We start from the raw sequence: 57,671 nt of genomic DNA on the forward strand, positions 1-57,671 counted from the left end.
GGAAGAGTCCGACTTCGAGTTTGCCGACTGGGACTTCCGTGGCACCTCGCAAGAGGAGTTCGACCACCTGATCGGCATCTTCCACGAGCTGGAGCAGCCGGTCTACATCGCCGACTATGAGCACCTGGGTGTCTACGCCTGCCGCATCCTGGTGCCCGGTATGTCCGACATCTATCCGGTGGAAGATCTGCTGCTGGCCAACAACACCATGGGGGCCCACCTGCGGGAAACCATCCTGGCGCTGCCGGCGCTCGAGTGGGACGCAGAGCAGTACATGGCCCTGTTCGACCAGTTGGATGAAGAGGGTCACGACGAGCGGACCCGGGTACGCGAGCTGCTCGGCATCGCCGCCGCCAAGGGCACTGCCCTGCACACCCTGCGCGTCGGTGAGCTCAAAGCCATGCTGGCGCTGGCCGCTGGTGACCTGGAGAGCGCCCTCGACCTCATCGACTGGACCATGGAGTTCAACCAGTCGGTGTTCCCGGCAGATCGCGCCGCTTACTACCGTGCCCTGCGCGCCTGCGTCGAGCTTTTCCTCGACGAGGACCGCGACCCCGAGCAGTACCGCCCGGTGTTCGCCCGCATGTTCGGGGAAGAGACCCTGGCGCAGGCGTGGGCCAACGCCCGCGGCGAGGCGCGCTTCCACGGTCTGGAAGCCGCCGATCTCTCCCTCTCCCAGTTCCCGCTGCACCAGAAACTGCTGGCCGCTTACGAGAAATTGCAAAAAGCCAAACGAATCCATACCTGGAACTGATATGCTAGCGTGACGAAGGGGCCTTATGGCCCCTTCTGTTTTATGGTCTACGCTTTGGCTGGCCGTGCCACAAAGATGAAATAAAAGACAAAAAATACCTCTTAGGGGGTTGTTAATTTGGCACTCATGGTGCAGTGCGGCTGCACAGGTGCCTTGCCGGTACTTTTTTAAGGGTGTCCTTTATAAGTTCTTAAAAATCATAAAATTAATAACAGACTCATTTCTGTTTCACCTGAAACCTGGTGTAAAGAAACGCTTCCGGATGGCGAAAAATCCTGTAGTAAAATTACATTCACAATCTGTAATTCTTGATCGGAGTCAATTTTGGGGATCAGCCCCTTTGTTATGATTTCCACAGGCAAAATATGCAGGTACTGAGAATTGAAAGCAGAATCTCCCTTTGATTGTCTGAAGCCCGAAGCCATCGCCGCCCTGGCCGAAGACATTACCTATGCCAAGGCCACCAAGCCCGCATACAAGGTCATTCCCCTGGCCATCACCGCTGGCGCCTTCATCGCCATCGCCTTCGTCTTCTATATCACCGTCACCACGGGCTCAAGCGGCATGGCCTGGGGCATGTCCAAGCTGGTGGGCGGCATCTGCTTCTCCCTCGGTCTCATCCTCTGCGTCCTGCTCGGCGCCGAACTGTTCACCTCCACTACCCTCACCCTGGTAGCCAAGGCGGCGAATCGCATCAGCTGGGCCCAGCTGCTCAAGAACTGGGGACTGGTCTACTTCGGCAACCTCATCGGCGGTCTCATCATCGTCGGCCTCATCATCATGTCGGCACAATACATGGCAGCGGATGGTCAGTGGGGGCTGAACGCCATGAAAGTGGCCCAGCACAAGATCCATCACACCTTCTTCGAGGCCGTGGCCCTTGGCATCCTCTGCAACCTCATGGTGTGTCTCGCCGTGTGGATGGCCTTCGGCGCCCGCAGCGCCACCGACAAGGTGATGGTGATGTTGCTCCCCGTCGCCATGTTCGTGGCCTCAGGTTTCGAGCACAGCATCGCAAACATGTTTATGATCCCGGTCGGTATCGCCATCCACAGCGTCGCGAGCCCGGAATTCTGGCAGGCCATCGGCCAGGATCCGGCAACCTTTGCCGACCTGACCGTATCCAACTTCGTCCTGCACAACCTCATTCCTGTCACCATAGGTAATATCATTGGTGGTGGCGTCATGGTTGGGCTGACTTACTGGTTTATCTTCCGTCGCCATCATTAAGGATGGCGGCAGACACATAAATACCTTGAGAGGTAATGAAAATGGCAGAACTTAACGAACAGTTCCAAAAAGCATGGGAAGGCTTCGCAGCCGGTGAATGGCAGACCTCTGTCAACACCCGTGACTTCATCCAGAAGAACTACACCCCGTATGAAGGTGACGAGTCCTTCCTGGCTGGCGCGACCGAAGCCACCACCAAGCTGTGGGACAAGGTCATGGAAGGCATCAAGATCGAGAACCGCACTCACGCGCCGGTCGATTTTGATACCGACCTGCCCTCCACCATTACCGCTCACGATGCCGGCTATATCGACCAGAGCCTGGAGCAAATCGTTGGTCTGCAGACCGACAAGCCGCTCAAGCGCGCCATCATCGCCAACGGCGGTATCAAGATGGTCAAGACCTCTTGCGAAGTGTACGGTCGTCAGCTTGACCCCATGGTCGAGAAGATCTTCACCGAGTACCGCAAGACTCACAACCAGGGCGTGTTCGACGTCTACACCAAAGACATCCTGAACTGCCGCAAGTCCGGCGTCATCACCGGTCTGCCGGATGCCTACGGCCGTGGCCGTATCATCGGTGACTACCGTCGTGTTGCCCTGTACGGTATCGACTTCCTGATGGCCGACAAACTGGCCCAGTTCAAGTCCCTGCAGGCTGACCTGGAAAACGGTGTCAACCTGGAAGCCACCATCCGTCTGCGCGAAGAGATCTCCGAGCAGCACCGTGCCCTGGCCCAGATGAAGGTGATGGCTGCCAAATATGGCTGCGACATCTCCGTACCGGCCAAGACCGCCAAAGAAGCCGTCCAGTGGACCTACTTCGCCTACCTGGCGGCGGTCAAGTCCCAGAACGGCGCGGCCATGTCCTTCGGTCGTACCTCCAGCTTCCTGGACATCTACATCGAGCGTGACCTGCAAAAAGGCCTGATCACCGAGCAAGAAGCCCAGGAGCTGATGGACCACATGGTCATGAAGCTGCGTATGGTTCGCTTCCTGCGTACCCCGGAATACGATTCACTGTTCTCCGGCGACCCGATGTGGGCCACCGAGACCCTGGCCGGTATGGGCGTTGATGGCCGTACCCTGGTCACCAAGAACAGCTTCCGTATGCTGAACACCCTGTACACCATGGGCCCGTCCCCTGAGCCGAACCTGACCATCCTGTGGTCCGAGAAGCTGCCGGTCGGTTTCAAGAAGTACTGCGCCAAGGTATCCATCGAGACCTCTTCCGTTCAGTACGAGAACGACGACCTGATGCGTCCGGACTTCAACAACGATGACTACGCCATCGCTTGCTGTGTGTCTCCGATGATCGTCGGCAAACAGATGCAGTTCTTCGGTGCCCGTGCCAACCTGGCCAAGACCATGCTGTATGCAATCAACGGCGGTATGGACGAGAAGCTCAAGATCCAGGTCGGTCCTAAGACCGAAATGGTCACCTCCGAGTACCTCGACTACAACGACGTGATGGACAGACTGGATCACTTCATGGACTGGCTGGCCAAGCAGTATGTCGCCGCCCTGAACATCATCCACTACATGCACGACAAGTACAGCTACGAAGCCTCCCTGATGGCGCTGCACGACCGTGACGTCTATCGCACCATGGCCTGTGGTATCGCCGGTCTGTCCGTAGCCGCTGACTCCCTGTCTGCCATCAAGTACGCCAAGGTCAAGCCGGTACGTGATGCCGATGGCGTCTCCATCGACTTCGAAATCGAAGGCGAGTACCCGCAGTTCGGCAACAACGACGCTCGCGTCGATGACATCGCCTGCGACCTGGTCGAGCGCTTCATGAAGAAGATTCAGAAGCTCAACACCTACCGCGGTGCCGTGGCTACCCAGTCCGTGCTGACCATCACCTCCAACGTGGTGTACGGCAAGAAGACCGGTAACACCCCGGATGGTCGTCGCGCCGGTGCGCCGTTCGGCCCGGGTGCCAACCCGATGCACGGTCGTGACCAGAAGGGTGCCGTTGCTTCCCTGACGTCCGTCGCCAAGCTGCCGTTCGCCTACGCCAAAGATGGTATCTCCTATACCTTCTCCATCGTGCCGAACGCGCTGGGCAAAGACATGGAAGCCCAGAAAGCCAACCTGGCCGGCCTGATGGATGGTTACTTCCACCATGAAGCCAACCTGGAAGGTGGTCAGCACCTGAACGTCAACGTGATGAACCGTGAAATGCTGCTGGACGCCATGGAAAACCCGGAGAAATATCCGCAGTTGACCATCCGCGTATCCGGTTATGCCGTTCGCTTCAACTCCTTGACCAAGGAGCAACAGCAAGACGTCATCACCCGTACCTTCACCGCTTCTCTGTAATAGCGTCTCGGTGAACAAAAACCGGCGCCCAGGCGCCGGTTTTTTTATGCCTGATAGTCAGGGGACATCGGCCTGAACCTGCCGGCAAGGCCGGCTCTCCCCTCCTCTCATCCCGCCTTGTTCAGGGCCGCCCACCCGCAGTCAGACGGCGATTGATATCGGCGATGACCGGGGCGATATCCGCCAGGGTGTCGATGATGTAGTGCGCCCCCGCCGCCCGCAGTTTGGCCTCGGCCGGTACGCGCCGGGCGGCGATCTCCGTCTCGCTCATGGCGGCAAACTCGTCCCAGGTGGCGCCAAACTCGTTGCCGGAGACCGACAATCCCACCGTCCACATGCCCGCGTTCAACCCTTCGCTGATACCCGGCACGGCGTCATCTACCTTGATGCAACGATGCACGGCGCTCACTCCCAGCGCAATCACGTTGGCCAGCGCCATCCAGGGGCCGGGGCGACCACCAGCCTTGAGATCGTCAGTGGCGACCCAGTGATCCGGGCGATAACCGTGATCGGCCGCAGCAGGTACCAGCGCTTCCATCACCGGACGGGGGTAACCGGAGCAGGAGCCGATGCGCAGCCCCTGGCCCCGCAGTGCCTCCAGCACCGGCAGTACCCCGGGAATGGGTGCGGCAAAGCGGGTCACGGCGGCAATCTGCAGCGGCATAAAGGTGTGATAGAGGTGGTCCACCTCGGCGTGGCTCATGGGGTGGCCGAAGCGGGCCTGCCAGCGCGCATCCACCGAGGGCAGACGGCCGAGCGCGGCGATATGATCCCACTTGCCCAACCCCATGGGCTGGCGCGCCTCATCCAGAGTCACTGCAAAGTCATAGGTGCGGGCGAAGGCCTCCACGAAGATGGAGGTGGGGGCGAAGGAGCCGAAATCGACGACGGTGCCAGCCCAGTCGAGGATCAGCGCCTCTACGTCGGTGGTCGGGTCTGCGGCAATCTGCAAGTCAGTCATGGTGATCTTCCTGTTTCGGTGAAAGGGCGATCTCGCCGAGGGCGCGATCGAGAATGGCGATGGCGCGCACCAGATCGGCGCGAGCGATATTGAGCGGCGGCGAGAGCTGGATGACATTGCCCTGGGAGACCTTGAAGCTGAGCCCCAGCTCAAGACAGCGGTAGAGCAGTCGCTCGGCGGCCTGGCTGTTGCGGGTGCGACTCTGGTGATCGACCACCAGATCGAGCGCCCAGAGCAAACCTATGCCGCGCACCTGCCCGATCAGCGGGTGGCGTTCGGCAAGCGCTGCCAGTTCGCGCTCCATAAAGCGACCATCCTCCCGCACCTTGGCTAGCAACCCCTCTTCTCGGATGGTAGCGATGGTGGCGAGGGCCGCCGCGCAGCCAATGGGGCTCTTCTCGTGGGTGTAGTGACCGAGCGAGATGGCTGCCGCCTGGTTGAAACGATCCCGGGTGATGAGCGCCGCAAACGGCACCATCCCGCCCCCCAACCCCTTGCCCAGACAGATGATGTCGGGCTCGATGCCGAATTCTTCAAAGCTGAACCAGTGGCCGGAGCGCCCCAAGGCATTCGGGATCTCGTCGACAATCAGCAGCACCTTGTGGCGATCGCAGATCTCCCGCACCCGCTGCCAGTAGGCCCTTGAGGGCACCTGCACATCGGTGTTGCGGATGGGCTCGGCGATAAAGGCGCCGATCCCTCCCTCCTTCTCGATGACGTACTCCAGATAATCGGCATAGTGCAGGTCATCCCCCTCCCCGCGATACCAGACACCGCGATAGCGGGTGGGCGGCGGAATGCGCTCCACACCGGCCATCAAGGGGCCCATGCCGGCGCGAAAACAGGCCTCGCCGCCGACCGAGATGGCATCGAGGGAGGCGCCGTGAAAGGCATCCCACAGGGATACCACCTTGCTGTTGCCGGTGATGAAACGGGCAAGCTTCAGGGCAATCCCCACTACCTCGCTGCCACCGGGGGCGAACAGCACCCGGTTGAGATCGCCGGGGGCCAGTTCGGCCAGGGTGCGGGCGCAGTCGATGGCGACCTGATGGGTGTAGCGGCGGGGCGCAAACGGCAGATCGGCGAGTTGCTGTTGCACCGCGGCCACCACGTTAGGATGACCGTGGCCCAGCTGATGGACGCTGTTGCCGTGGAAATCGAGATACTGTTTGCCCGATACACTGGTCAGCCAGCTCCCCTGCGCGCGCTCAATCAGATCCAAACAGGGGGTGGAGAGCGCCTGATGGAGAAAGTAGCGGCTATCCTCCGCCAATCCGGCCTGTACCTCTTCGCTCATCACCACGCTGGTGGTGACCATCGCCTTTGGCTACGCCTATGCCCTCACCCGCACCTGCATGCCGGGCAAGCCCCTGTTTCGCCTCATCGGTTTGATCCCGCTGTTGATGCCCTCCCTGCTGCCCGCCATCAGTCTGGTCTACTGGTTTGGCAATCAGGGGGTCGCCAAGGGGCTGCTCGGCGGCGAGAGCATCTACGGCCCCATCGGCATCGTCATCGGTCTGGGCTTCTGGTGCTTCCCTCACGCCCTGATGATCCTTATCACGGCGCTCGGTCAGAGCGACACCCGCCTCTATGAAGCCTCCCGGGTGCTCGGCAGCAGCGGCTGGCGCACCTTTGTCACCGTCACCCTGCCCACCGCCCGTTATGGCCTGCTCAGCGCAGCCATCGCGGTCTTCACCCTCACCATCTGCGACTTCGGGGTGGCCAAGGTGATTGGCGGCCAGTACAGCGTGCTGGCTACCGACATCTACCGGCAGGTGATCGGGATGCAGAACTTCTCGCTGGGCGCCGTTGCCAGCGTCACCCTGCTGCTGCCGGCACTGTTGAGCTTTGCCCTGGAGCACAGAGTGCGCAGCAAGATGCAGGAGCAGAGCAGCACCAAGGCGGTGCCCTATCAACCCAAGCCCCATCGGCTGCGGGATCTGCTGGCGCTCGGCTGGTGTACCCTCTGGGCCCTGCTGTTTCTGGCGCTGGTGGGGATGGCCGTTTACGGCTCCCTGGTGCAGTTCTGGCCCTACAACCTCGCTCTGACGCTGGATCACTACGCCTTTGACAGCAACAGCGTCTATGGCTGGCAGCCCTTTACCAACACCTTGCAGCTGGGCCTCTATACCGCGCTGATCGGCACCGTGCTGGTGATGGTGCTGGCCTGGGTGCAGGAGAAGGGACGCCACTTCGCGCCGCTGCGCCAGCTGCTGCATCTGCTCGCCATGCTGTCGCTGGCGGTACCCGGCATGGTGCTGGGGCTCGGCTACATCTTCTTTTTCAACGGCAATCCGCTCTTTGGCGGCCTCTACGGCACCCTGCCACTAATGGTGCTCTCCTGCGTCATCCACTACTACACCGTGGGCCATATGACAGCGCTGACCAGCCTCAAGCAGCTGCCCAAGGAGCTGGAGCTGGTGGCCATCTCATTGCGCATTCCGCTCTGGAAGGCGTTCTGGCGAGTGACGCTGCCCGCCTCCCTGCCCGCGCTGCTGGAGATCTTCATCTATCTGTTCGTCAACGCCATGACCACCACCTCGGCGGTGATCTTCCTCTATTCGAGCGACAGCGTGCTCGCCTCCATTGCCGTGCTCAATATGGAAGATTCCGGCGACACCGCCGCGGCCGCCGCCATGGCCACCCTGATCCTGCTGGCCGCCGCCACCGTCAAGCTGCTCCAGCTCTTTTTGAGCCGCGCCCTGCTGGATCGCACCCAGCGCTGGCGCCATCAATAACCTTATCGAGGAGTCATCATGTCCACTCTCCCCTTCTGGCTGGCCGAAGCGCTCGCCGCCGAACAGCCCGCGCCCCCCACGCCACTTCACGGCATCCACGAGGCCGATGTCTGCATCGTCGGCGGCGGCTTTACCGGGCTGTGGAGCGCCATCGCCCTTAAACAGGCCGAGCCACACTTGCGCATCATGGTGCTGGAGAAAGATCGCTGCGGCAGCGGCGCCTCCGGGCGCAACGGCGGCTGTTTGCTCACCTGGTCGGCCAAATACCTGACCTTAAAGCGCCTCTTTGGCGAAGAGCAGGCCGCCTGGCTGGTACAAAGATCCGAGCAGGCGGTGCACGAGATCGCCCGCTTCTGCGAAACGCACAACATTGAGGCGGAGCTGAGGGTCGAGGGCACCTGCTACACCGCCACCAGCGAGGCGCAGCGCGGCCTGATGGAGCCGGTATTACGGGAGCTACAGCGAGCCGACCTTAACCAGTGGCAGGCGATTGCAGAGGGTGAACTGGCGAGCCAGAGCGGCTCCCACGTTCATCTGGAGGGGCTCTACAGCCCCCACGCCGGTTCGGTGCAACCGGCGCTGTTGGTGCGCGGCCTGCTGCGGGTGGCGCGGGAGCTGGGGGTCGAGGTCTATGAGCACTCCCCCATGCAGCGCCTTGAGGCGTGCCAGCCTGCACGGGTGCAAACACCGCAAGGTGAGGTGTGTGCCCGCAAGGTGGTGCTGGCCCTCAACAGCGCCATGGTGCAGCACTTTCGCGAGTTTCGCCGCAGTATCGTACTGGTCTCCTCCGATATGGTGATAACCGACCCCGCGCCGGATGCACTGGCTGCCCAGCAGCTTGCGCACGGCCGCTCCGTGGTGGATGGCCGCACCTTTGTGCATTACTACCGCACCACCGCGCAAGGGCGGCTGATGCTGGGCAAGGGGGGCAACACCTTCGCCTTTGCCAACCGCCATCTGGCCGAGTTTGATGCGCCGAGCCGTTATCTTGCCCCCCTTACCCGCACCCTGCGCCGCTTCTTTCCGGCGCTCAAAGAGGTGCCCATCGCTGCCAGCTGGTGCGGCGCCTCCGACCGCTCGGTGGATGGCCTCCCCTTCTTCGGCCACTGGCGAGGGCAGCCCAATATCGTCTATGGCCTCGGCTACTCCGGCAACGGGGTGGCGCAGAGCTGGATGGGCGGTCAAGTACTGGCGGCTTTGGTACGCGATGAGGTGCGGGAAGCGGACAAGCCGTGGCGCGACTGCGCGCTGGTCAGCGGCCCGCGCGGCTATTTTCCGCCCGAGCCGTTTCGCTGGCTTGGCGCCATGGCGGTACGCAATGCCATCCGGCGCAAGGAGCGGGCGGAAGATGAAAACCGTCCGGTGGCCTGGTATGACAAACAGCTGGCCAAACTTGCCGATGCGGCGGGCAAGGCGGACAAATAGACGCCTTCACAGCGCTTCGGAAAATCCAGAAAGCCGAAGGGGCAGGAGAGTGATGACTCCCCTGCCCCTTCGCGGTTGGTACGGCTCGCGGCTGGCCCGATAGACAGGCCTGGCGTTAGCTGGCCCAGGTAATGATGTGATCGATCCAGTCGCCGGCATCCACCTCGTGCACCACCTTGCCGCGCACCGACTGACCGGCCTGGTGCATGGCGCTGCGGCTACCGGTGATCAGCGGATGCCACTCTGGCAGGCCCTGCCCCTCCGCCAGCAGGCGGTAGGCACAGGTCGAGGGCAGCCAGTCATATTCGGCAATCTTGTCGTGAGTGATCTGCAGGCAGTCCGGCTCTTTCTTAAAGCGGTTGCCGTAGTCGGAGCACTGGCAGGTCTTGGTATTGAGCAGGTTGCAGGCCACGTTGGTGAACACCAGCTCCTCGGTGTCCTCGTCGATCAGCTTGTTCAGGCAGCACTTGCCGCAGCCGTCGCACAGGGACTCCCACTCCGTCATGGTCATCTGTTGCAGGCTTTTTACCTGCCAAAAGGGGGCGTTCTGCACGGGTTCACTCTGCTGCATAAAAGGTGGCTCACTCAATACACTGACAAGCGCGTGGTTATACGCGCTATGGCCCGATTTTTCAAGGTTTGCGACTGAGGTTAATGTGAGCCTTGCTGGCTCAGCATTAACCTGCCACATCTGTAAGTTATGGGAGATACTCAGAAGTCCAACATAAGAAACTCTATTAAATCACCAAGTCCTTATTGGCGACACCAAACGGGATATGTACAGATGGTAAAATAGATGATGACTGTAGATGTAATTTTTGATCATCGAAAAATATGTGCGGCCTTAATATATTTAACACTTTTGACTTTTCAACCCCTCCCATAAAGAATGCCTCATTTACAGAAATCCCCCAAGAACGCATTGTATTGATAACACGCTTATGCGAGGGTGCATTTCTAGCTGTCACGATTGATACCTTAAGCATGGGCAAGTAACTTGAGTCTTCTTTTTTCTTGTCAGATTCAATTTTTTGTATATCCGATATACGCTGTAGAAAATTTTTAAGTGGACCTGGGTTATGTGGCACATCAACAAGTTCAGATTCATGAGAGTGAAAATCAGCTAGGGAAGGTGCTAACAAGTCACTTGGCACAAAAACACACCATTCTAAATTATTGATATTAAATGGCTAAACTTTTTAGTTTTGGCGCATAGGGTACTTATTCGCACCTTCCCAAGGGGTTGCTGAAAAACGATAACCAACTGGCGATGTTATTCACGCTGGCCAACCTGTTTCGGGCGGACCAAATGATACGTCAGTGGGAGAGATCTCACTAAAAACTGGGGATAACGCCTTAAATGGCGAAGAAACGGTCTAAATAGGCTGATTCAAGGCATTTACGGGAGAAAAAATCGGCTCAAACATGAAGAAATGAAATGACTGAGTCAGCCGAGAAGAATTTCCCCGCTTATTCGCACCTTCCCTAGAAGAAAGGCCAACAACTAATCTCTTAGTTAAATCATATGGCACGTAGCACCTTCCTGTTTTTCGATAGATTTCACTTTAATCTAGTTCATGCATCTTGCATTGATAGTTGACTTGAATCAAACCATAGGCAATTGCTTTTACTAGATGGCGCTCAGTAATCTGTTGCCATAAAAAAGCCGCCCATCGGGCGGCATTTTTATCAGAGATAACGGACCGAAAGAACTTACCAGCCGGTTACTTCACGCAGGGCCTTGCCGATATCGGCCAGGGACCGCACGGTTTTCACGCCGGCATCTTCCAGGGCGGCAAATTTCTCGGCCGCGGTGCCTTTACCACCGGCGATGATGGCGCCCGCATGACCCATGCGCTTGCCAGCCGGGGCAGTCACACCCGCGATGTAGGAGACCACCGGCTTGGTTACGTGAGCCTTGATGTAGGCCGCCGCGTCTTCCTCGGCGTTGCCGCCGATCTCGCCGATCATCACGATGGCTTCGGTCTGCGGGTCGTTCTGGAACATCTCCAGAATGTCGATGAAGTTGGAACCCGGGATGGGGTCGCCACCGATTCCGACGCAGGTGGACTGGCCGAAGCCCTCGTCTGTGGTCTGCTTGACCGCTTCATAGGTCAGGGTGCCGGAGCGGGAGACGATGCCCACCTTGCCCGGCTTGTGGATGTGGCCCGGCATGATGCCGATCTTGCACTCACCCGGGGTGATGACACCCGGGCAGTTGGGGCCGATCATGCGCACGCCGGTTTCCTGCAGCTTCACCTTGACGTCCAGCATGTCCAGGGTCGGGATGCCTTCGGTGATGGTGACGATGAGCTTGATACCGGCATCAATGGCTTCCAGGATGGCGTCCTTGCAGAACGGGGCCGGTACATAGATGACGGAGGCGGTGGCGCCGGTGGCTTCCACGGCGTCACGGACGGTGTTGAACACCGGCAGGCCCAGGTGGGTGGTGCCACCCTTGCCCGGGGACACGCCACCAACCATCTGGGTACCGTAGGCAATGGCCTGTTCGGAGTGGAAGGTACCCTGACCGCCGGTAAAGCCCTGGCAGATCACCTTGGTGTCTTTGTTGATCAGAACGCTCATTATTTGGCCTCCGCTGCTTTTACCACTTGCTGAGCTGCGTCAGTCAGACTCGTTGCGGCGATGATATTGAGGCCGCTGTCGGCCAGTTTACGGGCACCCAGTTCGGCGTTGTTGCCTTCCAGACGCACCACCACGGGCACTTTCACACCCACTTCCTTGACGGCGCCGATGATGCCTTCCGCGATCATGTCGCAGCGCACGATGCCACCGAAGATGTTGACCAGCACGGCTTGTACCTTGCTGTCGGAGAGGATGATCTTGAAGGCCTCGGTCACGCGCTCCTTGGTGGCGCCGCCGCCGACGTCCAGGAAGTTGGCCGGGGAACCGCCGTGCAGGTTGACGATGTCCATGGTACCCATGGCCAGGCCCGCGCCGTTGACCATGCAGCCGATGTTGCCATCGAGGGCCACATAGTTCAGCTCCCACTGGGCGGCGTGCGCTTCGCGGGGGTCATCTTGGGACGGATCGTGCATCTCGCGCAGTTTGGGCTGACGGTACAGGGCGTTGGCGTCGATGTTGATCTTGCCGTCCAGGCAGTGCAGGTTGCCCTTGTCGGTGATGACCAGGGGGTTGATCTCCAGCAGGGCGAAGTCGCAGTCCAGGAACATCTGGCCCAGGCCCATGAAGATCTTGGTGAACTGCTTGATCTGATCGCCGACCAGACCCAGCTTGAAGGCCAGCTCGCGGGCCTGATAAGGCTGCGGGCCTACCAGGGGATCGATGGCAGCCTTGTGAATGAGTTCCGGGGTTTCGTGGGCGACTTTCTCAATCTCCACACCACCTTCGGTGGAAGCCATGAAGACCACGCGGCGAGAGCCACGGTCGACCACGGCGCCCAGGTACAGTTCCTTGGCGATGTCGGTGCAGGACTCCACCAGGATCTTGGTAACCGGCTGACCGTTGGCGTCAGTCTGATAGGTCACCAGGTTCTTGCCGAGCCAGTTCTGGGCGAAGGCGCGGATCTCGTCCTTGCTCTTGGCCAGCTTGACGCCGCCCGCCTTGCCGCGGCCACCGGCGTGGACCTGGCACTTGACGACCCAGGTGTTGCCGCCAATCTTGTCGGCCGCTTCGGCCGCTTCCTGCGGGGTGGCACAGGCATAACCTTCGGAGACCGGCAGGCCATACTCGGCAAACAGCTGTTTTGCCTGATATTCATGCAGATTCATAGATGCTCTATCCGTGTTGTAGGTATTTCCGTCCGGGGCTCGTGTTTCTCAATCCCCTGTGAATGGGGGCCTGGGCGGCCCCTCGTTATCTTTCAGTCACGCTTGCTCAGACGTCCAGCAGCAGACGGGTCGGGTCTTCCAGAAGCTCCTTGATGGAGACCAGGAAGCCCACGGACTCGCGGCCGTCAATGATGCGGTGATCGTAGGAGAGCGCCAGGTACATCATCGGCAGGATCTCGACCTTGCCGTCGACGGCCATGGGGCGGTCCTGGATCTTGTGCATGCCCAGAATGGCGCTCTGGGGCGGGTTGATGATGGGGGTGGACATCAGGGAGCCGAACACGCCACCGTTGGTGATGGTGAAGTTGCCGCCGGTCAGTTCATCCACGATCAGCTTGCCGTCACGGCCCTTGCCCGCCAGATCCTTGATGGCCTTCTCGATGTCCGCCAGGCTCATGTTGTCGCAGTCACGCAGCACCGGGGTCACCAGACCACGGGGGGTGGAGACGGCGATGCTGACATCGAAGTAGTTGTGGTAGACGATGTCGTCACCGTCCAGCGCCGCGTTCACTTCCGGGTAGCGCTTGAGGGATTCGACCACGGCCTTCACATAGAAGGACATGAAGCCGAGCTTGATGCCGTGCTTCTTCTCGAAGATCTCGCCGTACTGCTTGCGCAGCTTCATGATGGGCGCCATGTTGATCTCGTTGAAAGTAGTCAGCATGGCGGTGGTGTTCTTGGCCTCCAGCAGACGCTCGGCGATGCGCTTGCGCAGACGGGTCATGGGCACACGCTTCTCGGTGCGACCGGCCAGCGGCGCGACCGGTGCGGCAGCCACGGGAGCGGCAGCAGTCGGTGCAGCCACAGAAGCCTTGCCCAGATTCTTGATAAAGGCTTCCACGTCTTCCTTGGTGACACGACCACCCTTGCCGGTGCCGGTCAGCTTGGCGACGTCGATGTCGTGTTCGGCCACCATGCGGCGCACGGAAGGGCTCAGGCCATCGGCAGCGTCATCGGCCACGGCTTCCATCGGCTTTTCGCTGGTCGCTTCACCAGCAACGGGGGCCGGCTTGAGCATGGCGATCAGCTGGCGGGAGAGCACGGTGGCCCCTTCGCTCTGCAGGATGTCGCCCAGTACGCCGGCTTCCGGCGCGGGCACTTCCAGCACGACTTTATCGGTTTCGATGTCAACCAGCACTTCGTCACGGGCAACCAGATCACCCGGTTTCTTGTGCCAGGTCGCGATGGTGGCATCCGCCACTGATTCCGGCAGGTCCGGTACCTTGATCTCGATAGTCATGTAATCAGTTCCTTGTTACTTCTTGGCCAGCAGGCTTGTTCCAGGTCAGAGAGGGTCCCGACACGGGCCCTCTCATCCACAACTCGTTATTCCAGGGTAAGGGCGTCTTCCACCAGGGCTTTTTGCTGCTTGGCGTGGACGGACATGTAACCGACAGCCGGTGAGGCCGAGGCCGGGCGACCGGCATAACGCAGACGGGCATGGCTTGGCAGCACGCTGTCGTAGTGATGACGGGTGCTGTACCAGGCGCCCTGGTTCTGCGGCTCTTCCTGACACCAGACGAAGTCGGTGACATGGCTGTAATCGGCCAGGATGGCGCGCACTTCCTCTTCCGGGAAGGGGTAGAGCTGCTCGATCCGTACCAGGGCCACGTCCTGCTGCTCGGCCTTGCGACGGGCATCGAGCAGGTCGTAGTAAACCTTGCCGGAGCAGAAGACCACGCGCTTGACGCCTTTGGGATCCAGCGCATCGATTTCGCCGATGGCGTTCTGGAAGGTGCCCTCTGCCAGCTCTTCGAGCTTGCTCACCGCCAGCGGGTGGCGCAGCAGGGATTTGGGCGTCATCACGATGAGCGGACGGCGCATGGGGCGCACCACCTGGCGACGCAGCATGTGGAACACCTGCGCCGGGGTGGAGGGCACGCACACCTGCATGTTGTGCTGGGCGCACATCTGCAGGTAACGCTCCAGACGGGCAGAGGAGTGCTCCGGGCCCTGGCCCTCGTAACCGTGGGGCAGCAGCATGGTCAGGCCGCACATCCGGCCCCACTTCTGCTCGCCGGAGGAGAGGAACTGGTCCACCACCACCTGGGCGCAGTTGGCGAAGTCACCGAACTGGGCTTCCCAGATGGTGAGACCGGCCGGCTCCGCGCTGGCGTAGCCATATTCAAACGCCAGTACCGCGTTCTCGGTCAGCACGGAGTCGTACACCTCGAACGGGCCCTGCTCGTCGTGCAGGTTGCACAGCGGGGTGTAGGTGCTGGCATCGGTCTGGCTGTGCAGCACGGCGTGGCGATGGAAGAAGGTACCGCGGCCGGAGTCTTCCCCGGTAAAGCGAATGCGGGATCCCTTGTCCACCAGGGTGGCGTAGGCCAGAGTCTCGGCAAAGCCCCAGTCCACCAGCTTCTCACCGGCGGCCATCAGGCGACGGTCTTCGTAGATCTTCTCGACCTGACGTTGCAGCACATGGGTCGCCGGGTATTGGCTGATGCGCTCACCCAGGGCCTTCAGATGATCCATGGGCACAGTGCTGTCATAGGCCATGGCCCAGTCGTGACCCAGATACGGCGTCCAGTCCACGGAGTGCAGCTCCATGGGGCGCCACTCCTTGCTCACCCGCTCGCCCCGATCCAGGGTATCGCGATAGTCGTTGACTAGCGTGGTGGCCAGCTCAGGCGCGATGGCTCCTTCGGCGATCAGCTGATCGGCGTAGATCTTGCGCGGGGTCGGGTGCTGCTTGATCTTCTGGTACATCAGGGGCTGGGTCGCGCTCGGCTCGTCAGCCTCGTTGTGGCCGTGACGACGGTAGCAGACCAGCTCGATCACCACATCGCGCTTGAAGGTGTTGCGGTAATCCAGGGCAATCTGGGTCACCAGCACCACGGCTTCCGGGTCATCCCCGTTGACGTGCAGCACAGGGGCCTGCACCGCCTTGGCGATGTCGGTGCAATATTCGGTGGAGCGCAGGTCACGGATATAGGAGGTGGTGAAGCCCACCTGGTTGTTGATGACGATGCGCACCGTGCCGCCCACGCCATAGGCACGGGTCTGGGACATGTTGAAGGTCTCGGCAACGACCCCCTGCCCCGCGATGGCGGAGTCACCGTGGATGGTGATGGGCAGGACGCTGGAGCCGTCCTTGTCACCACGGCGGTCCATACGGGCACGCACGGAGCCGATGACCACGGGGTTGACGATCTCGAGGTGCGACGGGTTGAAGGCGAGCGCCAGGTGGACGTTGCCACCCGGGGTGGCGAAGTCGGAGGAGAAGCCCATGTGGTACTTCACATCCCCTGTGCCCCAGGATTCGCCGTGCTTGCCGGCAAACTCGTCGAACAGGTCCTGGGCGCGCTTGCCCAGCACGTTGATGAGCACGTTGAGGCGACCACGGTGGGCCATGCCGATGACGGCTTCCTTGCAACCCTGCTCACCGGCGCGGCGAATAAGCTCTTTGAGCATGGGCACCATGGCATCGCCCCCTTCCAGGGAGAAACGCTTGGCCCCCGGGAACTTGGCACCCAGGTATTTTTCCAGCCCTTCGGCGGCGGTCAGGCTCTCGAGGAAGCGGGTCTTCTCTTCGAGGGTATAGTTGCCCGTCCCTTCGATGGATTCCAGCCTGTCTTGCAGCCAGCGCTTCTCCTCGGTGGAGGTGAGGTGCATGTAGTCGGCGCCGATGCTGCCGCAATAGGTTTTCTTCAGCGAGGCATACAGATCGGAGAGGACCATGGTCTCGCGACCGATGGCGTAGGAGCCCACATTGAAGGTGGCCTCCATGTCTGCACCTTGCAGGTTGTGGAAGGCCGGGTCCAGCTCGGCGACCGGCTCGCGCTGCCACAGACCCAGGGGGTCCAGGTTGGCGTTCTGGTGACCGCGGAAGCGGAAGGCGTTGATCAGTTGCAGTACGCGAACCTGCTTGGCATCCACCTGGGGATCGGAGACGGGAGCGCTGTAACGGGAGGAGTCCTTGGCCAGGCGGCGGAAATAGTCGCGAACCTGGGAGTGGGGTTGTTCTACTGCATGTCCGTTGACCTGGGGCAGCGACTGGAACAGGCTGCGCCATTCGTCGGCAACGGAGTCGGGGTTTTCCAGGAAGGATTCGTACAAATCCTCAATGTAGCTTGCATTCGCACCAGCCAGGTGAGATGACTCCAACCAGGCCTTCATCACGCCGTTATGCATTTCTATCCCTTGTACATCTTGTTCGCTGCACTGCAGCTTGTAGGGTCATAGCCATCCCGGGGCGGGATGGCTATCCAGAGGTCGGGCCCGGCGCAAGGCGCCCTGGCCCCGATACTACACGGCTCGGTTGAGCAACATCGACTTGATCTGACCGATGGCCTTGGTCGGGTTCAAGCCCTTGGGACAGACGTTCACGCAGTTCATGATGCCGTGGCAGCGGAACACGCTGAAGGCGTCATCCAGGTTGCCCAGTCGCTCACTGGCCGCAGTATCGCGGCTGTCCGCCAGCCAGCGATAGGCGGCGAGCAGGCCGGCCGGACCGATGAACTTGTCCGGGTTCCACCAGAAGGAGGGGCAAGAGGTGGAGCAGCAGGCACAGAGTATGCACTCGTACAGGCCATCCAGCTTGGCGCGCTCTTCGGGGGATTGCAGGTGCTCACGCACGGGCGGCAGTTTTTCGTCGTTGATGAGGAAGGGTTTGACCTTCTCCCACTGGGTGTAGAACTGGGTCATGTCGATCACCAGATCCCGGATCACCGGCAGACCGGGCAAGGGCCGAATGACGACCTTGCTGCCCTTCTTCAAGAGATCGGAGAGCGGCGTGATGCAGGCCAGACCGTTCTTGCCATTCATGTTGAGACCGTCAGATCCACATACCCCTTCGCGGCAGGAGCGGCGGAAGGCGAGCGTGGGATCCAGCTCCTTGAGCTGGATCAGTGCGTCGAGCACCATCATGTCGGAACCTTCAGGAATATCAAGACGATAATCCTTCATATACGGGACGTTATCAACGTCCGGATTGTATCTGTAGACAGAGAATGTGACGTTCATTGTGCTTGGCTCCGCAATCAGTAAGTCCGGACCTTGGGCGGGAACGCCTCACGGGTCTTGGGTGACATGTTGACAGCGCGACGGGTCATGGACTCGGTGTCCGGATGATAGAGGCTGTGGCACAGCCAGCTCTCATCGTCACGCTCCGGGAAGTCGAAGCGGCTGTGGGCGCCACGACTCTCGGTACGGAAGTTCGCCGCCACCGCGGTGGCATAGGCGGTCTCCATCAGGTTGTCCAGCTCCAGGCACTCGATGCGCTGGGTATTGAACTCCTTGGAGGTGTCGTCCAGACGGGCGTTCTTGAGACGCTCGCGGATGAGTTTCAGCTCGGCCAGCCCTTCTGCCATGGCATCCCCTTCCCGGAACACGGAGAAGTTGTTCTGCATGCAGCGCTGCAGGTCCTTGCGGATCTGGGCCGGGTCTTCCCCGTCACGGTTGTTTTCCCAGCGGTTGAAGCGCTCCAGTGCCTTGGCGATGTCGGCGTCGGTGGCTTCCACGCCGTGCTCCATCGAGCCAAGGGTCTCCACCAGGTGCATGCCGGCAGCACGACCGAACACCACCAGATCCAGCAGGGAGTTGCCGCCCAGACGGTTGGCACCGTGCACGGAGACGCAGGCGATCTCGCCCACCGCGAACAGACCGACCACCGGCACGTCATTGCCATCCTTGTCCTGGGTCAGGCACTGGCCGTTCACGCTGGTCGGCACGCCGCCCATCATGTAGTGGCAGGTCGGGATGATGGGGATGGGCTCTTTGACCGGATCCACGTGGGCGAAGGTGCGAGAGAGCTCGCAGATGCCCGGCAGGCGGGATTCCAACACCTCTTTGCCCAGATGATCCAGCTTGAGCTTGATGTGCGGGCCCCAGGGACCGTCACAGCCACGGCCTTCGCGGATCTCGATCATGATGGAACGGGCCACCACGTCGCGACCGGCCAGATCCTTGGCGTTTGGCGCATAACGCTCCATGAAGCGCTCGCCGTCCTTGTTCAGCAGGTAGCCGCCTTCACCACGGCAACCCTCGGTCACCAGTACCCCTGCCCCGGCAATACCGGTGGGGTGGAACTGCCAGAACTCCATGTCCTGCACGCCGACCCCGGCGCGCAGCGCCATGCCGACGCCGTCACCGGTGTTGATGTGGGCGTTGGTGGTGGACTGATAGATGCGACCAGCGCCGCCGGTGGCGAGCACGGTGGCCTTGGCCTTGAAGTAGACGACTTCGCCGCTCTCCATGTCGATGGCGGTACAGCCGACGATATGGCCATCCTGGTTCTTCACCAGATCCAGGGCATACCACTCGGAGAAGACGGTGGTCTTGTTCTTGACGTTTTGTTGATACAGGGTGTGCAGCAGGGCGTGACCGGTACGGTCGGCTGCCGCCGCAGTGCGGGCAGCCTGCTCGCCGCCGAAGTTCTTGGACTGACCGCCGAACGGACGCTGGTAGACGGTACCGTTGTCAAAGCGGGAGAAAGGCAAGCCCATGTTCTCCAGCTCATAGATGGCCTCGGGGCCGGTCTTGCACATGTATTCGATGGCTTCCTGATCACCGATATAATCGGAGCCCTTGACGGTGTCATACATGTGCCACTGCCAGTTGTCGTCGTGGGCATTGCCCAGGGCGACCGTGATCCCGCCCTGGGCGGAGACCGTGTGGGAACGGGTCGGGAAAACCTTGGATAACAGGGCGCAGCTCTTGCCGGACTGGGCAATCTGCAGCGCGGCGCGCATGCCGGCACCACCGGCACCGATCACGACCGCATCAAATTCACGAGTTGGAATAGTCACCTTACACACCCCACAGCACGACGAAACCAGTCATCACATAGACAAACAGCACCACCACCAGCACAAACTGCAGCGCACCGCGCAGTCCGACCGGCTTGATATAGTCGGTCAGCACCTGCCACAGACCGATCCAGGCGTGGATCAAGACGCATACGAGCGTCAGCAGGGTGAAGACCTTGGTGAAGGTGTTGGAGAAGAAGCCGGTCCACACCTCGTAGGTGATGTCGTTGAACGCGACAAAGCCAACCAGATAGAGGACGTAGCATGTCATGATGAGGGCGGTGGCGCGGATCAGGATGTAATCATGAACACCGCTGCGCCCGAAAGTTGCAGAATTGGTTACCATAACAGTACCCCCGCCAATACCGCCAAAACCGCGGTGATCACGAAGGCCACACGGGCACTCTGATTACCGGATTCCAGCTCTTCCCAATAGCCCATGTCCATGACCAGGTGCCGCAGACCGCCCACGATGTGGTAAGCCAGCGCGGTCAGGATCCCCCACAGCACGAACTTGACCAGGAAGTTGTCCATGATGGCAACGACCGATTCAAATCCTTCGGGAGAGGCGAGTGAAGTACCAAGCATCCACAGCAAGATGGCCAATGCCACAAAGGTGATGACCCCTGAGACACGATGCAAGATGGAAGCGATGGCGGTGACAGGAAAGCTGATCGTCTGTAGGTCGAGGTTTACAGGTCTCTGTTTGTTTTTCACGGCTTTGCCCACTCAGCTCCATTGAGCACGTTAGTTATTGTTTTCACACGCTTTGAGGGCGAGGAGTGGCATTTGTTAGGTTTTTGTTACCAAAACAACTCAGGAAAGCCAAAAATAACATTTTCGATATCACATCTGGCTTTGCGAAAGCGTTTCAAACACCGACGACCATCACCCACGTGGCGCAGTATATCGGCGGCCTTAACCAATGACAATCAAATAGCTACACAGAAAATCCAAAACCGTAAACCAGATCTCACAACAGCTTTAACAAGTCATTAATGAACATCCAGCAAAATTGACAAAGACATGGTTCTCTGGTTCAAATAAGGCGCTCCAGCCGCCGTGGTACGGGTAAGAACCTTTGCCAGCGTCATAACAGTCGTAATAAAGTAGGGCTGGAACCAAATTATAAAAGAGCAAAGGAGACGTGCTATGGCTGATAAGATAGCCACCCTACATCTGCCCGGAAAAGAGCCGGTTGAACTGCCGATCCTCTCCGGTACCGTTGGACCCGATGTGATCGATGTCAGAAAGCTGGGCACGCAAGGATATTTCACCTTCGACCCCGGCTTCATGGCCACCGGTTCTTGCAAATCTTCCATCACCTACATCGATGGCGACCAGGGTGTCTTGCTGCACCGCGGTTACCCCATCGCCCAGTTGGCCACCCAGGCCAGCTACCTCGAAGTCTGCTACATCCTGCTGTACGGCGAGGCCCCCACCAAGACCCAATATGCGGAATTTGAACGTCTGGTCACCCGCCACACCATGGTGCACGAGCAGATCGCCTTCTTCTTCCGCGGCTTCCGCCGCGACGCCCACCCCATGGCCGTCATGTGCGGCGTGGTCAGCGCGCTGTCCGCCTTCTATCACGACGCCCTCGACATCAACAACGAGGAGCATCGCGAGATCTGTGCCTTCCGTCTGCTCTCCAAGATGCCGACCCTGGCCGCCATGTGTTACAAGTACTCCATCGGCCAGCCCTTCATGCAACCGCGCAACGCCCTCTCCTATGCAGGCAACTTCCTGCACATGATGTTTGGCGTGCCGACCGAAGAGTACAAGGTCAACCCCATCGTCGAGCGCGCCATGGACCGCATCTTCACCCTGCATGCGGATCATGAGCAAAACGCCTCCACCTCCACCGTGCGTCTGGCCGGTTCTTCCGGTGCCAACCCGTTTGCCTGTATCGCCGCGGGGATCGCCTCACTGTGGGGCCCGGCCCACGGCGGTGCCAACGAAGCCTGCCTCAAGATGCTCGAAGAGATTGGCTCCGTGGATCGCATTCCCGAGTACATCGGCCGCGCCAAGGACAAGAACGATCCGTTCCGTCTGATGGGCTTCGGCCACCGGGTCTACAAGAACCACGATCCCCGTGCCACCGTGATGCGCGAAACCTGCCACGAGGTGCTTACCGAGCTGCAGATCAAAGATCCGCTGCTGGACGTGGCCATGGAGCTGGAGCGCATCGCGCTGTCCGACCCCTACTTCATCGAGAAGAAGCTCTACCCGAACGTGGACTTCTACTCCGGCATCATCATGAAGGCCATCGGCATCCCCATGTCCATGTTCACCGTGATCTTCGCCATTTCCCGTACCATCGGCTGGATTGCCCACTGGAACGAGATGCACTCGGACCCGGATCAGAAGATCGGCCGTCCCCGTCAGCTCTACACCGGTCAGCCCCTGCGCGAGTTCGTGCCCCTCGATCAGCGCTGAGCCCGATCTGTCATGGTTTGTTACAAAGGCGGTCATTGACCGCCTTTTCTTTTGCAGGTTTAATCGCGCCCTTTTACGCCAAGGACACTCATCATGAAATCTCCCCTGCTCCTCAGCTCCGCCCTCCTGCTCAGCGCCTGCCAGAGCGCCCCGACTACCGAAACCCTCTATATCCAGGACAAGTTGGCAGACTGCGTCGGTGTCGCCCCCATGAAGTGCATGCAGGTACGCAGTCAGCCGGGCGAGAACTGGAGCCTCTTCTATCAGCAGATCGAGGGCTTCACCTTCGAGCCGGGCTACCGCTACCAGCTGGAAGTGACCAAGGAGCAACTTACCGATGTGCCGGCCGATGCCCCTTCCTTGCGCTACCAGCTGATCAAGGTCGTGAGCAAGGAGCCGGTTCGCTGACGAGTCGCTGACAGGTGACCCGGTTTCGTTTGTGTGTTCTCTGGGGTATGCTGTCACCCCTTTTTGCCACGGTTTGAGTACGGACCCGACCCGCATCATGATCACGATCCGCACCATCCGCACGCCAGACTGGCCCGCCATCATGGCCATCCAGCACGAGTGTTATCACCAGTTCCAACCCGAGCCCCTCGAAGTGATGCAAAACAAAACCGAGCTGGCCCCCGCCTCCTGCTGGGTGGCCGAGCGTCAGGGCAAAGTGCTGGGTTACCTGCTCTGCCACCCCTGGCGTGCCCACCAGCCCCCGCCCCTCTCGGTGCCGATGAAGGCGCTGGCCGGTCACGACGAGTTCTATCTGCACGATCTCGCTGTCTCGAGCAAGGCACGCGGCCTGGGTGTCGGACAGCGGCTGCTGGCAAGGGCGCTCGCTTTCGCGAGCCATGCTGGATATCGCCATGCAGGCCTGGTGGCGGTTCAGGATGCCCCCGCCTTCTGGCGCAAGCAGGGGTTTGTGCCCGCCGACACCGGCAAATCGCTGGTGGAGTATGGTGACGGGGCGGTCTATATGCGGTTGCCCCTGGCAGACAACGGTCCAGAACCGAGAACCATCAGCAGAGTTCAATAAAAAGAGTTCAATAAAAAAGGCGCCTTTCGGCGCCTTTTTCTATGTCGTCAATCCGGTGAGCATCAAGCCTTGAACTTGCTGAACACCAGAGAGGCGTTGGTACCGCCAAAGCCGAAGCTGTTGGACATGACGGTATTGAGGTCGGCCGCTTCGTATTCACGCACGATGGGCAGGCCCACGGCTTTCTCGTCCAGATTCTCGATGTTGATGCTGGGGGCGATGAAGCCGTGTTCCATCATCAGCAGGGAGTAGACGGCCTCGTGCACGCCGGCGGCGCCCAGAGCATGGCCGGTCATCGCCTTGGTGGCGGAGAGCTTGGGTGCATTGCTGCCAAACAGGGTCTGAATGGCTTCCAGCTCCTTGGTGTCACCGACCGGAGTGGAGGTACCGTGGGTGTTGATGTAATCCACCTTGCCGACCCCCTGCATCGCCATCTTCATGCAACGCACGGCGCCTTCACCGCTCGGGGCCACCATGTCGTAGCCGTCGGAGGTCGCACCGTAACCGGTGATTTCGGCGTAGATGTGGGCACCACGGGCCAGGGCGTGTTCCAGCTCCTCGACCACCAGGATGCCGCCGCCACCGGAGATGACGAAGCCGTCGCGGTCCGCATCATAGGTGCGGGACGCTTTTTCCGGGTTGTCGTTGTACTTGGTGGAGAGCGCGCCCATGGCGTCGAACTGGATGGTGGAAGACCAGTCCAGCTCCTCGCCGCCACCGGCAAAGATGATGTCCTGCTTGCCAAGCTGGATCAGTTCCAAGGCATGACCGATGCAGTGGGCAGAGGTCGCACAGGCGGAGCTGATGGTGTAGTTGACACCCTTGATCTTGAATGGGGTAGCAAGACAGGCGGAGGTGGTGGAGGACATGGTACGCGGCACCATGTAGGGACCCACCCGCTTGACGCCCTTTTCACGGGCGATATCGGCAGACTCGGAGGTGTTCTTGCCGGAGGCGCCGCCGGAACCGGTCACGATGCCGGTACGCTCGTTGGAGACCATCTCTTCCGGCAGGCCGGCATCTTCGATGGCCTGCTGCATGGAGAGGTAGGCGTAGGCCGCGGCGTCACCCATGAAACGCATGACTTTACGGTCGATCAGTTCAGACGGATCGAGTTTGATGTTACCCCAGACACGGCTGCGCAGGTTGTACTGCTCGAACTGCTCGGAATAGGTGATGCCGGATTTACCTGCTTTCAGGGAGGCCAGCACCTCTTCCTTGTTGTTGCCGATACTGGAGATGACGCCGATACCGGTGATCACTGCTCTTCTCATTAATTCATCTCGTCTGGAAAAACTGGCACCGAGTCTACCCGCTTTCGGCTGCCAAACTGGTCTGCTTTCACGTAGAATGCCCGCGATTTTGTGACGCGAGCCGAGGAAAACGTGAGTCAAACATCCTTACATCATGCCCGATTGGACTGGAACGAAGCGGGAACTCCAGTCTCCAGTGAGTTCGGGGATGTGTACTTTTCCAATGATAACGGTCTAAGTGAAACCCGCTACGTCTTTTTGCAGCAAAATCGACTGCCAGAGCGATTTTCGCATCACGATAGTGACAGTTTCGTGATTGGTGAAACAGGTTTCGGTACAGGACTTAACTTTCTGGCCACAATGGCCGCCTTTCTGGAACAGGCCCCCCTGTCCGGCAACGGATCCCGGCTGCACTTCATCAGCGTCGAGAAATACCCCCTTACCCAGGCCGATCTGCGCAAGGCCCTGGCCGCCTGGCCCGAGCTCGCCCCCTTGAGCCAGCCTCTCATCGACCAGTGGCCGTTGCCGGTCTCCGGCTGCCATCGCCTGCTCTTTGCCGATGGCCGCATCCGCCTCGATCTCTGGTTTGGCGACATCAAGGAGATGCTGCCTCACGTGCCCCATCCGGCAACCGGTCTGGTGGACGCTTGGTATCTGGACGGTTTCTCCCCTGCCAAGAACCCAGAGATGTGGACCCAGGAGCTCTTCGACAATCTCGCTCGCCTCGCCCGCCCCGATGCCACCCTCTCGACCTTTACCTGCGCCGGTTTCGTGCGACGGGGGCTGATTGCCGCCGGCTTTGCCATGAAGAAGGTGAAGGGCCATGGCAGCAAGCGGGAGATGCTGGCGGGTGTTCGGGAAGGCAAAGTGCCGCAGCAGAGCATCGCCCCCTGGTATGCCCGCCCCGCAGGGCGGGAGGGAGAGGTGCTCATCATCGGTGGCGGCATCGCTTCCGCCATGACGGCGCTCTCTCTGGTGGAGCGGGGTCGGCACGTCACCTTGCTGTGCGAAAATGGCGAACCGGCCAGCGGCGCCTCCGGCAATCGACAAGGAGCCCTCTACCCCCTGCTCAACGGCGAGCACGATGCCCTGTCGCGCTTCTATTCGCTGGCCTTTGGCTTTGCCAGAAACCGGCTGCTGGCCCTGGCAAAGCACCACCCCGTCGCCTTCTCGCTGTGTGGCGTCACCCAACTCGGCTACGACGACAAATCCGCCGCCAAGCTTGCCAAGATGAGCCAGGGCCTCTTCCCCCCCGAGCTGATGCACCCACTCTCGGCAGCGGAGGTTGAGCAGGTGGTCGGCCTGCCCTGCGATGCGGATGGTGTGAGCTATCCCCTGGGGGGCTGGCTCTGTCCGGCGGATCTCACCCGCGCCGCCATCAGGGAGGCGCAGGCCAGCAGGCGGCTGGAAGTGGTGTTCAATGCCGCTGTAACCCGCATTGCCGAAGAGGACGGTGGCTGGCACCTGGAGAGCCGGGATGGCCGCCAGTGGCACGCCCCCAATCTGGTGGTGGCGGCCGGGCATCAGTTGCCAACCCTTCTCCCCTTTGCCGAGCTTCCCCTCTATCCGGTGCGCGGCCAGGTGAGCCATGTGCCGACCACGGCGAGCTTGAGCCAGCTCAAGACCGTGCTCTGCTACGATGGCTACCTCACCCCGGCCCACAACGGTGCGCACTGTATCGGGGCCAGCTATGGCCGCAACCAGACCGACCTTGCCTACCGCGCCGACGAGCAGGACCAGAACAGGGCGCGGCTGCAAGCCTGTGTGCCCCAGCAGCGCTGGCCCGCCGAGGTGGATGTGAGCGGCGCTCAGGCCCGCATCGGGGTGCGCTGCGCCAGCCGGGATCACCTGCCGGTCGCCGGGCCCGTCGCCCGGTTGGCGGCGCTGGCGGATCATGACGTCCACGCCCCCGCGGATCAGCAGAGCGCACTACCCCTGCACGCCGGCCTCTACGTGCTGGGGGCGCTCGGCTCCCGGGGTCTGTGCTCGGCGCCCCTGTGCGGCGAACTGGTCGCCAGCGAGATCTGCGGCGATCCCCTGCCGCTGGCCGCCGATCTGCTGGAGGCGCTCCATCCCGCCCGCTACTGGGTGCGAAGGCTGCGCAGGGGCAAGCCACTGCGCGACTAACTCCCCAGGAGCCGGGGCTGCCCGCCTCCACACCATTGGGCGCACCAATAAAAAACGGGCTCAATCAGCCCGTTTTTTATGTTTTCCATGAGCGTCCATGGGCCTGTACACGTGTCATCAGCCAGCCCTGGGCCAGACGACCCCCAGCTTGCGCCCCTGATCGGTCTGGCTGGCCAGGGTGTCGAACCGCGCCCGGGTGGCCTCCAGCACCGCCTGCCCTGCCTGCCAGCCCTGATGCTCCAGGGTTGGGCAATCCCGGGTCACCGGCAACTGGGCGAGGCGCGTGCCAAGCTGGCTCACGCTCTCCAGCAGGATGTCCTTGTGACGGCTCTCGTAGTCAAACATGGCGGCCACCAGCTTGTCCCACTTCTGGCGCTCCTTCGCGGGCGCACGGGCCTTGTCCATCCAGTTGGGCACCCTGACCTGGATGCGGGCACGGACGCTGGCCTGCTCCAGCTCGCAGCGCGCCGCCGTCGCCTTCGTCTGCAACTGCCAGGAGAGCTGATAACTGGCCTTGCCGATGTGCCCGTCCGCCTGGGTGGGCGACAAGGCGGTGATCTGGCGCATCACGGCCCCCACATCGGCCCCGGAGACCCGATAGAACTGGAAGTCGACCTTGATATCGGGGGCGACCTTCACACCGGCATAGTGGGAAGGTACAGCACCGATTGAGGCGGCATAAATGAGGGCCACCGTCACCCCTGTCTTGCTGAAGAGTCCCATCTGTCCGCGGCTTTGCTCCTTGTGAGTCCCGGCTTAATTTCAATTAATAATCAATGAATTAATAACCCGATTGGGAGATTACCCCTGATCCAGCCCCCTGTCATCCGCTCTTGGCACCCGGTTGCTGCAAACGTGCGAGTCATCACCCCGGCTCAGGCGGGGATTTGCAGTCGAGATCACAAGCTGCCATCGAATGGATGGTGAAATACTCCTTAGTGGGTAATATCCGCAGTGTTTTTGTTGGCCGATACCGGATAGTCCAGCGCAACCCTCTGGTGAGCCCTGGCAGGCCACCCCCTCACTTCAACTCTTGGGAAGGTTTTATGATAGAACTCCTGATCGGCACCCTGGTCACCCTGGCCGTGGGTCGCTACATCTTCAAGGGCTACTCCGCCACCGGGGTACTGCTCAGCGGCGGCCTGCTGCTGCTGGCGATCACCGCCCTGATGGGCAAGGCGGTGCTGCCGGCGAGCGTCCCCTCCACCGGCCACATGGCCACCGACATCTTCGAATACGTGCGCTTCCTGCTGGTCGACAGGGGGGGTGGCCTCGGCATGCTCATCATGGTGCTGTGCGGCTTTGCTGGCTACATGAGCCACATCGGTGCCAACACCATACTGGTGAAGCTCGCGAGCAAGCCCCTCGGTGTCATCAAGTCCCCCTACATCCTGCTGGTGGCCGCCTATCTGGTCGCCTGCGCCATGTCGCTGGCGGTGAGCTCCGCAACCGGCCTCGGGGTTCTGCTGATGGCCACCCTCTTCCCGCTGATGGTCAACATGGGGATCTCACGTGGCGCGGCGGCGGCGGTGTGCGCCTCGCCGGCCGCCATCATCCTCTCCCCCACCTCGGGGGACGTGGTGATGGCCGCCCAGGCCGCGAACATGGAGCTCATCGAGTTTGCCTTCAAGCTGACCCTGCCTATTTCCCTGGTGGCCATCGCCGCCATGGCGGTGACCCACTTCTTCTGGCAGCGTTATCTGGATCAGAAGGCCGGGGAGCACAACGCCGCGGTCGCCCCGAGCGATCTCGTCACCGACGCCCCCGGTTTCTACGCCATCCTGCCCTTCACCCCCATCATCGGTGTGCTGCTGTTTGACGGCAAACTGGGGCCCAAGCTCGACATCGTCACCATCATCGTCATCTGCCTGGTGCTGGCCGCCCTGCTGGAGCTGGTGCGCAAGCGCAACGGCCGCGAGCTGCTGGACGGACTGCAGGTGTGCTGGCGCAACATGGCCGACGCCTTCGCCGGCGTGGTGATGCTGCTGGTGGGTGCCGGGGTCTTTGCCCAGGGTCTGATGGGGCTTGGTTTCATCGCCAACCTCCTTGATCTGGCCCAGAGCTTCGGTACCGGCGGCATCGTCATCATGCTGGTGCTGGTGGTCATCACCACCCTGGCGGCCTTCACCACGGGTTCCGGCAACGCCCCCTTCTACGCCTTCGTTGAGCTCATCCCCCATTTGGCCACCAGCCTCGGCGTCAACCCGGCCTATCTGGTGATCCCCATGCTGCAGGCATCCAACCTCGGCCGCACCATCTCGCCGGTCTCCGGGGTGGTGGTCGCCTGTGCGGGGATGGGCAATCTCTCTCCGTTCGAGGTGGTCAAACGTACCTCGCTGCCGGTGGCCGTCGGCCTGCTGGTAGTGATCCTCGCCACCCAGATCATGGTTCCCGCCTGACTCTTTACCGGCCCGGCTGCCGCCGGGCTGGTATCCCCCCCACCCCATGCAGTAGACTCGGTGCTCTTTTTTCCTAAGGAGGACCGAGCCTTGAGTATGACGGTTCAACTTGCCCACTTCAGCGACTGCCACTCCCATTTCGATGGCGCCCCCATGCGCTTCTCCCCCGATGGCGAGTCCGAATGGCGCACCCAGTGCGGCGGCTATGGCCGCATCCTGACCCGGCTCACCGCCCTGCGCCAACAGGCCGAGGCAGCCGGCCAGACCTGCCTGCTGCTGCATGGCGGCGATACCTTCCAGGGGTCACTTTACTTCAACCGCTTCAAAGGGCGGGCCAATGCGGACCTGCTGGCCCTCTTGCGACCGGATGCCATGGTGATCGGCAACCACGAATTCGATCTGGGCAACGGGCCGCTGGTGGAGTTTTTGCGCCAGCTCGATTTCCCGGTGCTCGCCGCCAACATCGACAACCGTCAGGAGCCCGCCGATGCCCCGCTGCGGCTGCAGGGACTGCCGCAGCTGTTTGACGCAAGCCGCCCCTGGCACAAGCGCGTCATCGACGACGTGCCCTTCGCCCTGCTCGGCATCACGCTGCCGCAGATGGCCGCCATCGCGAGCCCCGATCCCCACACCCGTTTCCACGGTATCGAAGAGACCTTAAGCCGTGCCCTCGGCGAGATCAAGGCCGCCGGCATCCAGCACATTATCCTGCTCAGCCACCTGGGTCTGGCGCAGGACAAGCGACTGGCGACCCGCTTCCCCGAGCTCAGCCTCATCGTCGGCGGACACACCCACAGCCTGCTGGGGGATCTGGCGCCGCTCGGGCTCGACAGCGAAGGCAGCTATCCCCTCATGGTGAACGGGGTGGCCATCCTGCACGCCGCCCACAGCGCCCTCTGTCTCGGGGTGTGCGAACTCACCTTCGACGAGCAGGGACGCGTGTGCCAAAGCCGCGGCCAGCTGGAGTGGTTACCCTGGGATCCCTGGCCCTTTGCTTCCCAGCCTCCTGCGGGGCTGCACTTCTGCGAACCGGCCCCCGAGCTCGAGCAGCATCTGGCCAGACGCTATCGCCCCGAGCTCGAAACCATGACCCGGCGCGTGGTGACCCGGCTCGCTGATCCGCTCCATCATCAGCGCCTGCCCGATGACAGCCTGCCCGCCGGCAGCCAGGTCGCCCCCCTGGTAGCGAGTGCCATGCTGGCCAGTGCCCGCGAACAGGTGGGTCAGGTGGACTTTGCCCTGCACAATGCCGGGGGCGTACGCTGCTCCCTCGAGCCCGGCCCCCTGACCGAAGCAGACGTTGCCGGACGCCTGCTGCCCTTTGCCATTCCCCTCACCCTCTACCGGGTGCACGGCCATGAACTGGCCGAAGCGCTGGAGGGGGCCATCGACAACGCCACCAACAACGGGGTGACGGGCAATGGCAGCGGCAGCTTCCCCTATACCGCCGGGGTGCGCTTCTGCTATCAGGCCGACAGACCCAAAGGGGAGAGGATCACTCGCCTGGAATGGGAAGCCAGCCCGGGTCAGTGGCAGCACGTCGAGCCGGATGCCATCTATCGCGGGGTCTCCAGTGCCTATACCGCCTCCGGCAAGGAGGGCTACACGGCCCTTGCCCGCACCCTGACCCAGCACAATCAGGAGCTCGGCATTACCCTGGCGGATGCCTTCCTGCGCTGGGCACGCCACCTGCCGGAACTCAGCCCCCTGCCGGCCTTGGTGGAGTATCACGGCCAGTGAATCTGGCACCGGCCCATCCCGGGTCGGTGCCGCCTTTCCCCCGCATAGGGAAATCCTGATCCGCTCCCAGGCGCAGGCCCCCTACCATGCAACCTCAGGCTGTGACGCCCGACTGCGCCAGCCCTGTCTTGTGATGGGGCCTGCCAGTGCAGCCAGAGGCGTGAAAACGATACTTTTACGAATTATTTCAGGTGCCTACACTTCTTCCATTGCATCGTGCAGCCCGGCTCGGCAAGATAAGCCCGCTTTTTCAGTCTTTCCCGCAGGAACAGGTCACCCATGAATCATGCCATCCGCTTTACCCCGCACCGCCACAATCCCGGGATCAGGCCGTCGGTCATCTTGCTCACCGCCCTGATGGCTCTGCTGTTCTGTCTGCGCAATCCGCTGTTCCACGGCATGGCCCCGGGATTTGATGCCTCCCTGTTTGCGGTGATGGGCAAGATGTGGAGCGAGGGGGGCGTACTCTATCGGGACATGATCGACATCAAGGGTCCCATGATCTTCGCCCTCGATGCACTGGGCTATGGCCTTGGTGGCTTCTTCGGGATCTGGCTGCTGGAGTGGGTGCTCTGCTGGCTGGGCCTCATGGCGAGCTGGCAGGCTTTTGCGCAGCTCGGGCTCTCGGTGCGGGCGCGACTTGGCAGCATGCTGGCCCTGCTGGCGCTCTACAGCACTCGCTACTACTACGGCAACATGACAGAGGACTGGACATTCCATCTGGCCCTCATCGCCCAGTGGGCTTTCATCACCATGCTGCTGGACAAGCGATTCAGCTGGGGACCGGCCCTGGTCGCCGCACTCACCTTCGCCATCGTGGCCTGGATGCGCACCAACAACGGCGCCTTCTGGGGGGCCTGGTATCTGGTGCTCTTCTGTCACTGGTGCCTGCGCGAGCAGTGGCGCTGCGCCTTTGCCCTGCTCTTTTCCAGCCTGCTTGGACTGGCTCTCGTCGGCGGTCCGCTCTATGCCTACTTCCAGCACCACGACGTGCTGGCCGAGTTCAAATACTACGCCTTCGGCATCTTCTTTGAAGGGAGCTACGGCAACGGTTTCTCTCCTGAGGTCGGCGCCGTCGGTCTGCTGCGCACCGGCCTCATCATGCTGCTGCCCGCCTTCCTCGTCCTGATGCTCGGGCGCCGCCAGGAGTGGTATCTCCCCGCGCTGTGCGCCACCCTCCTGGGGGTGCTGTTCACCCTGATCGCCAACTCGGTCTCCGGCCATGTGTTCGATCACTATGACGTGCTCTATCTGCAACTTGGCCTGCTGCCGCTCGCCTGCCTGCTGGACAGAAGCGAGCAGCGATCCGATGCACTGGGGCTGCTCTGCATCTCCCTGGTGGTGCTGACCGCCAGCTGGCTGCTGGCCCAGCAGCTTGGTTACGGGTGGAGCACCAAGGAGTGGTCTCTGGAGCGGGTGCGCGAGGTGCTCGGCAACAGCCTGCTGTGGGCCTTGCCCGTGCTCATTCTGGTCCCGCTCTGGCGCGCCTGGGACGTGCGAAGCGCCACCCCCTGGCTCGCCTCGCTGGCCATGCTGGCGCTGCTGGTCAACAACGCCTGGGAAGGCAATCTCAAGGGCAGGCCGTTCAATCCCCCCGCCCAGGTCAGGGTTGACCGTATCCTCGCCGAGACGGCGCCTACCGACAAGATCTGGGTCGATGGCATCCAGCCGCAATACTACCTCTGGACCGATCGCCAGCCGGCCTCCGCCTATCTGTTTTTTGCCAACGTCAACCCGCCCTACGATGTGCGCGAGCGGGTGCTGGCTGACATCCAGCGCCAACAACCCAAATTCATCATCGCCAAACCGGAACGGGTGGCACAGGAGCTCAAGACTCCGACCTCCCCCTCCCACCTTGCCTTCTACCAGTATCTGGCAGGTCAGTATGAAGAGGTGGACCCGGGCCTGTACCGGCGCCGCTAATCAGGCACACAGAAGGGGCCATCCTGGTGATGGCCCCTTTTCGTTGTCGTCATAAAGAGGGGGCCGACCATGTTCAAGGCGCCCCATCCTGACTACAATGGCGCTCTTTTTTGCGGCAGAGGGAAGAATCATGGCGGAGCTGACTTATCTGGGGGGCTATCCGGAGCCACTCAAGGCTCAGGTGCAGCAGTTGATTGCGACGGGCAAACTCGGCGAGATGCTGGCCAAACGCTACCCGCAAACCCACCTCGTCCAGAGTGACAAGGCGCTGCTCGCCTATACCATGGAGTTGAAGAACCGCTACCTGAAAAGCTCGGCGCCACTTTCCAAGGTGATCTTCGACGGCAAGATCAACGTGATCAAGGATGCCCTGGGACTGCACACCTATGTCAGCCGGGTGCAAGGCAGCAAGCTCAAGGCCAAGAACGAGATCCGCATCGCCGCCCTGTTCAAGGAGGCCCATCCCGCCTTTCTCAAGATGATAGTGGTGCACGAGCTGGCCCACCTGAAGGAGAAGGATCACAACAAGGCTTTCTACCAGCTCTGCCAGCACATGGAACCGGACTATCATCAACTGGAGTTCGATCTCAGGCTCTGGCTCACCTGGCGTGATATCGAGCGTACCACCCGCTGATCCCCTTGCAAGGAGGCAAGATGCGCCCATGGCACACACCTCTCCAGTCCGTTCGCCATGGGCACTGGTTGCTCCCGGGGCTGATGCTCTGGCTCTTCTCACTGCCGCTGTCGGCCACCGAACGCTGGCAGCGTGATGACTACCTTGTCCAGAGCTTCATGGAAATCGCCATGAAACGGGAGTATGGCCATGAACAACAGGAGCACTTCTCCCGCTGGCCGGGCCCCGTGCGTCTCAAGCTCGTCAACGAATTCGGCGACAAGCCGCTGCAGGCCGAGGTCGTCAAGGTACAGACCCGTCACCTGAGCAGGATCACCGGTCACCCCATCGAGATTGTCAGCGATAACCCCAATCTCACCCTCATCATGACCCGGCACAAACAGATGGCGAGCTGGGCTGCGCGCACCATGCGCCAGGACGAATCGGTGCGCATCGCCCTCAAGGAGGGGATTTGCCTGGCCAATTTCGCCACCAACGCTCGCTACGAGATCACCCGTGCCACCATCATCATTCCGGTGGATTACAGCCGGGCAAAGGGCCGTTTTCTGGATTGCGTAGTGGAAGAGTTGAGCCAGGTGATGGGACTGCCCAACGACTCGGACAAGGTGTTCCCCTCCATCTTCAATGACAACAGCATCGACAGCTTTCTGACCGGGCTCGACTACGTGTTGCTCAGGCTTGCCTACCACCCGGCATTGCAACCGGGGATGACGGCGGACGAGGTGCGCGCGGCGCTCCCCGTGGCCCTCAAGGCACTGCGCGTCAATGGCGACATCGCACAGGCCACCCAACGGGTGCAGGTCGACAGCCTCAAGCGCTGGGCGGGACTCTGAGCGCAGCCAGAGACATTACTCTTGCGCCTTTCGCCTTTCGCCTTTCGCCTTTCGCCTTTCGCCTTTCGCCTTTCGCCTTTCGCCTTTCGCCTTTCGCCTTTCGCCTTTCGCCTTCATGGTCATGCGCTTACCCCATCAACGCAACACGCAGCCCATGGCTGCGTGTTTTGAAGAGCGGTTCGGCAAAGCCGGTACAGGGATCATCATCCGGCTGGAGGTTCCTCCTCGCGCCCTGGCGGATCACGACGATGTTTGCCGCTGAGAGCTTATCTTCAGGCCTCCAGAGCCTCTTCTTCCGGCATCCAGCTATCAGCGTTTTCCCACACCTCCTGCACCATGGCTTCGGCCAGCTCCTTGTCTTCCTTGCTGGCGCGACTGACCGTCAGAGCCATGGCACTACCCGGTGCCACCCGCACATGCAGATCGGGAAAGCGCTCACCCAGTTGCTTGAGCAGCTCCTGGCGCAAGGCCTCCATGGTCGAGGTGGGGATCTGGTGTTTTCTGTCGATGATGATTTCCAGGCGCATAGGGTACGTCTCCATGATAATTAACTGTATTTTTATACAGTAATCTTGAAAAGTAAAGATGGTGGCTGCACATAGGCCCTCACCGTCCATGCCTGCTCGCTGACGATGTGCAGCCGAACGACCCCGATTTTCCCCCATCGCTGTCATCATGGAAAAAACAGTTGATATTGATTCTCATCCATCGCATCATCCACCTCATGTTATAACATAACAAAAGAGGCAATCATGCGCCCCCATATTCACCCTGAATACCGTAAGGTTCTGTTCCACGATCTCGCCAGCAATACCTACTTTCTGATCGGCTCCACGCTGGCCACCGATCGCACCAGAGAGTGGGAAGATGGCAACACCTACCCCTATGTGACGCTGGATGTCTCCAGCGCGTCCCACCCCTTCTATACCGGCAAACAGAAGCAGGTCGGCAAGGAAGGTCAGGTCGCTCGCTTCGGCCAGCGATTCGGTCAGTTCTTCAGCAAAGGAAATGAGAAACAATGAAAGTCCTCGCCTCCCTGAAATCCGCCAAGTCGCGTCACCCGGACTGCCAGATCGTGCGTCGGCGCGGCAAGTTGTTCGTCATCTGCAAGAGCAATCCCAGGTTCAAGGCTCGTCAGGGCTGATTGCGCATCCGCCCCTCATGGATAACAAAAGCCCTCGTCATGAGGGCTTTGTCATCTCTGGGCTCTGCTCACAGCGGGGTGGCGCACTTGCGGTACTCGGTGGGGCTGACCCCTACCCGCTTTCGGAACACCCGCGAGAAGTAGAGCTGATCGTCATAGCCCACCTGCTGGCCTATGGTGGCGACCGACAGCGGCGTGGTCTGCAGCAGCAGCTTGGCCCGCATGATGCGCTGATCCTCACGCCAGCGCACTATGCTCACCCCCACCTGCTCGCGAAACAGGTGCGCGAGGCGCGAGGGGGACAAGAACACCTGCTCCGCCAGCGCCTCCACCGAGATCTCGGCCGAGAGGGACTCGCTCAGGATCTGGCACGCCTCGTGGACACGGTGATCGATGGCGGGATAGGCATTCTGGGACGATGCCTCGTAGCAGCGGATGAGCAACCGCTCCAAGAGGTTCATGGCCAGTTGCTCCGACATGGGCCGCAGCTGCTTGTGGGTCTCCTCGATGTCGAGGAAGAGGGCGTCGAATTCGGTGAGCAGCTGGTTGTCCGCCAGTTGCAGTCGCCCCACCTGCTCCGTCACCTGGGGCCACTTGAGCCAGTCAGTCCAATAGGCCCGCGGCCGGAAATAGACCCAGCGGTGATACCACTCCCGGGCATCCGGCGCCCGGCCGTAATGGTGCACCGCCGCTGGTGGAAAGAGCAGCAGGTCGCCGGGTTCCACGGTGAAGGCCTTGTCCCCCTGAAAGATCTGCCCCTTGCCCTTGATGGTCAGATTGACGATGAACCCCTTCATGCCGTGGGGCCTGTCGATGGTGAAATCCAGCGCGCTCCCCTGCTCGATGGGAGTCATCCCCGAGACCAGGAAGACGTCGAAGGCGTAGCCAGGCAGCAGGGGATTGAGTTGTTTCGGCTTCTCTTTTTGCATCGAGGACATGGCGGAAAACAGGGTTTCGGTAAAAAAGTCGACATGGGCCATTGTAGAGATCCGGCGTAGGAACCCCCTATGTTCGCAAGCTGTTCGTTGTGAAATTGTTGAACTGGCTCACAGCTTGCCGGGGAAAACACCGGGCCGGCGCGAGGCCGGCCCGGTGACGAGGAAAGACATCGCTCAGATACGGGCTTTGCGCACCTGCTTGTAGCGGTCGAACAGCACGGCGGCGAGCAGGATGAGGCCACGCACCACGTACTGGGCAAACGGGGAGATGTTGAGCAGGTTCATGGCGTTCTCCATCAGCCCCAGGATCAGCACCCCGGCGATGATATAGGATATCTTGCCGATCCCCCCCTTCATGGAGACCCCACCCAGCACGCAGGCGGAGATCACCACCAGCTCGAAGCCGATGGAGGTCATGGGCTGGCCCGAGGTCATGCGGGATGCGAGGATGATGCCGGCGAGCGAGGCGATGAGCCCGGTCATGGTGAAGATGATGATCTTGGTGCGCACCACGTTGACCCCGGCCAGACGCGCCGCCTCCTCGTTGCCCCCCATGGCCAGGGTATTGCGCCCGAAGGTGGTCTTGTTGAGCAGCAGACCGAACAATACGAAGCAGACAGCCGTCAGCCAGATGGGCGTCGGGATGCCAAGCAGGGCGGAGTTGCCAAGCTCGAAGAAGCCCTCCTCCACGATGCCCACCGCCTTGCCGTCGGAGATGATGTAGCCCACCCCGCGCGCCATCTGCATGGTGGCAAGGGTGGTGATGAGGGCGTTGATCTTGAATTTGGCCACGACGATGCCGTTGATGAGGCCAAAGACAAGGCCCACCGAGAGACCGGCCAGAATGCCGAGGGGGATACTCTCGGTGGCGTTGATGCCCACCGCGCAGGCAACCCCGGAGCAGGCCACCACGGAGCCCACCGACATGTCGAACTCGCCGGAGGCGAGGCAGAACAGCATGCCGCAGGCCACCATGCCCGACATGGAGACGGCAAGCCCGAGCCCCCGCATGTTGATCAGGCTGGCGAAGTTGGGGACCAGCACGCAGGCGAGCAGGAACAGGATGGCGAAGATCACCAGCATGCCGTACTGATCCCAGATGCGGGTCAGTTGCAGGCAGGTACCGCTCGCCGCGGTGTCGTTGGCGGCTTGGCCGACCGAGGTCGTTGTTGTCATGGTATTTCTCCTGAAAATTCCGGGTGCTATCTCGTTGCGGTCAGCAGATCAACGGGCCGGCATGGCCAGATTGAGCGCCTTGACCTCGTTGGCCTCGTCGTGGGAAAGCTCGCCGGCGATCTCCCCCTCCCGCATGACCAGGATCCGATCCGCGATGCCCAGCACCTCCGGCAGCTCGCTCGAGACCACCACCACGGCAATGCCCACCTTGGCCAGATCGTAAATCACGTTGTAAATCTCGTTCTTTGCCCCGACGTCGATGCCTCGGGTCGGCTCGTCGAGCAGGATCACTTTCATGTCTTCCGACAGCCAGCGTCCCAGAATGGCCTTCTGCTGGTTGCCGCCGGAGAGGTTCATGATGGCCTGCTGGGGAGACGGGGTCTTGACCCGCATGTCGCGGATCCGCAGCCTCGCGTTCTCGTCCTCCCACTTCTGGTTGATCCAGAAGCCTCCCCACGCGTGGTGGCGGCGGGCGCTGATGTTGATGTTCTCCTGCACCGAATGGATGGGGATGATGCCGAGCGCCTTCCTGTCTTCGGTGCAGAGCATGATGCCGCTGCGAATGGCATCGATGGGGCTCTGAATGACCACCTGTTTGCCAAACACCGATATCTCGCCCCCCCGAGGTGTCTCGGCGCCGAAGATAAGCTTCATCAGCTCGCTGCGCCCGGCCCCCACCAGCCCGAAGATGCCGAGGATCTCCCCTCTCTTTACCTCGAGCGACACCGGCGCCTTGAGGCCGGGTCCCATCAGGTGCTCCACCTTGAGGCCCGCCTCGCCAAGCGGCCTTGGGCTGTAACCATAGATGTCGGTCAGTTCGCGCCCCACCATGGTCTTGACCAGCAGATCCCGGTCCACCTCGGCCATGGAAGCGAAGGTGCGCACGAACTGGCCATCCTTGAACACCGTGATGGCATCGCACAGGGCGAAGATCTCGTCCATGCGGTGGGAGACGTAGAGAATGACCTTGCCCTCGTCCCGCAACTGGCGGATGACCCGAAACAGCTGCTCAATCTCGCGGGACGAGAGGCTGCTGGTCGGCTCGTCGAAGGCGATGACGCTGGCGTCCCGGGTCAGGGCCTTGGCGATCTCCACCATCTGCCACTGACCCAGGGACAGGTACTTGAGCGGCGTCTCGGGGGAGACATCCATCCCGAGGCGTGCCAGCTGCCTGGCTGCATCCTGATAGAGCTTCTCCCGATCGATGACGCCGCGCCGGGTCGGCAACTGCCCCAGGTAGATGTTCTCCGCCACGCTCATTTCAGGGACCAGGTGCAGCTCCTGATAGATGATGGCAATCCCGCTCTCAAGGGCATCGACCGTGTTTTGGAACACTTTCTCCTGACCCGCCAGCTTCACCACCCCGCGGGTGGGCGCCTGAAAACCGCTCAGGATCTTGAGCAGGGTGGACTTGCCGGCCCCGTTCTCTCCCATCAGCGCGTGTACCGTGCCCTGCTGGCAGGCGAAGGAGACGTTCTGCAGCGCCTTGACGCCGGGAAACTCCTTGCTGATGCCGCAAAACTCCAGATATGGAACTTGATTCATGAGATGACTCCAGCCAGCCGGCACGGCGCACTCCGCCATGCCGGCATGGGTATCAAGGGATGGGGATCACAGCCCTTTCTTTTGCAGCTCGGCCTTGAAGTTGTCGCGGGTGATGAGCACCACGTCGGTCACCTCGGTGAACTTGGCAGGCTCGGCGCCGTTGACGACCCAGTCATGGAGCATCTGGATGCTCTTGTAGCCGTGTACGTCCGGGCTGGGCAGCAGGGAGCCGAGGAAGCCGGTGGCGCTGGACTTGGAGAGCTCGTTCACCGCATCCACCCCGTTGATACCGATGCCGATGACGTTCTCCGCCTTGAAGCCCTGCCCTTCGGTGGCGCGCACGCCGCCGAGCACGGTGTTGTCATTCATGCCGACGATGAGCCAGTTCTTGACCTCGGGGTGTTGCACCAGCATGGAGTTGGCGGCATCCAGCGCCCCCGGGATGTCGTTGCTCTTGGTGGGCGCGCGGAAGATCTGGCCCTCGGGGAAACCGGCGGCCTTGAGCGCGCCCAGGGAGCCCTCGACCCGGCGACGGGCGGTGTCGAGCTCGTCGGCGGTGATGGCGAGCACCCCGGTCGCCTTTACGTCCCACTGGCGCTTTTGCATCTCCTTGTAGAGCTCCTGCCCCTGACGCTCGCCAATCTTGGTGGCGGCCATCATCACCAGCGGCACCTGCTCCATGGGCTGGCCCTTGGCGTTGACGAACTGGTCATCCACCGTGATGACCTTCAGATCCATGCTGTTGGCCTTAGCCATGATGGCGGCACCGAGTTTGGGATCCGGGGTACAGATGACGAAACCCTTGGCGCCATTCGCCGCCAGACTGTCGATGGCATTGAGGGTCTTCTCCCCGTCGGGGACGGCTATCTTGATCACCTCGAAGCCCAGATCCTTGCCCGCCTTGTCGGCGAAGTTCCACTCGGTCTGGAACCAGGGCTCCTCGGGCTGCTTGACCAGGTAGCCCAGCTTCAGCGCTTCGGCCGAGAAAGCAGAATTTGCCATACCAAGGGCGAACCCCATTGCGATCATGCCTTTAACGATTTTGTTCATGCGAATGTCTCCAACGGTTCTATCAATCCATGTATCCACGCAGTGCTACTCGTTGAGTCAATCAAGTCGCAGCCATATAAAAACATGCTTAAACAGGACGTTATTGTTGTTGCTGGTTGAGCGAACCAAGTTGTAATCGTTTTCACAATTAAAAATGGAGAGCAGGATCACGCCATGAGATTGCAGCCATTTCGTCTATATAATTAGCAATTTCGTCACATATTGAATTTTAGAGAGCCGTCACCCTGTCGCACTGACAGCGTTAAAATCCATATTTCCAGCAGCCAATGGCTAACCGCCCCTCCTGCCCATCTCCTATGGTTCCCCCCAGTCACCCCTCATTGATGGTCAGGAGCACTTATGTCTGAACACATCGTCATCGGACTCGATTTCGGCAGCGACTCGGTCAGGGCACTCGCCGTGCGCTGCCAGGACGGCGCCGAGCTGGCGACCCATGTCGTCTATTACCCGCGCTGGCAGGCAGGCCACTACTGCCAACCGGTCAACAACCAGTTCCGCCACCACCCCCTCGACTATCTGGAGTCCATGGAGCAGGCGGTGGTGGCGGTGGTGAGCCAGCTCACGCCGAGTCAGCGCACCGCCGTGCGCGGCATCGGGGTGGACAGCACCGGCTCCACCCCCGCCCCCATCGACAGAGAGGGGCGCGTGCTGGCCCTGCGTCCGGAGTTTGCCGACAACCCCAACGCCATGTTCGTGCTGTGGAAGGATCACACAGCCATTGAGGAGGCGGAGGCCATCACCGCCCTGTGCCACGGCGGCCAGTTCCCCGACTACAGCCGCTACATCGGCGGCATTTACTCCTCCGAGTGGTTCTGGGCCAAGATCCTGCACGTCTCCCGCGCCGATGCCGCCGTGCGCGCCGCCGCCTGCAACTGGGTCGAGCTGTGTGACTGGGTCCCCGCCGTCCTGAGCGGCACCCAGGCCCCGGCCACCCTCAAGCGCGGGCGCTGTGCCGCCGGCCACAAGTCCCTCTGGCACCCGAGCTGGGGCGGCCTGCCGCCCGCCGACTTCCTCAATGCCCTGGATCCCCTGCTGACGGAGGATCTCGACTTCCCCCTCTTTACCGGCAGCTGGACCGCCGATCTCCCGGTCGGCACTCTGACCCCGGAGTGGGCGGAGCGGCTGCACCTCTCCTGCGAGGTGGTGATCGCCGGCGGCGCCTTTGACTGCCACATGGGGGCGGTGGGAGCCGGGGCCGGCAACAATGCGCTGGTGAAGGTGATAGGCACCTCCACCTGCGACATCCTGATCGCAGATGAGGCCACCATAGGTGATCGGGCCATTGCCGGGATCTGCGGCCAGGTGGATGGCAGCGTGGTGCCGGGCATGGTGGGGCTGGAGGCGGGACAGTCCGCGTTCGGTGACATCTATGCCTGGTATCAGCGCCAGCTAGGCTGGCCCCTTGACAGCCTCGCCGCCCAGTATCCGGAGCTTCGCACCGCCATCGAGCGCCACAAGCAGGCCCTGTTACCCAGCCTCGCCGCCGCCTGGGATCAGCAGCGCGACCTGGCGCACCTGCCGGTGGTGCTCGACTGGTTCAACGGCCGGCGCACCCCCTATGCCAACCAGCGCCTGCAGGGCACCCTCACGGGGATCAACCTCGGCACCGATGCCCCCGATCTCTTCGGCGCCCTGGTGGCCTCCACCGCCTTCGGTGCTCGCAGCATCATGGAGTGCATGACCAGTCAGCAGGTGCCGGTGGAGCAGGTGATCGCCCTTGGCGGCATCGCCCGCAAGTCCGCCACCGTGATGCAGACCTGCGCCGACGTGATGAACAGGCCTATCCAGGTGGTGGCCTCGGATCAGTGCTGCGCCCTGGGGGCGGCCATCTTTGCCGCCGTGGCGGCCGGGATCCATCCCGATGTGGCCAAGGCCCAGCACCACATGGCGAGCGCCGTGGAGCGCACCCACCAGCCACACCCCGAGCGAGTCGCCGAGTATGAACGCCTCTACCAGCGCTACCTCGCCTGGGGCAGCGCCGCCGAACCGCTCTACAATCGGGGGGTGCCGGCATGAACCTCAAGACCCTCAAGGAGCAGGTGCTCGCCGCCAACCTGGATCTGCCGCGCCATGGCCTGGTGACCTTCACCTGGGGCAACGTGAGCGGCATAGACCGGGAACAAGGTCTGGTGGTCATCAAACCGAGCGGCGTCAGCTACGAGCGGATGCGGGCCGAGGACATGGTGGTGCTGGATCTGGCGGGCAAGCAGGTGGAGGGCGCCTTGCGCCCCTCCTCCGACACCGCCACCCACCTGGTGCTCTATCGCGCCTATCCGGAGCTTGGCGGCGTGGTGCACACCCACTCCACCCACGCCACCGCCTGGGCCCAGGCGGGGCGCGCCATCCCCATTTTCGGCACCACACAGGCCGACTACTTTCACGGCGAGATCCCCTGCTCCCGCCTGCTCACCCCGGGCGAAGTGGAGGAGGACTACGAGGGGCTGACCGGTCATCTCATCGTCGAAACCCTCAAGCAGACCCCCATCCTCACCATGCCGGGGGTGCTGGTGGCCAACCACGGCCCCTTCAGCTGGGGCAAGAGCGCCGAGGATGCGGTACACAACGCCGTGGTGCTGGAAGAGGTGGCCCGCATGGCCTGGCTCACCGGCCAGATCAACCCGGGGGCCCGCCCCCTGCCCGATTACCTGCTGGAGAAGCACTACCAGCGCAAGCATGGCAAACACGCCTATTACGGCCAGACAAAAGCCTAAAAGAGGACAAACTCATGGAATTGATGAAACAGCTGGAAGTGTGGTTCCTGGTCGGCAGCCAGCACCTGTATGGCGCAACCACATTGAAGCAGGTGGCCGATCACGCCCACACCATCGCCAGCCAGCTCAACGAGGGGGCGAACCTGCCCCTCAAGATAGTGCTCAAACCCACCGGTACCACCCTGGATGAAATCAGCGCGGTGGCCCGGGATGCCAACCACGACCAGCGCTGCGCCGGGCTCATGGTATGGATGCACACCTTCTCCCCCGCCAAGATGTGGATCCCGGCGCTGAGCCAGTTGCAAAAGCCCCTGTTGCAGTTCCACACCCAGTTCAACCGGGATCTCCCCTGGAGCGAGATCGACATGGACTTCATGAACCTGAACCAGACCGCCCACGGCGGACGCGAGTTCGGCTTCATGGGGGCCCGCCTGCGGCTGCCCCGCACCGTGGTGGTGGGTCACTGGCAGGATGAAGAGGCAAGACAGAAGATTGGCAACTGGATGCGCATCGCCGCCGCCATCCACGACAGCCGCCACCTCAAAATCGCCCGTTTTGGCGACAACATGCGCAACGTGGCGGTCACCGAGGGCGACAAGATTGAGGCCCAGATCCAGTTCGGCTATCAGGTGAACTACCACCCGGTCGGCGATCTGGTCAAGGTGATCGATGCCGTGCCCGAGAGCGACATCGAGGCGCTGCTGGCCGAGTATGAGGCGACCTACACCCTGACCGAGGCGGTGCAGGCGGGTGGGGGGCTTCGTGCCTCCCTGTATGAGGCGGCGCGCCAGGAGCTGGGGATGAAGAAGTTCCTCACCGACGGTGGTTTTGGCGCTTTCACCACCACCTTTGAAGATCTCTATGGTCTGCACCAGCTGCCGGGCCTCGCCTGCCAGCGCCTGATGGAGCAAGGCTTCGGTTTTGGGGCAGAAGGGGACTGGAAGACCGCGGCCCTCTTGCGCACCCTGAAAGTGATGGGATATGGCCTTGCGGGGGGCGCCTCCTTCATGGAGGACTACACCTACCATCTGGAAGCGGGCAACAACCTGGTGCTGGGGGCCCACATGCTGGAGGTCTGCCCCTCCATCGCCGCAGGCAAACCCGTGCTGGACGCCCAGCACTTAGGCATAGGCAAGAAGGCCGATCCGGCCCGCCTGCTGTTCGCGGCCCCGGCGGGCAAGGCGGTCAACGCCAGCCTCATCGATCTCGGCAACCGCTTCCGCCTGGTGGTCAATCAGCTGGAAGTGGTGGACCTGCCAGAGGCCATGCCGAAACTCCCGGTGGCCAGCGCCCTGTGGAAACCCCTGCCGGACCTGCAGACCAGCGCCGAGGCCTGGATCCTGGCGGGCGCCGCCCACCACTCGGTGTTCACCCAGGCGGTGGACATCGAGCAGCTGCGCACCTTCGCCGACATCATGGGTATCGAGTTTGTGGTCATCGACGAGCACACCCGCATCCCCGCGCTCAAGGAGCAACTGCGCTGGAACGAGGTCTACTACAAGATCTGCCAGTGACCCTTTAATCGGCCAGCGGCCATCACCATGACAACAGCCCCGCCCGCGGGGCTGTTTCATTTCGCGTCCCCTCAGGGATGACCCTCCCCCTCCAGCAGCCAGTGACAGACCCGCTGCACCCCGTGGCGCTGGCTGTCGGGCCGGGCGAGCAGGGCGTATTCGTGATCCGTCTCCAGCACGGGGGCAAAGGGAGCGACCAGGGCGCCGCTCTCCAGCTCCTCGGCCACTATGGTGGGATCCCCGAGAGAGAGGCCAAACCCCTGCAAGGCGGCATTCATCGCCAAGTCCAGGGTATCGAACAGCTGCCCCCCCTGGGGCTGCCAGGGGATGTCGAGGAAGGCGGCAAACCAGTTGCGCCAGTCCCGCCTATCGGCGCTGGCATGGATGAGGGGCAGCAGGGGCAGCTCGTTCAGGTCGCGCTCGAACAGACGATGCTTGGCAGCAAACGCCGGGGCGCAGACCGGGGTCAGCCGTTCCCGAAACAGGGGCTGGCTGTGGGGATAGCGCCCCAGGCAGGGCTGGTAGACGATGGCGAGATCGAAGGGCTCCCGGGAGAAGTCGATGCCATGGCTGTGGCTGCCACACACCTCCACCGCCTCCCCCTCGAACGCCTGCAACCGCCGCAGCAGCCAGCGGCTGGCGCAGGAGGGCACCTTGATGCTGATCGCCTGTTCGTGGGGCAGGGTCTGCAAGGCGCTGAGCCCCTCCCCCATGCGGGCCAGCCCTTCACGAACGAAAGGCAGCAGCCGCTCGGCGGCGGGGGTCAAGGTGAGACAACGGGTGCCGCGCACGAACAGCAGGTGGCCCAGGCGCGCCTCCAGCTGGGCGATCTGCTTGCTCACCGCCCCCTGGCTCACGCACAGCTCGTCGGCGGCCAGGGTGAAACTCAGGTGGCGGGCAGAACACTCGAAGACCTGCAAGCCGTAGAGGGGCAGCTGGCTGCGGGGTTGGGTGGACAACATGACAAGCCTCCATGCTTGAGAAAAACTCATGCATACCATGCCGAATAATCCGTTGTCCGGCAAGCCTTGGGGGGGCTAAAAAGGGACCTCTTTCACACACGCAGGTGACGGCCCCATGTCCATCCCCCAGGTTTCCAGCAAACTGCCCCAGGTGGGCACCACCATCTTCACCGTGATCGGGGATCTGGCCGCCCGCCATCCCAGCATCAACCTCTCCCAGGGGGCGCCGAGCTTCCCCTGCGATCCCGAACTCATCCGGGTGACCCACGAGGCCATGCTGGCCGGTGAAAACCAGTACGCCCCCATGACGGGGCTGCCTGCCCTGCGCGAACAACTGGCGGCCAAGATTGCAGCCAGCTACGGCCATCACTATGACGCGGGCGACGAGATCACCATCACCGCCAGCGCCAGCGAAGCCCTGTTCTGCGCCATCACCGCCCTGGTTCACCCCGGCGACGAGGTGATCATGTTCGAGCCGGCCTTCGACAGCTACCGCCCCATGATCCAGTTGCAGGGAGCCACCCCTGTGGTGATCGCCCTCAAGGCGCCGGATTTCGCCATTCCCTGGGACGAGGTGGCCGCCCGCGTCACCCCCCGCACCCGCATGATAGTGCTCAACACCCCCCACAACCCCACCGGCACCGTCTGGCAGGCAGGGGATCAGGAGCGCCTCGCCCGACTGGTGCGCGGCACCGACATCCTGATCCTCTCGGACGAGGTGTACGAGCACGTGGTGTTCGACGGCGCCCTGCACCAGAGCGTCATCCGCTATCCGGAGCTGGTGGAGCGCTCCGTCGCCGTCTTCTCCTTCGGCAAGACCTTCCACGTCACCGGCTGGCGGGTGGGCTACTGCGTGGCGCCCCGCCCCCTGATGGAGGAGATCCGCAAGGTGCACCAGTTCGCCATGTTCGCCGCCGACACCCCCATGCAGTACGGCTTCGCCCACCTGTTGCAGCAACCGGCCCACTATCAGGGGCTGGCAGCCTTCTACCAGCGCAAGCGCGACTTGCTCGCCTCGGCCCTGGCTGGTTCGCGCCTGACCCTGCTCCCCTCGGCGGGCAGCTTCTTCATGCTGGCGAGCTACGAGCGGGTAAGCGACGAGCCGGACAGCCTGTTCGTGCAGCGGCTCATCCGCGATCACGGGGTCGCCACCATTCCGGTCTCCGCCTTCTATCACGACGGCACGGATCAAAGAGTCATCCGTCTCTCCTTCTCCAAGGATGACGACACCCTGCTGACGGGCGCCGAGCGCCTGTGCGCCGTCTAGGGGGCACCATGGATTCACTGCGCGTTGCCGTCCTCCAGATGGTCTCCGGGGATAACCTTGACCACAACCTGGCCCAGGCAGAGGCGCTGCTGCGTCAGGCCGCGGCCGAGGGGGCAGAGCTGGCCCTGCTGCCCGAATACTTCTACCTGATGCCGGTTGATGAGCGGGCGCGGGTGGCCCTGGCCGCCCCCGTTGGCGATCACCCCCTGCTGGCCTGGGTACAGGGGCTGGCCCGGGAGCTCGGCGTCTGGATCCTGGCCGGCACATTGCCGCTTGCCAGCCACGAGCCCGGCAAGATGCACAACAGCAGCCTGCTCATCGACCCCCAAGGGCAGCTCGCAAGCCGCTACGACAAGCTGCACCTGTTTGGCTTTTGCACCGGGCAGGAGCAGTATGACGAGGCCGCGACCATGACCCCGGGCCGGGAGGTGGTGAGCCATCCCCTGCCCTGGGGCGTGCTGCGCTTCGGCGTCTGCTACGACCTGCGCTTCCCGGAGCTGTTTCGCCTGGGGCCCGCCCCCGATTTCATCGCCCTGCCCGCGGCCTTCACCCACACCACCGGGCTCGCGCACTGGGAGCTGCTGCTGCGGGCCCGGGCGGTAGAGAACCTGGCCTTCGTGTTTGCCTCGGCCCAGGGGGGGCACCACCCCGGTGGGCGGCGCACCTTCGGCCACAGCATGATCATCGACCCCTGGGGCCGGATACTGGCCCAGGTAGAGGAAGGTCAGGGCCTGGCCATCGCCACCCTGGATCTGGCGGCACAGCGCAAAGTGCGCAGCCAGCTGCCGGCCCTCACCCATCGCAAGATAGCCGTCGGCCCCTGAGGCCGGCACCCTTTAGCACGCTAGGAATGACACCACACTTCAAGGGACTGACCATGAAACTCAACACACTGATGATGCTGATGGCCCTGGCCACCGCCGGCCAGGCCGCCGCCAAACCCCTGGTGATCGCCACCGATGCCACCTACCCCCCCTTCGAGATGGTCGACAGCAACGGCCAGCTCGGCGGCTTCGAGGTCGATCTGGCCTATGCCCTGTGCGCTGCCATGAAGACCGAGTGCGAGGTGATCAACCAGCCCTGGGATGCCCTGCTGCCCGGCCTGCAGGTGCGCAAGTACGACGCCATCATGTCCTCCATGAACATCACGGACGAGCGACGCCAGAAAGTGGACTTCAGCCAGGTCTACTACATGATGCAGAACCGCTTCGTGGGGCGCAGCGACAAGGCCGCCGACTTTGCAGACGATCCGGCCCATTTCAAGGGCAAGGTGATCGCGGTGCAGGAGGGCACTCCCCAGGACAACTTCGTCACCGCCCGCTATGGCGAGGTGGCCAAGATCAAGCGCTACGTCAATGCCCAGTCCCCCATGCTGGATCTGCAGTCCGGCCGCGCCGACTACACCTTCGGCAACATGGTGCAGTTGAAGGTGGGCTTCCTCGACAAGGAGATGGGCAAGCAGTTCGCCTTCGTCGGTCCCCAGTTCAACGGCACCCAGGACAAGATCCTGGGAGAAGGGGTGGCGGTGGCCCTGCGCAAGCACGATGACAAGCTCAAGGCCCGCTTCGATGCCGCCATCGAGAGCGTCAAAGCAGACGGCACCTTCAACACCCTGCTCAAGAAGTACCAGCTCGAAGATCTGCTCTGATCCCGGCATGCCGGCCCCCTGGACAGTTGCAAGGGGCCACGGCAACAGGGCGGCCATTGGCCGCCCTGTGTCGTTTTCCCGGCCTCTCGCCGTTATTGGGCCAGGCCCAGGTGCCCGGCAATCTGCTGGTACAGGGTCTGGTAGTTGTCGTCGAAGTGGTGGGAGCCCGGCAGGGTCACCGTCGTCACGTTCGGCTGCTGCAAGCGCGGACAGAGTTTGACCGGGGAGTCATCCTCCGCGCCCTGCACGCAGAGCAGCGGCAGAGTCTGGATCCGTGTCACCTCCGGCAGGGTGGGATAGCGGCCCCCCTTGTCGTGCACCACCATGTCGCTGACGTGGATCTCGAAATCCGACGCCGTCGAGGGGGAGAGCATCACGGCCCCCGCCAGGCTGTCGCGATAGGCCTGCGGCAGACGATTGATGACGAAGGGCACTATCTCGGCACCAAAGGAGAAACCCACCAGCAACCAGCGCTGGCGCCCCCAACGGGACTGGTACTCGGTGAGGATGCGCACCAGATCCGCCGTCGCCTGCTCCGGCGTCTTCTTCTTCCAGTAATAGGAGAGCGAGCTCCAGCCCACCACCGGCATGCCGTGGGCCTGCAACTGGGCGCTGAGCCCCTTGTCCAGCGCCGCCCAGCCGCCATCCCCGCTCATGAAGACCACCATGGGGGCGGACGAGGCTTGCGCCACGGGCAACTCCACCAGCCCCAGATCCGCGCCGACCCGCTCCGGTTGGGCGGCCACCGCCGGCAAGGTGAACGAAGAGACGAAACAGCAAATCAACAGCAACAACATGGCTCTCATGGGCCAACTCCTATTTCTTCATGAGCCCGAAGGGGCCGCGACTGATGAGGGAGACGAGATGGGTCAGGGTGCGGGGCAGCACCAGATGACCGGTACAGAGCAGGTAGCGGGGCTCCCACCTTGGGCCGAACTTCTCCTTGTAACGCCGCAGTCCCTGGAAGTTGTAGAAACGGCTGCCCCGGGTGAACAGGGTGTTGCCAAGGCGGGCCCAGTAACCGCCGAGGGGGTTGTCGTTGAAGCCCGACATGGGGGCCATCCCCAGGTTGAAGCTGGCATAACCCTCCTGCTTGCCCCACAGCAGGAGCTCGACAAACAGGAAATCCATGACAGGCGCCGCCCCCGTGTCCAGGCTGTAGCGCATCAGATCGATGGAGAGGCTCTCCTTGTTGTCGCTGGTCCAGAGGTTGGCAAACCCGACGATCTGCCCCTCCCGCCGCACCAGCGCCATCGGGTTGAGGGTGAGGTAGGCGGGATCGAAACTGCCCACGGAGAAGCCCTTCTCCCTGCCCTGCTTGCTGTGCAGCCAGCTGTCGGAGATCCCCTTCAACTCGGACAGCAGGGGGGCAATCTCACCGGGGGCCACCACCTCGAAGCGCAGCCCTTCCCGCTTGCCTTTGGCGTGACTCTGGCGCAGGTTGCGCAGGCGACTGCCGGCGAGATCGAAGCTCGGCAGATCCACGATGGCCTCCTCCCCCAGCTTGAAGGGGATGAGCCCGAGATCCAGATAGACAGGCAGATATCGGGCCGACACCTGGTAGAAGACCGGGCTGACGTCGTGCTCGTCACAGCGCTCGCGAAACTGCCAGAGCAGCTCCTCCACGAGGGAGGGCTGGCCGACGGGATCCCCCATCACTATCCAGCTGCTGCCCTCGGCCCCGTACATGAGGAACGCCTCGCCGCTGGGGTGGAACAGCAGGGACTTGTCCCCGAGCTGGGCCAGGTAGCCGTGGCCTCCCCCTGCCCGCATCACCAGCCCATGGGCACGGGAGAGCACCTCGGCATCCGGCTTGCCGACGGGCAGGCGCAAGGGGGCCAGCAAATGGGCCACCCCGACCACCGCCAGCACGCCGATGACACTCCCCATGGCGCGCAGGGCGCGGGAGGCGGCCCCGGGCCCGTGGGCCGAGACGTGCAGCCAGAGGGAGGGGTCGTACTCCACATGGCGGTAGGAGAAGAGCAGCAACCACAAGGCCCCCAGCAGCACGGCCCCCACCGACATCAGCCAGGAAGGGGTGAACCGGGCGTGAAGCAGGGAACCCTTGCGATAAAAGAGAGGGCGGCAGGGGGTGATGATGAGCAAGAAGCCCCCGAGCAGCAGGGCGGACTCCCAGTCAAACCCCTTGAACAGGGAGAACAGCATGCCAAGCCCCAGCAGCCACTGGGTGATCCTGAATGCCCCGTCATGACGGCGGTAGAGGCTGTGGGCCAGCAACAGCAGCAACACGCCGCTGACGCTGCCGAGCACATGGGAGAGCTCCAGCAGGTGCAGGGGCAACACCTGCAGGAAGGCTTCGATGCGCCCCTTCATGGTGGGGATCATCCCGGAGCAGAGCAGCAGGGTGCCCGCCGCGAAGGTACCCATGCTCACCAGGGCGGGCACAAACTCCCGGGTCGCCATCATCACCCCCTGCAGCCGGTGCAGGCGGGCCCGCTGTTGCAGCAGCTCCTGACCTGCGAACAGCAGCAGGGCACAGAGGAAGGGCAGGAAGTAGTAGACGCAGCGGTAGATAAGCAGGGAGGCGAGCAGCTTGTCCACCGGCAGATAGTGGGTGAGCAGCAGGCTCATGCTCGCCTCGAAGACCCCGATGCCCCCCGGCACATGGGCCAGCACCCCGAGCAGACTGGAGAGCACGAAGGCACTGAGCAGCACCGGATAGGGCACGCTGCCCGATGGCAGCAGCACATAGAGCACGGCGGCGGCGGCCATCCAGTCAAGCAGGGCGATGAGCAGTTGCAGCAGGCGGTATCTGATGCGCGGCAGGAACAGCGGGTGTCCGCGCCAGACCAGGGCAGCCCCCGGCCACACCAGATATGCCAGCACCGTCAGCAGGGCCAGGCCCCCCGCCAGTTGCAACAACCCGGTCGCCCAGCGGGGCCAGTCCACCAGCAGGGCCGCCCCCTGCCCCAGCAGCAGGGCACTGCCCCCCCAGCCCAGCAGACCGAGGAAGAAGGTGATGGAGCAAAAGAGGATCACCCTGGCCACCTCCCCGGTGCCAAGCCCCAGGGAGGAGTAGAGCCGGTAGCGTACCGAGGAGCCGGTAAGCAGTGCAAAGCCCAGGGTGTTGGAGAAGGTGTAGGCGATGAAGGAGGTCATCCCCACCTGCTGCCAGGGCAGGCGTTTGTCCAGCACCTTCAGGGCCAGCAGATCGTAGCAGCAGAGGCAGCCATAGCTGAGCAGGGTGAGCAGCAGGGCGCCCCCCAACTGCGGCAAGGGTTGTGACCAGATGGCCTGGCGGATGTCGTGCCAGTGCCACAGGTGGGTCAAATGATAGAGGACGGTCAAGGCCGCCCCCAGCAGCAGCAGGCTGCACAGGGGGCCTATCCAGATCAACAGCTGACGCCGCATTCAAGATTCCTGTCAAAAAGCGTGGAGAAAGAGAGGCTCCGAAAGCGGGCGGACAAGGCGCCCTCCCGGAGTGACTCCCCCAGAGGCGGCGCGTGACGCCGCACGTTCACGGGGGCAATCCCATGATTTACCAGGCCCTGCCCGCTCGCCACTTTTCTTCTGTAACCTTATGTACAGGCAGACAAAACATCCCCGTCCGGGATAGAGGCAGGAGACGCCATGACCCCCTCCCCCCTGATAAGACGCTTCCCCCAAAACGCCCAGGGGCGCGATCTGGCCGTCGGCGACATCCACGGCCACTTCGCCCTGTTGCAGCAGGCCCTCGACACCCTGGATTTTGATCCCGCCCGGGACCGTCTCTTCAGCGTCGGGGATCTGGCGGATCGCGGGCCCGAGTGCAGCGAGGTGATCCACTGGTTGGCCAGGCCCTGGTTTCACCCGGTCTGCGGCAATCACGACGACTACGTCTGCCGTTACGAGAGCTGCGATCGGGAGAACTGGATCCGAAACGGCGGCGGCTGGTTTCAGCAGCTGACCCCTGCCGAGCAGGCGGCGTTCGCCGTCCACTACCGCAGCCTGCCCCTGGCCATCGAGGTGCAGACCAGCCAGGGACCCGTCGGGCTGCTTCACGCCGATTGCCCCTTCTCCTCCTGGCAGGGGCTGCTGGACCAACTCGATGCCGGAGTGAGCGGCGGACGACTTCGGGCCATCAAGAACGTCTGCCTCTGGTCAAGGCGCCGTATCGAACGGCTGGACGAGGACGGGGTCGCGGATCTCGCCGCCCTGGTGGTGGGCCACACTCCGGTGAGGGTGCCGGTGCGCCTTGGCAACGTCCACTACATCGACACCGGCGGCTGGTATCCCGAGGAGGGCGGCTACTTCACCCTGCTGGACCTCAATACCCTGACCCCTCACTTTCCCCAGCCCTGAGCCGGACCGATGGGATGACCAGGCTCACGGACAACGCCCACTGCCCATTAAAGCGCCAGGCGAACGCCCCGGACTTCGCTCTGCCAGCGCGATGGTTTACCATGCAGGCAATTGCGGTGCATGGCACCCCCACCCAGGCGCCAGGCGCCGCCGTCATCGGATACTCCTTTCGAGCAACATGAGCACATCAGCGCACCCGGCCAGCGGGCCCACGTTCTACTTCCACGACTACGAGACCTTCGGCATCAGCCCGGCCAGGGACAGACCCGCGCAGTTTGCCGGCATTCGTACCGACGGGGATTTCAACGTCATCGGCGAGCCGCTGGTGATTTACTGCAAGCCGCCGGCGGATTACCTGCCGGAGCCGGAAGCCTGCCTCATCACCGGCATCACGCCGCAAAAGGCGATGAAGGACGGCCTGTGCGAGGCGGACTTCATCCGCCAGATCCACGCAGAGTTCGCCACCCCGGGCACCTGCGTGCTCGGCTACAACAGCATCCGCTTCGATGACGAGGTGACCCGCTACACCCTCTATCGCAACTTCTATGACCCCTATGCCTACGCCTGGCAGAACGGCAACTCCCGCTGGGACATCCTCGACATGCTGCGGGCCTGCTACGCCCTGCGCCCGCAGGGGATAGAGTGGGCCGTCGATGAAGAGGGCAAGCCGAGCTTCAGGCTGGAGAAGCTGACGGTGGCCAACGGCGTGGCCCACGCCAACGCCCACGATGCGCTCTCGGATGTGCTGGCCACCATCGAGATGGCCAGGCTGGTGAAAAAAGCCCAGCCCAAGCTCTTCGAGTACCTCTTTGATCTTCGCAACAAGAACAAGGTGAAGGCCCTCATCGACGTGGTGACCATGAAACCCCTGGTGCACGTCTCCGGCATGTTCTCCCCCTGGCAGGGGTGTGCGAGCTGGGTGTCGCCGCTCGCCTGGCACCCCACCAACCAAAACGCGGTGATCATGGTGGATCTGACCCGTGACCCGACTCCGCTTATCGAGCTCTCCTGCGAGGAGATCCGCGAGCGCCTCTACACCAAAAAAGAGGAGCTGGGGGATCTGGCCGGCATTCCGGTCAAACTGGTGCACATCAACAAGTGCCCGGTACTGGCCCCGGCCGCCACCCTGACCCCGGAGCGGGCGGACGAACTGGGCATCAATCGGGCTCAGTGCCGCAAGAGCCTGGATCTGCTGCGGGCCCACCCCGAGGTGCGGGAAAAACTGGTGGAGGTGTTCAACCAGGAGTTTGCCGGCAGCAACGACGGCGACCCCGGCACCCAGCTCTACGCCGGCTTCTTCGGCCACGGCGACAAGTCCACCATGGATCTGGTGCGCGCCACCCCGGCGGATCTGTTGGGGGAGCGGGAGTTTGCCTTCACGGATCCCCGTCTGCCCGAGATGCTGTTCCGTTACCGCGCCCGCAACTGGCCCCACACCTTGAGCGAAGCGGAGCAGAAGCGCTGGCGCCTGCACTGCAGCGACTACTTCAGCCGCCGCCTGCCGGATTATGTGCCGCGCCTGGAAGCCCTGGCGGAACAGAACCAGGGGAACGAACGGAACTTTGCGATTCTAAAGAGTCTCTATCACTACCTTGAAAATCTGTGAGATGTGAGCCGTTTCACAGTTAAAAACCGATGCGTTTCCCCGGCTCGCGACATAATGGGCAGGGAGCCCAAGCTCCTGATAGTGTGAATATTTAGATGCGCTGACGGCATGGATGCCGTGCTTTCGACTGTTGGGGAACTCTCGTTTTATGCGTTCAGCTCTGCCTGCTTTGACACTCGTCGCCTGTGCCCTGCTGCCCCAGGCCGCCCTCGCTGGCGCCCGGTTCGAGGTGCCAGACTACCTCTTGCGCCTGCCGGAGCAGACCTACCGGCTCATCGAGCGCAATTTCAGCACCCTCTACCAGCAGACCGACTTCACCCCGCAAATCACCAACAGCTATTTCAACCACTCGGATCTCTACCGCTTCGCCGGCATTCCCCTGGCCATCACGCCGCAAAACGGCTTCCAGATGGAGGTGTTCGGCCAGCTCTACAACAAGTCGTCCCAGATCTATGCCCAGATGAGCCAGGATCTCTCCCTCTATCGCACCCTGCGGGTGGACATGATGGGGGATCAGAGCGACGAGATCGCCATCGGCATGGGGCTCGGCATCCCCCTGACAACCCGCCTCACCGTCAAGGCGCTCGCCTCCAGCAACGAGATCCCGGGCTATGGCTCCGCCAATTACGCCATCGGGATGGAGTGGCACTTCTAGAGACCATTTCGCCACGTAAAAAAGGCTCCCGAGGGAGCCTTTTTGCAGTGCAACGCCATCAGGGGTAGCGGATCACCACCCCCTGCCCCCCTTGCAGCACCAGGGTGCTCCCCAGGGGCGTCTCGTCCCAGAAGTCCGTGCCCCCCGGCGCCAACGGGAACTCGCAGGGGTGCTCCCCCCAGTTGAACAGGCAGAGCAGCTCGCCGCCCCCGGGCAGCGCCACCCGCCCGCGCTCGAATGCCATCCCCTCGAAGCGGGCCGCCGGGGTGCGCGCGGCGCACAGGGCGAGCAGCTTGCCAAGGCGCGCCCCTTGCGCCTCGTCCAGATCCTGCAATCTGTCCCCCGCCAGCACCATGCCACCGCTCGCCACCAGGGCGGCCAGGTGAAAGTCGTACTCGGCGCGGCTCCCGTGCTGGCCCGGGATATCCCGCAGGCAGACGCAGTCGGGGTCCAGCACCCAGAGCCGCTCGTGCTGCCAGGCGCGGCAGAAGGCTTCTCGCGCTATCTGGCGAAAACGGGGGCCCTGGCGCTCCACGTCATCGCTCACCCGCATGCCGTGCACCAGGCCGAGGCTCGGCCACAGCGGCGCATTGCAGCCGAGCAGGAAGGCCCCCTCCCCGGCGCCGCGCAGAATAGCGGCCATGCCGCGCCGATAGGCCTCCACCCGGGTGGCGGCGGGGTCGTGGAAGCGCCCACCGTGGATGGCCCCCCAGAAGTTGGCATCGAGCTTGAAGTAGTGAATGCCCCACTGGGTACGCAGGGTGCGAAATACCTGCTCCAAGTGCGTCTGCACCTCGGGGTGGGTGCCATCCAGCACGTACCAGGGGGTGCAGCGCCAGCCCCCGTAGGTGACCCGCTCCGAGGGGAGCGGCAGGCCATCCTCCCCTTTCACGAACCAGTCAGGGTGATCCTGGAACACTCGGGAGCCGGGCTCGGCGATAAAGGGGGCGACCCAGAGCGCAGGCTCGCAACCGGCGGCGCGGATCTCCCCTGCCAGGGCCGCCACCCCCTCCTCGAACTTGGCGGAAGGGGTGAGCCAGTCCCCCATCCTGGCCTGATAGCCGTCATCTATCTGGACGTAGCGCAGGGCCGGGAAACGCTCGGCCCGCACCGCCAGGTTCTCGCGAATGTCCGCCGCGCTCACGTTCGCGTAGTAGTGATACCAGGAGCACCAGCCGCTCGGGCGCGTGGGCACCTCCCCCACCAGGGAGCCGTGCTCGGCGGCGATATGCTGTGCCAGCGTCGCGAGCAGGGCCTCCCTGTCCGACCCCTCCAGGCAGATCAGCGCCTCGCTCTGCCAGTGCGCACCCGGCGCCAGGGTGCGCCCTTCGGTGTTCATCACGATCTCGAGGCGCCCGTCGGGATGGAGGCGAAACTCCCCGCCAAAGCGCTGGCAGCTCGCAAAGGCCAGCAGCAGCCAGCCCCCCTCCTGCGCCACCAGCAGCAGGTTGTGCACCGTGTGGTAGCCATGGTCGGCGGTGATGCGATAGACAGACGCATCGGGGCAGCGGCCCAGGTGCTCGGGGGCGTTCCAGCGTCCCCCGGTCTGGGCCAGCATCTGGAACCCCTCCCCGTAGATGGCCGCGTCGGGCGCAAGTCCGAGATCCCCCTCAAACAGCCGCCAGTGGTGGACGGCCTCGGACTGCTTCCCTGTGTTGTCGAGCCTCACCCGGCAAAGCGGCCCCTCCCACTGGCGGGTTTGTAGCAGGGTGTCAGGGAGGGCGGGATCGGCGGGCAGTTGGCGCAACCGGGCCAGGAGAGAGGGGGTCGACATGGGAACTCCTTCTTGTGAATGGGGTTGAAGCCGGGCCATTGTATCCCCTGCGGGCCAGTTGACCCTGTTCCCTCCCCCCCGTGCCTGTTAAACTGCGACCTCGCTCACACTTGCCAAGATGAGGCCCCCGTGCTGCTGCAACGCACCCTGCGCTACCTTCGTGATTTTCTGGTCATCATCGCCTGTCTGCTGGCAGGCAAGGCCATGGCGGCCATCCTGCCCTTCGCCTTCCCCGGCAGCATCATCGGCATGCTGCTGCTGTTCGTGCTGCTCTCCTTGCAGATCGTCCGCTTCTCCTGGGTCGAGCTGGGGGGCGGCCTGCTGCTGCGCCACATGGGGGTGCTGTTCGTGCCGGTGGCGGTGGGCCTGGTGGCCTGGCTCGAACCCCTGCGCCAATCCTTCGGTCTCATCATGCTCTGCGTCGTGCTCGGCATCGTGCTCATCCTGGGCGCGGTCGGCCACCTCTATCAAAGGATGAACAAGCCATGATCCTCTGGTTCGCCCTGCCCCTCACCTCACCTTACCCTGTCATCACAAGGATGCAGCCATGATCTTCTGGTTGGCCATTCCCCTGACCCTGGCCCTCTATTTCATGACCCGGGCCCTCTACCGCCGCCTGCCCTGGCCCGTCATCAATCCGGTGCTGATCCCCACCGCCGTCATCATCGGCCTGCTGCTCTGGCTCGATCTGCCTCTGGATCAGTACCAGCAGGGGGCCTCGCCCCTGACCGCCCTGCTGGAACCCGCCGTGGTGGCCCTGGCCCTGCCGCTTTACCAGCAGGCGCGCCAGATCCGCGACAAGCTCACACCCATCCTGGCCTGTACCCTCACCGCGGTGCTCATCTCGGTCTGTACCACCCTGGGGGTCGGCCACCTGATGGGGGCGGATCCGGCGCTGCTCGCCTCCATCGCCACCAAGTCCATCACCACGCCGCTCGCCATGAGCGTCAGCCAGTCCCTCGGCGGCATTCCCGCCATCGCCGC

At 62.5% G+C, this 57,671-nt stretch carries 48 protein-coding genes and 3 pseudogenes (2 of these 51 cut by a window edge); 28 read left to right on the top strand and 23 right to left on the bottom strand.

The genetic code is table 11. The annotated features are described in order from the left end of the window. From ycaO to pflB, 3 genes are all read left to right on the top strand, one after another. Nucleotides 1-754, top strand: the 3' end of a protein-coding gene (ycaO, locus tag PG883_RS01145; protein ID WP_103260004.1) for a 30S ribosomal protein S12 methylthiotransferase accessory factor YcaO. The gene continues 1,007 nt to the left of window position 1, outside the view; the window shows 754 of its 1,761 coding nt (coding positions 1,008-1,761); its start codon lies off the left edge, out of view; its stop codon occupies nt 752-754. A 381-nt stretch (nt 755-1,135) separates the two neighbouring features. Further along, entirely contained in the window at nt 1,136-1,984 is an 849-nt protein-coding gene (gene focA, locus PG883_RS01150) for a formate transporter FocA (RefSeq protein WP_113070380.1), read from the top strand. Nucleotides 1,985-2,025: 41 nt separating this feature from the next. Next, the gene (pflB, locus tag PG883_RS01155; RefSeq protein ID WP_010674504.1) at nt 2,026-4,308 is read left to right on the top strand and encodes a formate C-acetyltransferase; all 2,283 of its coding nucleotides are present in this window, start codon (nt 2,026-2,028) and stop codon (nt 4,306-4,308) included. Nucleotides 4,309-4,429: 121 nt separating this feature from the next. Here the strand turns inward: pflB and phnX are convergent, their stop codons facing one another. Beyond that, nucleotides 4,430-5,269 (bottom strand): phosphonoacetaldehyde hydrolase, encoded by an 840-nt coding sequence (phnX, locus tag PG883_RS01160; RefSeq protein WP_270806864.1) that lies wholly within the window; start codon nt 5,267-5,269, stop codon nt 4,430-4,432. Further along, nucleotides 5,262-6,563, bottom strand: a pseudogene (locus PG883_RS01165) (aspartate aminotransferase family protein); the annotation flags it as partial. The pseudogene PG883_RS01165 and the gene phnX, both read right to left, overlap by 8 nt. Between PG883_RS01165 and PG883_RS01170 the strand changes: the two are divergent. Both PG883_RS01170 and PG883_RS01175 read left to right on the top strand, forming a co-directional pair. Next, nucleotides 6,562-8,007 (top strand): annotated as a pseudogene (locus PG883_RS01170) (putative 2-aminoethylphosphonate ABC transporter permease subunit); the annotation flags it as partial. The pseudogenes PG883_RS01165 and PG883_RS01170 overlap by 2 nt on opposite strands. 18 nt (nt 8,008-8,025) lie before the next feature. Beyond that, nucleotides 8,026-9,432: an FAD-dependent oxidoreductase gene (locus PG883_RS01175; RefSeq protein ID WP_210600472.1), complete on the top strand. Its 1,407-nt coding sequence runs from the start codon at nt 8,026-8,028 to the stop codon at nt 9,430-9,432. 115 nt (nt 9,433-9,547) lie between these two features. Here PG883_RS01175 and PG883_RS01180 read toward each other — a convergent pair whose 3' ends face one another. Together PG883_RS01180 and PG883_RS01185 are read right to left on the bottom strand one after the other, a co-directional pair. Continuing rightward, on the bottom strand, nt 9,548-10,003 hold the full coding sequence (locus tag PG883_RS01180; RefSeq protein WP_043118980.1) for a YcgN family cysteine cluster protein: 456 nt from the start codon (nt 10,001-10,003) through the stop codon (nt 9,548-9,550). Nucleotides 10,004-10,169: 166 nt separating this feature from the next. Further along, nucleotides 10,170-10,586, bottom strand: a complete 417-nt coding sequence (locus PG883_RS01185; protein ID WP_270806865.1) for a 5'-nucleotidase — start codon at nt 10,584-10,586, stop codon at nt 10,170-10,172. Nucleotides 10,587-10,669: 83 nt separating this feature from the next. On the opposite strand from PG883_RS01185, the pseudogene PG883_RS01190 reads away from it, so the two are divergent. Beyond that, a pseudogene (locus PG883_RS01190) lies at nt 10,670-10,771 on the top strand (IS5/IS1182 family transposase); the annotation flags it as partial. Between the two features lie 374 nt (nt 10,772-11,145). Here PG883_RS01190 and sucD read toward each other — a convergent pair. The 8 genes from sucD to sdhC all read right to left on the bottom strand — a co-directional run bounded on the left by sucD (nt 11,146) and on the right by sdhC (nt 20,725). Beyond that, the gene (gene sucD / locus PG883_RS01195) at nt 11,146-12,018 is read right to left on the bottom strand and encodes a succinate--CoA ligase subunit alpha (protein ID WP_005300222.1); all 873 of its coding nucleotides are present in this window, start codon (nt 12,016-12,018) and stop codon (nt 11,146-11,148) included. Beyond that, nucleotides 12,018-13,184 carry an ADP-forming succinate--CoA ligase subunit beta gene (gene sucC, locus PG883_RS01200; protein WP_005300220.1) on the bottom strand — a complete coding sequence of 389 codons (1,167 nt, stop codon included), beginning with the start codon at nt 13,182-13,184 and terminating at the stop codon, nt 12,018-12,020. Before sucC ends, sucD begins: the two co-directional genes overlap by 1 nt. A gap of 106 nt (nt 13,185-13,290) precedes the next feature. Continuing rightward, nucleotides 13,291-14,484 (bottom strand): 2-oxoglutarate dehydrogenase complex dihydrolipoyllysine-residue succinyltransferase, encoded by a 1,194-nt coding sequence (odhB, locus tag PG883_RS01205; protein WP_270806866.1) that lies wholly within the window; start codon nt 14,482-14,484, stop codon nt 13,291-13,293. Nucleotides 14,485-14,570: 86 nt separating this feature from the next. Beyond that, complete coding sequence (gene sucA, locus PG883_RS01210; protein WP_069785453.1) at nt 14,571-17,381, bottom strand: 2-oxoglutarate dehydrogenase E1 component; 2,811 nt, start codon at nt 17,379-17,381, stop codon at nt 14,571-14,573. Nucleotides 17,382-17,495: 114 nt separating this feature from the next. Further along, nucleotides 17,496-18,212 carry a succinate dehydrogenase iron-sulfur subunit gene (locus PG883_RS01215; RefSeq protein WP_010674497.1) on the bottom strand — a complete coding sequence of 239 codons (717 nt, stop codon included), beginning with the start codon at nt 18,210-18,212 and terminating at the stop codon, nt 17,496-17,498. A gap of 17 nt (nt 18,213-18,229) precedes the next feature. Then, a complete protein-coding gene (sdhA, locus tag PG883_RS01220; RefSeq protein WP_029314421.1) occupies nt 18,230-19,996 on the bottom strand; it encodes a succinate dehydrogenase flavoprotein subunit in 1,767 nt (588 codons plus the stop codon). Nucleotide 19,997: 1 nt separating this feature from the next. Then, entirely contained in the window at nt 19,998-20,342 is a 345-nt protein-coding gene (sdhD, locus tag PG883_RS01225) for a succinate dehydrogenase, hydrophobic membrane anchor protein (RefSeq protein WP_010674495.1), read from the bottom strand. Next, nucleotides 20,336-20,725 (bottom strand): succinate dehydrogenase cytochrome b556 subunit, encoded by a 390-nt coding sequence (sdhC, locus tag PG883_RS01230; protein ID WP_210600548.1) that lies wholly within the window; start codon nt 20,723-20,725, stop codon nt 20,336-20,338. The genes sdhD and sdhC overlap by 7 nt, the downstream gene beginning before the upstream one ends. 423 nt (nt 20,726-21,148) lie before the next feature. On the opposite strand from sdhC, the gene PG883_RS01235 reads away from it, so the two are divergent. The 3 genes from PG883_RS01235 to PG883_RS01245 all read left to right on the top strand — a co-directional run bounded on the left by PG883_RS01235 (nt 21,149) and on the right by PG883_RS01245 (nt 23,465). After that, nucleotides 21,149-22,435: a citrate synthase gene (locus tag PG883_RS01235; RefSeq protein WP_010674492.1), complete on the top strand. Its 1,287-nt coding sequence runs from the start codon at nt 21,149-21,151 to the stop codon at nt 22,433-22,435. 93 nt (nt 22,436-22,528) lie between these two features. After that, nucleotides 22,529-22,843 carry a DUF4377 domain-containing protein gene (locus tag PG883_RS01240; RefSeq protein WP_201997503.1) on the top strand — a complete coding sequence of 105 codons (315 nt, stop codon included), beginning with the start codon at nt 22,529-22,531 and terminating at the stop codon, nt 22,841-22,843. 97 nt (nt 22,844-22,940) lie between these two features. Next, complete coding sequence (locus tag PG883_RS01245) at nt 22,941-23,465, top strand: GNAT family N-acetyltransferase (protein WP_201997502.1); 525 nt, start codon at nt 22,941-22,943, stop codon at nt 23,463-23,465. A gap of 62 nt (nt 23,466-23,527) precedes the next feature. Here PG883_RS01245 and fabB read toward each other — a convergent pair whose 3' ends face one another. Then, nucleotides 23,528-24,739, bottom strand: coding sequence for a beta-ketoacyl-ACP synthase I (gene fabB / locus PG883_RS01250; protein WP_029314417.1), 1,212 nt, complete (start codon nt 24,737-24,739; stop codon nt 23,528-23,530). 90 nt (nt 24,740-24,829) lie between these two features. On the opposite strand from fabB, the gene mnmC reads away from it, so the two are divergent. Continuing rightward, the gene (mnmC, locus tag PG883_RS01255; RefSeq protein ID WP_270806867.1) at nt 24,830-26,845 is read left to right on the top strand and encodes a bifunctional tRNA (5-methylaminomethyl-2-thiouridine)(34)-methyltransferase MnmD/FAD-dependent 5-carboxymethylaminomethyl-2-thiouridine(34) oxidoreductase MnmC; all 2,016 of its coding nucleotides are present in this window, start codon (nt 24,830-24,832) and stop codon (nt 26,843-26,845) included. Nucleotides 26,846-26,962: 117 nt separating this feature from the next. Here the strand turns inward: mnmC and PG883_RS01260 are convergent, their stop codons facing one another. Then, the gene (locus PG883_RS01260) at nt 26,963-27,568 is read right to left on the bottom strand and encodes a DUF922 domain-containing protein (RefSeq protein WP_010674487.1); all 606 of its coding nucleotides are present in this window, start codon (nt 27,566-27,568) and stop codon (nt 26,963-26,965) included. Nucleotides 27,569-27,891: 323 nt separating this feature from the next. Here PG883_RS01260 and dcuC point away from each other — a divergent pair, with 323 nt between their 5' ends. The 5 genes from dcuC (at nt 27,892) to PG883_RS01285 (ending at nt 34,374) form a co-directional block, all read left to right on the top strand. Next, entirely contained in the window at nt 27,892-29,244 is a 1,353-nt protein-coding gene (dcuC, locus tag PG883_RS01265; protein ID WP_010674486.1) for an anaerobic C4-dicarboxylate transporter DcuC, read from the top strand. Between the two features lie 90 nt (nt 29,245-29,334). Continuing rightward, the gene (locus PG883_RS01270; protein ID WP_198497929.1) at nt 29,335-30,984 is read left to right on the top strand and encodes a bifunctional metallophosphatase/5'-nucleotidase; all 1,650 of its coding nucleotides are present in this window, start codon (nt 29,335-29,337) and stop codon (nt 30,982-30,984) included. A 279-nt stretch (nt 30,985-31,263) separates the two neighbouring features. Continuing rightward, nucleotides 31,264-32,907 carry a hypothetical protein gene (locus PG883_RS01275; RefSeq protein ID WP_041211355.1) on the top strand — a complete coding sequence of 548 codons (1,644 nt, stop codon included), beginning with the start codon at nt 31,264-31,266 and terminating at the stop codon, nt 32,905-32,907. Between the two features lie 130 nt (nt 32,908-33,037). Beyond that, on the top strand, nt 33,038-33,541 hold the full coding sequence (locus tag PG883_RS01280) for a M48 family metallopeptidase (RefSeq protein WP_041211354.1): 504 nt from the start codon (nt 33,038-33,040) through the stop codon (nt 33,539-33,541). Between the two features lie 20 nt (nt 33,542-33,561). Further along, entirely contained in the window at nt 33,562-34,374 is an 813-nt protein-coding gene (locus PG883_RS01285) for a DUF2927 domain-containing protein (protein ID WP_050498226.1), read from the top strand. A 272-nt stretch (nt 34,375-34,646) separates the two neighbouring features. Here PG883_RS01285 and PG883_RS01290 read toward each other — a convergent pair whose 3' ends face one another. Next, nucleotides 34,647-34,901 carry a DinI family protein gene (locus PG883_RS01290; protein WP_010674481.1) on the bottom strand — a complete coding sequence of 85 codons (255 nt, stop codon included), beginning with the start codon at nt 34,899-34,901 and terminating at the stop codon, nt 34,647-34,649. 225 nt (nt 34,902-35,126) lie between these two features. On the opposite strand from PG883_RS01290, the gene PG883_RS01295 reads away from it, so the two are divergent. After that, nucleotides 35,127-35,396: a type B 50S ribosomal protein L31 gene (locus tag PG883_RS01295; RefSeq protein ID WP_210600551.1), complete on the top strand. Its 270-nt coding sequence runs from the start codon at nt 35,127-35,129 to the stop codon at nt 35,394-35,396. Beyond that, complete coding sequence (ykgO, locus tag PG883_RS01300) at nt 35,393-35,518, top strand: type B 50S ribosomal protein L36 (RefSeq protein ID WP_010674479.1); 126 nt, start codon at nt 35,393-35,395, stop codon at nt 35,516-35,518. The genes PG883_RS01295 and ykgO overlap by 4 nt, the downstream gene beginning before the upstream one ends. 68 nt (nt 35,519-35,586) lie before the next feature. Here the strand turns inward: ykgO and araC are convergent, their stop codons facing one another. The 4 genes from araC to PG883_RS01320 all read right to left on the bottom strand — a co-directional run bounded on the left by araC (nt 35,587) and on the right by PG883_RS01320 (nt 40,227). Next, on the bottom strand, nt 35,587-36,498 hold the full coding sequence (araC, locus tag PG883_RS01305; protein WP_010674478.1) for an arabinose operon transcriptional regulator AraC: 912 nt from the start codon (nt 36,496-36,498) through the stop codon (nt 35,587-35,589). 132 nt (nt 36,499-36,630) lie between these two features. After that, nucleotides 36,631-37,632, bottom strand: a complete 1,002-nt coding sequence (gene araH, locus PG883_RS01310) for an L-arabinose ABC transporter permease AraH (protein WP_202040805.1) — start codon at nt 37,630-37,632, stop codon at nt 36,631-36,633. A gap of 48 nt (nt 37,633-37,680) precedes the next feature. Continuing rightward, entirely contained in the window at nt 37,681-39,177 is a 1,497-nt protein-coding gene (araG, locus tag PG883_RS01315; RefSeq protein ID WP_010674476.1) for an L-arabinose ABC transporter ATP-binding protein AraG, read from the bottom strand. Between the two features lie 66 nt (nt 39,178-39,243). After that, complete coding sequence (locus tag PG883_RS01320) at nt 39,244-40,227, bottom strand: arabinose ABC transporter substrate-binding protein (RefSeq protein ID WP_039040094.1); 984 nt, start codon at nt 40,225-40,227, stop codon at nt 39,244-39,246. Between the two features lie 360 nt (nt 40,228-40,587). Here PG883_RS01320 and PG883_RS01325 point away from each other — a divergent pair, with 360 nt between their 5' ends. The 3 genes from PG883_RS01325 to araA are packed head-to-tail and all read left to right on the top strand — an operon-like array spanning nt 40,588 to nt 44,473. After that, nucleotides 40,588-42,264, top strand: a complete 1,677-nt coding sequence (locus PG883_RS01325) for a ribulokinase (RefSeq protein WP_167826328.1) — start codon at nt 40,588-40,590, stop codon at nt 42,262-42,264. Next, complete coding sequence (locus PG883_RS01330) at nt 42,261-42,959, top strand: L-ribulose-5-phosphate 4-epimerase (protein WP_128273519.1); 699 nt, start codon at nt 42,261-42,263, stop codon at nt 42,957-42,959. Before PG883_RS01325 ends, PG883_RS01330 begins: the two co-directional genes overlap by 4 nt. A gap of 14 nt (nt 42,960-42,973) precedes the next feature. Next, nucleotides 42,974-44,473, top strand: a complete 1,500-nt coding sequence (gene araA, locus PG883_RS01335; RefSeq protein WP_167826327.1) for an L-arabinose isomerase — start codon at nt 42,974-42,976, stop codon at nt 44,471-44,473. Nucleotides 44,474-44,544: 71 nt separating this feature from the next. Here araA and PG883_RS01340 read toward each other — a convergent pair whose 3' ends face one another. Next, nucleotides 44,545-45,435 carry a LysR family transcriptional regulator gene (locus PG883_RS01340; RefSeq protein WP_270806868.1) on the bottom strand — a complete coding sequence of 297 codons (891 nt, stop codon included), beginning with the start codon at nt 45,433-45,435 and terminating at the stop codon, nt 44,545-44,547. Between the two features lie 115 nt (nt 45,436-45,550). Between PG883_RS01340 and PG883_RS01345 the strand changes: the two genes are divergently transcribed. Genes PG883_RS01345 through PG883_RS01355 form a run of 3 tightly spaced genes read left to right on the top strand, consistent with a single transcriptional unit; the run spans nt 45,551 to nt 48,350 of the window. Continuing rightward, nucleotides 45,551-46,702, top strand: a complete 1,152-nt coding sequence (locus PG883_RS01345; RefSeq protein ID WP_270806869.1) for a methionine aminotransferase — start codon at nt 45,551-45,553, stop codon at nt 46,700-46,702. Nucleotides 46,703-46,710: 8 nt separating this feature from the next. Further along, nucleotides 46,711-47,526, top strand: a complete 816-nt coding sequence (locus PG883_RS01350) for a carbon-nitrogen hydrolase family protein (protein ID WP_270806870.1) — start codon at nt 46,711-46,713, stop codon at nt 47,524-47,526. 53 nt (nt 47,527-47,579) lie between these two features. Beyond that, nucleotides 47,580-48,350, top strand: coding sequence for an ABC transporter substrate-binding protein (locus PG883_RS01355; RefSeq protein WP_041211345.1), 771 nt, complete (start codon nt 47,580-47,582; stop codon nt 48,348-48,350). A gap of 92 nt (nt 48,351-48,442) precedes the next feature. Here the strand turns inward: PG883_RS01355 and PG883_RS01360 are convergent, their stop codons facing one another. Then, on the bottom strand, nt 48,443-49,156 hold the full coding sequence (locus tag PG883_RS01360) for an AcvB/VirJ family lysyl-phosphatidylglycerol hydrolase (protein ID WP_270806871.1): 714 nt from the start codon (nt 49,154-49,156) through the stop codon (nt 48,443-48,445). Nucleotides 49,157-49,166: 10 nt separating this feature from the next. Then, nucleotides 49,167-51,722: a bifunctional lysylphosphatidylglycerol flippase/synthetase MprF gene (mprF, locus tag PG883_RS01365; RefSeq protein ID WP_270806872.1), complete on the bottom strand. Its 2,556-nt coding sequence runs from the start codon at nt 51,720-51,722 to the stop codon at nt 49,167-49,169. 219 nt (nt 51,723-51,941) lie between these two features. Between mprF and PG883_RS01370 the strand changes: the two genes are divergently transcribed. The 3 genes from PG883_RS01370 (at nt 51,942) to PG883_RS01380 (ending at nt 54,913) form a co-directional block, all read left to right on the top strand. Then, nucleotides 51,942-52,652, top strand: coding sequence for a metallophosphoesterase (locus PG883_RS01370; protein WP_042881595.1), 711 nt, complete (start codon nt 51,942-51,944; stop codon nt 52,650-52,652). Between the two features lie 178 nt (nt 52,653-52,830). After that, nucleotides 52,831-54,258 (top strand): exodeoxyribonuclease I, encoded by a 1,428-nt coding sequence (gene sbcB, locus PG883_RS01375; protein WP_270806873.1) that lies wholly within the window; start codon nt 52,831-52,833, stop codon nt 54,256-54,258. 148 nt (nt 54,259-54,406) lie between these two features. Further along, nucleotides 54,407-54,913: a hypothetical protein gene (locus tag PG883_RS01380; protein ID WP_039038881.1), complete on the top strand. Its 507-nt coding sequence runs from the start codon at nt 54,407-54,409 to the stop codon at nt 54,911-54,913. Nucleotides 54,914-54,971: 58 nt separating this feature from the next. Here PG883_RS01380 and PG883_RS01385 read toward each other — a convergent pair whose 3' ends face one another. Beyond that, a complete protein-coding gene (locus tag PG883_RS01385; RefSeq protein ID WP_270806874.1) occupies nt 54,972-56,687 on the bottom strand; it encodes a glycoside hydrolase family 36 protein in 1,716 nt (571 codons plus the stop codon). A gap of 129 nt (nt 56,688-56,816) precedes the next feature. Here PG883_RS01385 and PG883_RS01390 point away from each other — a divergent pair, with 129 nt between their 5' ends. Beyond that, nucleotides 56,817-57,176, top strand: coding sequence for a CidA/LrgA family protein (locus PG883_RS01390; protein ID WP_201888916.1), 360 nt, complete (start codon nt 56,817-56,819; stop codon nt 57,174-57,176). Between the two features lie 58 nt (nt 57,177-57,234). Further along, on the top strand, nt 57,235-57,671 hold the 5' portion of the coding sequence (locus PG883_RS01395) for an LrgB family protein (protein WP_151027702.1). Its footprint extends 250 nt past the window's final position; the window shows 437 of its 687 coding nt (coding positions 1-437); it begins with the start codon at nt 57,235-57,237; the stop codon falls past the right edge of the window.

This window comes from Aeromonas sp. QDB25, assembly GCF_027707725.1.
GTDB lineage: Bacteria > Pseudomonadota > Gammaproteobacteria > Enterobacterales > Aeromonadaceae > Aeromonas > Aeromonas caviae.

Coding starts and splice junctions, on each gene's coding strand:
- pflB (WP_010674504.1), top strand. CDS start 2,026: ATGGCAGAACTTAACGAACAGTTCCAAAAAGCATGGGAAGGCTTCGCA.
- phnX (WP_270806864.1), bottom strand. CDS start 5,269: ATGACTGACTTGCAGATTGCCGCAGACCCGACCACCGACGTAGAGGCG.
- PG883_RS01175 (WP_210600472.1), top strand. CDS start 8,026: ATGTCCACTCTCCCCTTCTGGCTGGCCGAAGCGCTCGCCGCCGAACAG.
- PG883_RS01180 (WP_043118980.1), bottom strand. CDS start 10,003: ATGCAGCAGAGTGAACCCGTGCAGAACGCCCCCTTTTGGCAGGTAAAA.
- sucD (WP_005300222.1), bottom strand. CDS start 12,018: ATGAGCGTTCTGATCAACAAAGACACCAAGGTGATCTGCCAGGGCTTT.
- sucC (WP_005300220.1), bottom strand. CDS start 13,184: ATGAATCTGCATGAATATCAGGCAAAACAGCTGTTTGCCGAGTATGGC.
- odhB (WP_270806866.1), bottom strand. CDS start 14,484: ATGACTATCGAGATCAAGGTACCGGACCTGCCGGAATCAGTGGCGGAT.
- sucA (WP_069785453.1), bottom strand. CDS start 17,381: ATGCATAACGGCGTGATGAAGGCCTGGTTGGAGTCATCTCACCTGGCT.
- PG883_RS01215 (WP_010674497.1), bottom strand. CDS start 18,212: ATGAACGTCACATTCTCTGTCTACAGATACAATCCGGACGTTGATAAC.
- sdhD (WP_010674495.1), bottom strand. CDS start 20,342: ATGGTAACCAATTCTGCAACTTTCGGGCGCAGCGGTGTTCATGATTAC.
- PG883_RS01235 (WP_010674492.1), top strand. CDS start 21,149: ATGGCTGATAAGATAGCCACCCTACATCTGCCCGGAAAAGAGCCGGTT.
- PG883_RS01240 (WP_201997503.1), top strand. CDS start 22,529: ATGAAATCTCCCCTGCTCCTCAGCTCCGCCCTCCTGCTCAGCGCCTGC.
- PG883_RS01245 (WP_201997502.1), top strand. CDS start 22,941: ATGATCACGATCCGCACCATCCGCACGCCAGACTGGCCCGCCATCATG.
- fabB (WP_029314417.1), bottom strand. CDS start 24,739: ATGAGAAGAGCAGTGATCACCGGTATCGGCGTCATCTCCAGTATCGGC.
- PG883_RS01260 (WP_010674487.1), bottom strand. CDS start 27,568: ATGGGACTCTTCAGCAAGACAGGGGTGACGGTGGCCCTCATTTATGCC.
- dcuC (WP_010674486.1), top strand. CDS start 27,892: ATGATAGAACTCCTGATCGGCACCCTGGTCACCCTGGCCGTGGGTCGC.
- PG883_RS01275 (WP_041211355.1), top strand. CDS start 31,264: ATGAATCATGCCATCCGCTTTACCCCGCACCGCCACAATCCCGGGATC.
- PG883_RS01280 (WP_041211354.1), top strand. CDS start 33,038: ATGGCGGAGCTGACTTATCTGGGGGGCTATCCGGAGCCACTCAAGGCT.
- PG883_RS01285 (WP_050498226.1), top strand. CDS start 33,562: ATGCGCCCATGGCACACACCTCTCCAGTCCGTTCGCCATGGGCACTGG.
- PG883_RS01290 (WP_010674481.1), bottom strand. CDS start 34,901: ATGCGCCTGGAAATCATCATCGACAGAAAACACCAGATCCCCACCTCG.
- PG883_RS01295 (WP_210600551.1), top strand. CDS start 35,127: ATGCGCCCCCATATTCACCCTGAATACCGTAAGGTTCTGTTCCACGAT.
- ykgO (WP_010674479.1), top strand. CDS start 35,393: ATGAAAGTCCTCGCCTCCCTGAAATCCGCCAAGTCGCGTCACCCGGAC.
- araC (WP_010674478.1), bottom strand. CDS start 36,498: ATGGCCCATGTCGACTTTTTTACCGAAACCCTGTTTTCCGCCATGTCC.
- araH (WP_202040805.1), bottom strand. CDS start 37,632: ATGACAACAACGACCTCGGTCGGCCAAGCCGCCAACGACACCGCGGCG.
- araG (WP_010674476.1), bottom strand. CDS start 39,177: ATGAATCAAGTTCCATATCTGGAGTTTTGCGGCATCAGCAAGGAGTTT.
- PG883_RS01320 (WP_039040094.1), bottom strand. CDS start 40,227: ATGAACAAAATCGTTAAAGGCATGATCGCAATGGGGTTCGCCCTTGGT.
- PG883_RS01325 (WP_167826328.1), top strand. CDS start 40,588: ATGTCTGAACACATCGTCATCGGACTCGATTTCGGCAGCGACTCGGTC.
- PG883_RS01330 (WP_128273519.1), top strand. CDS start 42,261: ATGAACCTCAAGACCCTCAAGGAGCAGGTGCTCGCCGCCAACCTGGAT.
- araA (WP_167826327.1), top strand. CDS start 42,974: ATGGAATTGATGAAACAGCTGGAAGTGTGGTTCCTGGTCGGCAGCCAG.
- PG883_RS01340 (WP_270806868.1), bottom strand. CDS start 45,435: ATGTTGTCCACCCAACCCCGCAGCCAGCTGCCCCTCTACGGCTTGCAG.
- PG883_RS01345 (WP_270806869.1), top strand. CDS start 45,551: ATGTCCATCCCCCAGGTTTCCAGCAAACTGCCCCAGGTGGGCACCACC.
- PG883_RS01350 (WP_270806870.1), top strand. CDS start 46,711: ATGGATTCACTGCGCGTTGCCGTCCTCCAGATGGTCTCCGGGGATAAC.
- PG883_RS01355 (WP_041211345.1), top strand. CDS start 47,580: ATGAAACTCAACACACTGATGATGCTGATGGCCCTGGCCACCGCCGGC.
- PG883_RS01360 (WP_270806871.1), bottom strand. CDS start 49,156: ATGAGAGCCATGTTGTTGCTGTTGATTTGCTGTTTCGTCTCTTCGTTC.
- mprF (WP_270806872.1), bottom strand. CDS start 51,722: ATGCGGCGTCAGCTGTTGATCTGGATAGGCCCCCTGTGCAGCCTGCTG.
- PG883_RS01370 (WP_042881595.1), top strand. CDS start 51,942: ATGACCCCCTCCCCCCTGATAAGACGCTTCCCCCAAAACGCCCAGGGG.
- sbcB (WP_270806873.1), top strand. CDS start 52,831: ATGAGCACATCAGCGCACCCGGCCAGCGGGCCCACGTTCTACTTCCAC.
- PG883_RS01380 (WP_039038881.1), top strand. CDS start 54,407: ATGCGTTCAGCTCTGCCTGCTTTGACACTCGTCGCCTGTGCCCTGCTG.
- PG883_RS01385 (WP_270806874.1), bottom strand. CDS start 56,687: ATGTCGACCCCCTCTCTCCTGGCCCGGTTGCGCCAACTGCCCGCCGAT.